General features: G+C 50.9%; 58 protein-coding genes and 1 tRNA gene (2 of these 59 running past the window's edge). 31 read left to right on the top strand and 28 right to left on the bottom strand.

The features are described from left to right. The 7 genes from JR338_12095 to JR338_12065 form a co-directional block, all read left to right on the top strand. A protein-coding gene (locus JR338_12095) for an ATP-binding cassette domain-containing protein (GenBank protein ID QRN83126.1) crosses the window boundary here: on the top strand, positions 1-779 show its 3' portion. It extends 133 nt beyond the left edge of the window; only the last 779 of its 912 coding nucleotides appear in the window; the start codon falls outside the window, past its left edge; it ends in the stop codon at positions 777-779. Beyond that, a complete protein-coding gene (locus tag JR338_12090; GenBank protein ID QRN83125.1) occupies positions 772-1,986 on the top strand; it encodes an ABC transporter permease in 1,215 nt (404 codons plus the stop codon). Before JR338_12095 ends, JR338_12090 begins: the two co-directional genes overlap by 8 nt. Next, complete coding sequence (locus JR338_12085; GenBank protein ID QRN83124.1) at positions 1,983-3,239, top strand: ABC transporter permease; 1,257 nt, start codon at positions 1,983-1,985, stop codon at positions 3,237-3,239. The genes JR338_12090 and JR338_12085 overlap by 4 nt, the downstream gene beginning before the upstream one ends. Positions 3,240-3,425: 186 nt before the next feature. After that, entirely contained in the window at positions 3,426-4,538 is a 1,113-nt protein-coding gene (locus JR338_12080) for a hypothetical protein (GenBank protein QRN83123.1), read from the top strand. Between the two features lie 169 nt (positions 4,539-4,707). Further along, a complete protein-coding gene (locus JR338_12075) occupies positions 4,708-5,343 on the top strand; it encodes a hypothetical protein (protein QRN83122.1) in 636 nt (211 codons plus the stop codon). A gap of 49 nt (positions 5,344-5,392) precedes the next feature. Next, the gene (gene queG, locus JR338_12070) at positions 5,393-6,478 is read left to right on the top strand and encodes a tRNA epoxyqueuosine(34) reductase QueG (GenBank protein ID QRN83121.1); all 1,086 of its coding nucleotides are present in this window, start codon (positions 5,393-5,395) and stop codon (positions 6,476-6,478) included. After that, entirely contained in the window at positions 6,475-7,434 is a 960-nt protein-coding gene (locus JR338_12065; GenBank protein ID QRN83120.1) for a tRNA-dihydrouridine synthase family protein, read from the top strand. Before queG ends, JR338_12065 begins: the two co-directional genes overlap by 4 nt. A gap of 12 nt (positions 7,435-7,446) precedes the next feature. Here the strand turns inward: JR338_12065 and JR338_12060 are convergent, their stop codons facing one another. After that, on the bottom strand, positions 7,447-8,367 hold the full coding sequence (locus JR338_12060; GenBank protein QRN83119.1) for a polyprenyl synthetase family protein: 921 nt from the start codon (positions 8,365-8,367) through the stop codon (positions 7,447-7,449). A gap of 62 nt (positions 8,368-8,429) precedes the next feature. Beyond that, positions 8,430-8,576 (bottom strand): hypothetical protein, encoded by a 147-nt coding sequence (locus JR338_12055; protein QRN83118.1) that lies wholly within the window; start codon positions 8,574-8,576, stop codon positions 8,430-8,432. A 33-nt stretch (positions 8,577-8,609) separates the two neighbouring features. On the opposite strand from JR338_12055, the gene JR338_12050 reads away from it, so the two are divergent. The 3 genes from JR338_12050 (at position 8,610) to pnp (ending at position 13,980) form a co-directional block, all read left to right on the top strand. Next, positions 8,610-11,129 carry a hypothetical protein gene (locus tag JR338_12050; protein ID QRN83117.1) on the top strand — a complete coding sequence of 840 codons (2,520 nt, stop codon included), beginning with the start codon at positions 8,610-8,612 and terminating at the stop codon, positions 11,127-11,129. A 130-nt stretch (positions 11,130-11,259) separates the two neighbouring features. Beyond that, positions 11,260-11,532, top strand: coding sequence for a 30S ribosomal protein S15 (rpsO, locus tag JR338_12045; GenBank protein ID QRN83116.1), 273 nt, complete (start codon positions 11,260-11,262; stop codon positions 11,530-11,532). 222 nt (positions 11,533-11,754) lie between these two features. Then, positions 11,755-13,980: a polyribonucleotide nucleotidyltransferase gene (gene pnp / locus JR338_12040; GenBank protein QRN83115.1), complete on the top strand. Its 2,226-nt coding sequence runs from the start codon at positions 11,755-11,757 to the stop codon at positions 13,978-13,980. Between the two features lie 76 nt (positions 13,981-14,056). Here pnp and JR338_12035 read toward each other — a convergent pair whose 3' ends face one another. The 9 genes from JR338_12035 to JR338_11995 form a co-directional block, all read right to left on the bottom strand. Continuing rightward, positions 14,057-14,791 carry a hypothetical protein gene (locus tag JR338_12035; protein ID QRN83114.1) on the bottom strand — a complete coding sequence of 245 codons (735 nt, stop codon included), beginning with the start codon at positions 14,789-14,791 and terminating at the stop codon, positions 14,057-14,059. A gap of 35 nt (positions 14,792-14,826) precedes the next feature. Continuing rightward, a complete protein-coding gene (locus JR338_12030) occupies positions 14,827-16,392 on the bottom strand; it encodes a UDP-N-acetylmuramoyl-L-alanyl-D-glutamate--2,6-diaminopimelate ligase (protein ID QRN83113.1) in 1,566 nt (521 codons plus the stop codon). 189 nt (positions 16,393-16,581) lie between these two features. Next, on the bottom strand, positions 16,582-16,848 hold the full coding sequence (locus JR338_12025) for a GIY-YIG nuclease family protein (protein QRN84435.1): 267 nt from the start codon (positions 16,846-16,848) through the stop codon (positions 16,582-16,584). Between the two features lie 612 nt (positions 16,849-17,460). Beyond that, positions 17,461-17,778, bottom strand: a complete 318-nt coding sequence (locus tag JR338_12020; protein QRN83112.1) for a hypothetical protein — start codon at positions 17,776-17,778, stop codon at positions 17,461-17,463. Positions 17,779-17,821: 43 nt separating this feature from the next. Continuing rightward, positions 17,822-18,427 carry a hypothetical protein gene (locus JR338_12015; protein ID QRN83111.1) on the bottom strand — a complete coding sequence of 202 codons (606 nt, stop codon included), beginning with the start codon at positions 18,425-18,427 and terminating at the stop codon, positions 17,822-17,824. Between the two features lie 80 nt (positions 18,428-18,507). Continuing rightward, positions 18,508-19,167, bottom strand: a complete 660-nt coding sequence (locus tag JR338_12010; protein QRN83110.1) for a hypothetical protein — start codon at positions 19,165-19,167, stop codon at positions 18,508-18,510. Then, on the bottom strand, positions 19,155-19,346 hold the full coding sequence (locus JR338_12005; GenBank protein ID QRN83109.1) for a hypothetical protein: 192 nt from the start codon (positions 19,344-19,346) through the stop codon (positions 19,155-19,157). Before JR338_12005 ends, JR338_12010 begins: the two co-directional genes overlap by 13 nt. A gap of 9 nt (positions 19,347-19,355) precedes the next feature. Further along, positions 19,356-20,930 carry an L-lactate permease gene (locus JR338_12000; GenBank protein ID QRN83108.1) on the bottom strand — a complete coding sequence of 525 codons (1,575 nt, stop codon included), beginning with the start codon at positions 20,928-20,930 and terminating at the stop codon, positions 19,356-19,358. Positions 20,931-20,966: 36 nt separating this feature from the next. Next, the gene (locus tag JR338_11995; GenBank protein QRN83107.1) at positions 20,967-23,117 is read right to left on the bottom strand and encodes a glycoside hydrolase family 3 C-terminal domain-containing protein; all 2,151 of its coding nucleotides are present in this window, start codon (positions 23,115-23,117) and stop codon (positions 20,967-20,969) included. A gap of 111 nt (positions 23,118-23,228) precedes the next feature. Here JR338_11995 and JR338_11990 point away from each other — a divergent pair. After that, positions 23,229-23,311: transfer RNA gene (locus JR338_11990), tRNA-Leu, on the top strand. A 372-nt stretch (positions 23,312-23,683) separates the two neighbouring features. Beyond that, positions 23,684-24,463: a hypothetical protein gene (locus JR338_11985; protein QRN83106.1), complete on the top strand. Its 780-nt coding sequence runs from the start codon at positions 23,684-23,686 to the stop codon at positions 24,461-24,463. A gap of 293 nt (positions 24,464-24,756) precedes the next feature. On the opposite strand, the gene JR338_11980 is transcribed toward JR338_11985, so the two are convergent. Next, positions 24,757-25,686 carry a 4Fe-4S binding protein gene (locus JR338_11980; protein QRN83105.1) on the bottom strand — a complete coding sequence of 310 codons (930 nt, stop codon included), beginning with the start codon at positions 25,684-25,686 and terminating at the stop codon, positions 24,757-24,759. 300 nt (positions 25,687-25,986) lie between these two features. Here JR338_11980 and JR338_11975 point away from each other — a divergent pair, with 300 nt between their 5' ends. The 13 genes from JR338_11975 (at position 25,987) to JR338_11915 (ending at position 37,118) form a co-directional block, all read left to right on the top strand. Continuing rightward, positions 25,987-26,295: a hypothetical protein gene (locus JR338_11975; GenBank protein QRN83104.1), complete on the top strand. Its 309-nt coding sequence runs from the start codon at positions 25,987-25,989 to the stop codon at positions 26,293-26,295. A 204-nt stretch (positions 26,296-26,499) separates the two neighbouring features. Next, entirely contained in the window at positions 26,500-27,891 is a 1,392-nt protein-coding gene (locus JR338_11970) for a hypothetical protein (GenBank protein QRN83103.1), read from the top strand. 691 nt (positions 27,892-28,582) lie between these two features. Then, a complete protein-coding gene (locus JR338_11965; protein QRN83102.1) occupies positions 28,583-29,062 on the top strand; it encodes a hypothetical protein in 480 nt (159 codons plus the stop codon). A 46-nt stretch (positions 29,063-29,108) separates the two neighbouring features. Next, positions 29,109-30,629: a F0F1 ATP synthase subunit beta gene (locus JR338_11960; GenBank protein QRN83101.1), complete on the top strand. Its 1,521-nt coding sequence runs from the start codon at positions 29,109-29,111 to the stop codon at positions 30,627-30,629. Beyond that, a complete protein-coding gene (locus tag JR338_11955; GenBank protein QRN83100.1) occupies positions 30,626-31,048 on the top strand; it encodes a F0F1 ATP synthase subunit epsilon in 423 nt (140 codons plus the stop codon). The genes JR338_11960 and JR338_11955 overlap by 4 nt, the downstream gene beginning before the upstream one ends. Positions 31,049-31,050: 2 nt before the next feature. Further along, positions 31,051-31,404, top strand: coding sequence for an AtpZ/AtpI family protein (locus tag JR338_11950; GenBank protein ID QRN83099.1), 354 nt, complete (start codon positions 31,051-31,053; stop codon positions 31,402-31,404). A 109-nt stretch (positions 31,405-31,513) separates the two neighbouring features. Then, complete coding sequence (gene atpB / locus JR338_11945) at positions 31,514-32,179, top strand: F0F1 ATP synthase subunit A (GenBank protein QRN84434.1); 666 nt, start codon at positions 31,514-31,516, stop codon at positions 32,177-32,179. A gap of 28 nt (positions 32,180-32,207) precedes the next feature. After that, positions 32,208-32,492: an ATP F0F1 synthase subunit C gene (locus JR338_11940; GenBank protein ID QRN83098.1), complete on the top strand. Its 285-nt coding sequence runs from the start codon at positions 32,208-32,210 to the stop codon at positions 32,490-32,492. Between the two features lie 56 nt (positions 32,493-32,548). Beyond that, positions 32,549-33,295, top strand: a complete 747-nt coding sequence (locus tag JR338_11935; GenBank protein ID QRN83097.1) for a F0F1 ATP synthase subunit delta — start codon at positions 32,549-32,551, stop codon at positions 33,293-33,295. Further along, entirely contained in the window at positions 33,292-34,977 is a 1,686-nt protein-coding gene (locus JR338_11930; GenBank protein QRN83096.1) for a F0F1 ATP synthase subunit alpha, read from the top strand. The genes JR338_11935 and JR338_11930 overlap by 4 nt, the downstream gene beginning before the upstream one ends. After that, a complete protein-coding gene (locus JR338_11925) occupies positions 34,977-35,876 on the top strand; it encodes a F0F1 ATP synthase subunit gamma (protein ID QRN83095.1) in 900 nt (299 codons plus the stop codon). Before JR338_11930 ends, JR338_11925 begins: the two co-directional genes overlap by 1 nt. A gap of 169 nt (positions 35,877-36,045) precedes the next feature. Next, complete coding sequence (locus JR338_11920) at positions 36,046-36,513, top strand: DUF1622 domain-containing protein (GenBank protein QRN84433.1); 468 nt, start codon at positions 36,046-36,048, stop codon at positions 36,511-36,513. Positions 36,514-36,524: 11 nt separating this feature from the next. Beyond that, a complete protein-coding gene (locus tag JR338_11915; GenBank protein ID QRN83094.1) occupies positions 36,525-37,118 on the top strand; it encodes an HD domain-containing protein in 594 nt (197 codons plus the stop codon). A 43-nt stretch (positions 37,119-37,161) separates the two neighbouring features. Here the strand turns inward: JR338_11915 and JR338_11910 are convergent, their stop codons facing one another. The 5 genes from JR338_11910 to JR338_11890 all read right to left on the bottom strand — a co-directional run bounded on the left by JR338_11910 (position 37,162) and on the right by JR338_11890 (position 43,674). After that, positions 37,162-39,960, bottom strand: coding sequence for a DEAD/DEAH box helicase family protein (locus JR338_11910; protein QRN83093.1), 2,799 nt, complete (start codon positions 39,958-39,960; stop codon positions 37,162-37,164). Positions 39,961-40,507: 547 nt separating this feature from the next. Then, positions 40,508-41,683: a HAMP domain-containing protein gene (locus JR338_11905; GenBank protein QRN83092.1), complete on the bottom strand. Its 1,176-nt coding sequence runs from the start codon at positions 41,681-41,683 to the stop codon at positions 40,508-40,510. Further along, positions 41,683-42,363, bottom strand: a complete 681-nt coding sequence (locus JR338_11900) for a response regulator transcription factor (GenBank protein ID QRN83091.1) — start codon at positions 42,361-42,363, stop codon at positions 41,683-41,685. The genes JR338_11905 and JR338_11900 overlap by 1 nt, the downstream gene beginning before the upstream one ends. 361 nt (positions 42,364-42,724) lie before the next feature. Then, on the bottom strand, positions 42,725-43,141 hold the full coding sequence (locus JR338_11895) for a zinc-ribbon domain-containing protein (GenBank protein QRN83090.1): 417 nt from the start codon (positions 43,139-43,141) through the stop codon (positions 42,725-42,727). A gap of 32 nt (positions 43,142-43,173) precedes the next feature. Then, on the bottom strand, positions 43,174-43,674 hold the full coding sequence (locus JR338_11890; protein QRN83089.1) for a hypothetical protein: 501 nt from the start codon (positions 43,672-43,674) through the stop codon (positions 43,174-43,176). Between the two features lie 191 nt (positions 43,675-43,865). Here JR338_11890 and JR338_11885 point away from each other — a divergent pair, with 191 nt between their 5' ends. After that, complete coding sequence (locus tag JR338_11885) at positions 43,866-44,363, top strand: flavodoxin domain-containing protein (protein ID QRN83088.1); 498 nt, start codon at positions 43,866-43,868, stop codon at positions 44,361-44,363. A gap of 344 nt (positions 44,364-44,707) precedes the next feature. Here the strand turns inward: JR338_11885 and JR338_11880 are convergent, their stop codons facing one another. From JR338_11880 to JR338_11865, 4 genes are read right to left on the bottom strand one after another with little or no spacing between them, the layout of a single operon-like run. Next, positions 44,708-45,466, bottom strand: coding sequence for a 5-oxoprolinase subunit PxpA (locus JR338_11880; protein ID QRN83087.1), 759 nt, complete (start codon positions 45,464-45,466; stop codon positions 44,708-44,710). Continuing rightward, on the bottom strand, positions 45,451-46,410 hold the full coding sequence (locus JR338_11875) for a biotin-dependent carboxyltransferase (protein ID QRN83086.1): 960 nt from the start codon (positions 46,408-46,410) through the stop codon (positions 45,451-45,453). Before JR338_11875 ends, JR338_11880 begins: the two co-directional genes overlap by 16 nt. Beyond that, complete coding sequence (pxpB, locus tag JR338_11870) at positions 46,407-47,090, bottom strand: 5-oxoprolinase subunit PxpB (protein ID QRN83085.1); 684 nt, start codon at positions 47,088-47,090, stop codon at positions 46,407-46,409. Before pxpB ends, JR338_11875 begins: the two co-directional genes overlap by 4 nt. After that, on the bottom strand, positions 47,074-47,991 hold the full coding sequence (locus tag JR338_11865) for a YihY/virulence factor BrkB family protein (GenBank protein QRN83084.1): 918 nt from the start codon (positions 47,989-47,991) through the stop codon (positions 47,074-47,076). The genes pxpB and JR338_11865 overlap by 17 nt, the downstream gene beginning before the upstream one ends. A 183-nt stretch (positions 47,992-48,174) precedes the next feature. On the opposite strand from JR338_11865, the gene JR338_11860 reads away from it, so the two are divergent. Both JR338_11860 and JR338_11855 read left to right on the top strand, forming a co-directional pair. After that, positions 48,175-48,378: a 4Fe-4S binding protein gene (locus JR338_11860; protein QRN83083.1), complete on the top strand. Its 204-nt coding sequence runs from the start codon at positions 48,175-48,177 to the stop codon at positions 48,376-48,378. 38 nt (positions 48,379-48,416) lie between these two features. Further along, on the top strand, positions 48,417-48,809 hold the full coding sequence (locus tag JR338_11855; GenBank protein QRN83082.1) for a hypothetical protein: 393 nt from the start codon (positions 48,417-48,419) through the stop codon (positions 48,807-48,809). Positions 48,810-48,886: 77 nt separating this feature from the next. Here JR338_11855 and JR338_11850 read toward each other — a convergent pair whose 3' ends face one another. Next, a complete protein-coding gene (locus JR338_11850) occupies positions 48,887-49,675 on the bottom strand; it encodes a hypothetical protein (protein QRN83081.1) in 789 nt (262 codons plus the stop codon). Between the two features lie 143 nt (positions 49,676-49,818). Between JR338_11850 and JR338_11845 the strand changes: the two genes are divergently transcribed. Continuing rightward, positions 49,819-50,760 (top strand): CPBP family intramembrane metalloprotease, encoded by a 942-nt coding sequence (locus tag JR338_11845; GenBank protein QRN83080.1) that lies wholly within the window; start codon positions 49,819-49,821, stop codon positions 50,758-50,760. Between the two features lie 60 nt (positions 50,761-50,820). Here JR338_11845 and JR338_11840 read toward each other — a convergent pair whose 3' ends face one another. The 5 genes from JR338_11840 to JR338_11820 all read right to left on the bottom strand — a co-directional run bounded on the left by JR338_11840 (position 50,821) and on the right by JR338_11820 (position 55,440). Continuing rightward, a complete protein-coding gene (locus JR338_11840; GenBank protein ID QRN83079.1) occupies positions 50,821-52,041 on the bottom strand; it encodes a DEAD/DEAH box helicase in 1,221 nt (406 codons plus the stop codon). A gap of 686 nt (positions 52,042-52,727) precedes the next feature. Continuing rightward, positions 52,728-53,354, bottom strand: coding sequence for a protein-L-isoaspartate(D-aspartate) O-methyltransferase (locus tag JR338_11835; protein QRN84432.1), 627 nt, complete (start codon positions 53,352-53,354; stop codon positions 52,728-52,730). A 16-nt stretch (positions 53,355-53,370) separates the two neighbouring features. Then, positions 53,371-54,450, bottom strand: coding sequence for an A/G-specific adenine glycosylase (gene mutY / locus JR338_11830; GenBank protein ID QRN83078.1), 1,080 nt, complete (start codon positions 54,448-54,450; stop codon positions 53,371-53,373). Next, on the bottom strand, positions 54,450-54,752 hold the full coding sequence (locus tag JR338_11825; GenBank protein ID QRN83077.1) for a hypothetical protein: 303 nt from the start codon (positions 54,750-54,752) through the stop codon (positions 54,450-54,452). The genes mutY and JR338_11825 overlap by 1 nt, the downstream gene beginning before the upstream one ends. A 37-nt stretch (positions 54,753-54,789) precedes the next feature. Continuing rightward, positions 54,790-55,440 carry an MBL fold metallo-hydrolase gene (locus JR338_11820; protein QRN83076.1) on the bottom strand — a complete coding sequence of 217 codons (651 nt, stop codon included), beginning with the start codon at positions 55,438-55,440 and terminating at the stop codon, positions 54,790-54,792. A gap of 188 nt (positions 55,441-55,628) precedes the next feature. On the opposite strand from JR338_11820, the gene JR338_11815 reads away from it, so the two are divergent. Together JR338_11815 and JR338_11810 are read left to right on the top strand one after the other, a co-directional pair. Further along, the gene (locus JR338_11815) at positions 55,629-56,393 is read left to right on the top strand and encodes a slipin family protein (GenBank protein QRN84431.1); all 765 of its coding nucleotides are present in this window, start codon (positions 55,629-55,631) and stop codon (positions 56,391-56,393) included. Beyond that, positions 56,390-57,064 (top strand): hypothetical protein, encoded by a 675-nt coding sequence (locus JR338_11810; protein QRN83075.1) that lies wholly within the window; start codon positions 56,390-56,392, stop codon positions 57,062-57,064. The genes JR338_11815 and JR338_11810 overlap by 4 nt, the downstream gene beginning before the upstream one ends. A 179-nt stretch (positions 57,065-57,243) precedes the next feature. On the opposite strand, the gene JR338_11805 is transcribed toward JR338_11810, so the two are convergent. Continuing rightward, positions 57,244-57,671: the end of a glycine--tRNA ligase subunit beta gene (locus JR338_11805; GenBank protein ID QRN83074.1), read on the bottom strand. The gene runs 2,569 nt beyond the window's last position; 428 of the gene's 2,997 nt are visible here — the last part of the coding sequence; the start codon falls outside the window, past its right edge; its stop codon occupies positions 57,244-57,246.

Genomic DNA, 57,671 nt, shown 5'->3' with positions numbered 1-57,671 from the left:
CCATCCGAATGATCCTGGATATCTTCAAACCCGATTCAGGCAGCATCAGCGTCCTGGGTGGCCCAATGAGCGAGGAAAAGAAGAACAAGGTTGGTTACCTGCCGGAAGAGCGCGGCCTTTATCAAGACATTCCCCTGGAACGCTGCCTGGTATTCCTCGCCACCCTAAAAGGGATGGAAGAATCCATCGCGACGCCCAAGATCGAAGACTATTTGAAACATTTCGAGCTCTATGATTCCCGCCAGAAAAAGGTCAAGGAACTGAGCAAAGGAATGCAGCAAAAAGCCCAGTTGATCTCCACCCTGGTGCATGATCCCGAGCTGGTCATCATCGACGAGCCCTTCACGGCCCTGGACCCGGTCAACACCGAAATGGTCAAGGACATGCTGGAAACCAAACGGGATGAAGGTAAAGCCATCATCATGTCCACCCACCAGATGAATCAGGTGGAAGAACTCTGCGATCGGATCCTGCTGATTGATGCAGGTGAGAGCCTGCTTTATGGCACACTGCCTGAAATCCAAAGCAATTTCTCATCCCACGACATTCTCGTGACGCCGCTCACCCCCTTGCCCCAATCCATTGAGGGCGTCAAGGAAATCCAAAAGTTGAACGGCCGATACCGGCTGGTCCTGGATGAAAACGCTCATCCCAATCAGGTACTCAAAGGTCTCATCAACCAGGGCGTTGAGATGAACGAGTTTGAAATTGCCGTCCCACCTTTGAACGAGATCTTTATCAAGGTCGTCAAAGAACAAAAAGGAAACGGCTATGTTTAAGCTCTGGCAAATCATCCGACATGAATACATCCGGCATGTTTTTCACAAGCGGTTTTTATTCAGCCTGCTCAGCCTGCCCATAGTCGTAGTGGTCATGGTTGGGGTTGCTTTGCTCATTGCCGGCTTTGGAATTAATTCTTCGCCTATTGGCTATGTTGATCCATCCGGAGCGCTGGCAAATCCTGTTCAGATACCTGAGAGTTCGGATATTTTCAACCCAACGATCCAATTCATTCCCTATGACGATGCGGACCAGGCCCAGGCTGAACTTGATGCCGGCACGATTCAGGCCTACTATATTTTCCCCTCAGATTATCCTCAAAACACACAGGTTGAGTTGATTTATCTTGAGGAGCCGGATTCGGACATAACCTATCAATTTGAAGACTTTGTCCGGTTCACCCTGATGGAAAATGCCGACATCAATCCAGAAGTAATCAACCGCCTATCGGAAGGTTTTTCCTATTCGCTGGAGTCAGCGGATGGCAGCCGCCAGATGGGCGACGACCAATGGTATCTCGCCTTCACGCCCTATGTTGCCGGCATAATGATGATGGTGGTCGTAATGACCAGCGGTGGCTACCTGCTGCAAGCTGTGGTTGAAGAAAAAGAGAATCGTACGATGGAAATCGTAATTACCTCTGTTTCTCCCAGCCAATTAATGACCGGTAAGATCCTTGGTAATATCGGCGTGGGGCTGACTCAACTGGTGGTATGGTTGGTTTTTACCTGGTTAGGAATGAAAATAGCCGGAAATTTCTGGCCCTTCCTGCAGGATTTCTCGCTTCCACCGAATTATGTCGCCATACTGTTATTACTCTTGCTGCCATCATTCGTGATGGTTGCAGCAATCATGTCCGCCATCGGCTCCACGATGACCGAAATGCGGGAAGCTCAACAGATCTCAGGGATGGTCTCGCTGCTCTTCATGGCGCCCATCTATGCAGCCTCCGGGATCATGATGAATCCCAACGGGACTTTGGCAATGGTACTTAGCTACTTCCCGCTAACATCGCCCATCACCATCCTGATGCGGATGTCCTTCACTGTGGTCCCTGCCTGGCAGATTGCGATCAACGTGATCATTCTTGTCATCTTCGCCGTATTGGCAATCCTGTTTGCCAACAAGGCCTTCCGGCTGGGTATGCTGCAATATGGCAAGAAACTCTCTATCAAAGAAGTCCTGAAGGCGAGGACAGAAAAATGAACAAGACACTAACTGTTCTTAAAACAGAATTCATCAACACCGTCAGCCGAAAGTCATTTCTCATCACACTGATCCTGGTCCCCCTGCTGCCCGCACTGATCCTTTTTGGGATCAACCTCTTTGGCGGAAATGACAGCGGTGATTCAACAGACACTAGCGGCCTGTTCCAGTCCGGGTCGTCAGCCGCCCTGGTTGAAGGTTATATTGACGAAGCTGGAATCATCATTGAGCTCCCGGAATGGATTGATCCTGAGACTTTCATTGCTTTCGATAATGAAGAACAAGCCAAAGCCGCGTTGGAATCCAGTGATATTCAGAGTTATTATGTGATCGAATCAGATATCCTTGAAACAGGCTCAGTACGTCTCATCAACCAAGAATTCAGTCCTTTCACGAGTCTGGAATCCAGCAGCGTCATGGAAAGCGTGCTCCGCTACAATCTCCTGGGAGCAAATGCGGAACAATTCGGCGTTTTTTCACAACCGCTATACATAGAAGTAATCAATTTGGCCCCCGAAACAGTGGACCGAGATATGAGTAGTCCTTTTGCCTTCTATTTACCCTATGGCACAACCCTGCTGCTATATGTCCTGATCATAACCTCTGCCAGCCTGATGATGACCAGCGTGGCCAAAGAAAAAGAAAACCGGGTCATTGAGATTCTGCTCAGTTCTGTAGCTCCCCGGCAACTGCTGATCGGTAAGATTATCGGTCTGGCCCTGGTCGGTCTGCTGCAGACAACCATCTGGATGGGGGCAGGTTTCCTGATGCTCAGAATGGGCGGCACCACGCTGAACATCCCCGCCAACCTTCAATTACCTCCTGACCTGTTAATCTGGAGTATCCTCTTCTTCCTGTTAGGATACTTCCTCTATGCGACCATCATGGCTGGGGTCGGTGCCTTGGTTCCCAATATTAAAGAAGCCTCTCAGGCCACGATCATCATCATCCTGCCAATGTTGATCCCTCTGATGTTGATCAGCATGATTATCGAAACCCCCAATGCGACCCTGCCGTTGATCCTGAGCTTGTTCCCGTTCTCAGCGCCGGTCGCGATGGTCACCAGGATATCAGTCACTTCCGTTCCGATCTGGCAGATTCTCACAGCCATCGGCTTGCTGCTGGCAACGGTCATCTTTCTGGTCCGAGCCGTGTCTGGCATGTTCCGGGCTCAGGTTCTGCTTACAGGGAAGAAATTCAGCGTGGGGCTTTACCTGCGCACATTATTCGGTAAAAAAACAGAAACCGCTTAAGTTTCAAAGCCGTTGAACTAACAACTACAAAGGGTGCCTAAATCAGGCACCCTTTACCTGTATAATATGCACTTAGGTGAAAAACTATCCAAAATGGAACCATACTTCTCAATTTTCCGTCCTTTAACCACTCTGTTATATAATTAAACCAAACAGCATCTTCACTGCTGTCAGGAGGAGTATTTAATGAAAAAATATTGGCTACTTATCAGTTTCATTATCATTTTCAGCCTCACGCTGTCAAGCTGCAACTTACCTGGAAATCCAACGCCGACTTCTCAGGTGGATGCCTTAAATACAGCTGCTGCTCAGACCGTCCAGGCCCAACAGACCAACATTGCCCAGACCAATGAAGCAATAAGCCAGATTACGCCCACCGTCACCATAACCCCCGGCGGAAACACCGGCTCGTCCAGCACCGCCACACCAAGCCCCACCCATACCGCTCAGGCAGAGTGTTATCAGGCCAGCCTTACCTCTGAAACCATCCCGGATGGCAAGAACTACGCACCCGGCCAGTCCTTTACCAAAACCTGGACGCTGAAGAATACCGGCTCTTGCAATTGGGACAACAATTTCGACGTGGTCTTTGTCTCCGGTGACTCTATGGACGCACCGGCTTCAATGCAGCTGACCAGCGGCACAGTCAAACCGGGCGAATCCGTGGTTGTCTCCATGGACCTGGAAGCGCCCTATGCTGCCGGTACCCATCGGGGAGAGTTCAAATTGCGAAATGCCAATGGCGTCCTGTTCGGTCTTGGCACCAAGAACAGCACCTTCTGGGTTGAGATTGACGTGGAAGGCACCCTATATGACTTCGTAGCAGAATATTGCTCTTCCAATGTTAAATGGACCTCCGGTGCAGGCAACCTGACCTGCCCCGGCAGCTCCGGTGACACCGAAGGCTGGGTCCGCAAGGCCAATGTCCCTCAATTGGAGAACGGCGTCTCGGAAAACGAACCTGGGATTGTGATGCAGCCTGAAATGGTCACCGATGGATGGGTTCAGGGTATCTACCCACCCATTTCAATCACTGGCGGTGTGTATTTCCGAGCCCTCATCGGCTGTAACAGCACCGAGGCGTGCGATGTCAAATTTGTTCTGAAATATAAGGTGGAAGGGGAATCTGTGAAGACCCTGGCCACCTGGCATGAAGTTCAGGATGGCACCTACAACAAAGTCAGCGTGGACCTGAGCAGCCTGGCAGGCAAGGAAGTCCAGTTCATCCTGGTGGTCTTAGCCAATGGCAGCCCATCGAATGATGAAGCCCTCTGGGTATCTCCCCGGATCGAACCCTGAGCCATAACCAGGACCAACTGACCGGCGGTGTCCCCCCACCGCCGGTTTTTTTATTTTTTTATTATTAATCACAAATAAATAACCTGCCTTGACTTTTTTTCCTCATAACCTACAATTGATGATTGACCAACGCTAATAACCATAGTTGGCTCGGAGGTATTTCAAACCAATGAATAAAAGCACAAAAAGTAAGCTATTCGTTCTGACTGCCCTTGTGATGGTCAGCCTGATCCTCACAGCCTGCGGCAACAAAGAACCTGAAATGGATATCGATGCTCAGAAGACTGCCTTTGCCCAAACTGCGGCCGTACAGGCCACAATGACAGCGGAAGCCGTCCCGACCGAAACCCCCACCCCGGAGTTGACCCCAACCCCAACCATGACGGCCACAGCCGAGGAAACCACTGCTGAAATCACCGCGACCGTCTCTGCAACCGTTTCGGTAACGGATCCAACGGCGACCGTTTCGATCAACGGTGTCGACGAAGCTGCCTGGCGGGCCAATGATCCACCCGACAACACCGTTTTCTCCCCCGGTGAGTCATTCACGGTGACCTGGACCATCGAAAACACCGGCACGTCCACCTGGACCACCGGCTATTACATCAGCTTCCTATCCGGTGACCAGATGGGCGCTGAAGATGAAATCTATCTGCCCTATTCGGTTCCCCCAGGAACAAACGTGCAGATCAGCGTTGATTTCGTAGCGCCCGAAGCAACCGGAACCAAACAAAGTGACTGGGTACTGAAAAATGCCAATGGTGAGACTTTTTATTTCTTCTTCATCATTTTAGAGGTCAAATAAGAATCAAAGCTTACCGAATTCCCTGGATTAAGCGAAGGACGGATCAATCGTGTCTGCCCTGTTGGACTTGAAAGAGAAAATTAGAACCGAGGCCCTTCGCCTCGGTTTTAACCATATGGGTGTGACTTCGGCTGTTCCGGTCCCGGATTACCTGCGTTATCAAGCCTGGATCGAACAGGGGTATCACGGCAAAATGGGCTATCTTGCCCGCGAAGATGCCATCCAAAAACGCGGTAACCCCGAATTGATCCTCGAAAACTGCCAGCGGGTCATCAGCCTGGCAATGCCCTATCGCCCCCCCTCAAAAGACAATCACCAACTGCCATCAGGTTACGGGCGCGTGTCCGCATATGCCCAAACAGAAGATTATCATGACCAGATTTGGGAAAAACTGGATCAGCTTGAGCAATTCATCAAATCAAACACTGACCAACCCGTACAGCTCAAGGGATATGTAGATACCGGCCCAATTTTAGAGCGCAGTTTTGCGGTGACGGCCGGGCTGGGACAAACCGGAAAGAACACCTGCCTGATCGTACCGGGCACGGGTTCCTACTTCTTCCTTGCTGAAATGCTAACCGATCTTCCCCTGCCGGTCGATAGCCCCTGTACCCGAGATCTCTGCAAAACCTGCCAGCGCTGCATCACGGCCTGTCCAACCCAATGTATCCTCCCTGACCGCTCACTGGACGCCCGGCACTGCATCAGTTATCTGACTATCGAGCACAAGGGGATCATCCCCGACGATCAAAAAGAGCTGATCGGCGATTGGGCCTTTGGCTGTGATATCTGCCAAATGGTGTGCCCCCACAACGCCTTGACGCCCGATCAAGTTTATGTCCTTGGTGAAAATCGCCTCGCCTCCGCATTGGACCTGATCTCGCTTTTCAAAGTGGATGATGCCGGCTTCAAACAACGCTTTGGCGGCACACCCATCGAGCGGACCAAACGAGTGGGTTTATTACGAAATGCCGCCCTGGTATTGGGAAATCAACAAGCCCAAGCCGCCCTGCCAGTATTGCGTAATGTCCTGAAAAATGAAACCGATGAAGGACTGCTGGATGCCTGCCACTGGGCCATCCGAAAAATTGAGGAAACCACCTCTAAAAGCATGGACGAGGTGGTAACTAAATGAACACCAAAGAACCCACCTTCATGATCGGCTCCGTGCCTATTTTTGGGGACCTGATCCTGGCGCCCATGGACGGAATCACCGATAATCCCTTCCGTGCACTTTGCCGCGGGTTGGGGTCAGCAATGGTCGTGACGGAATTCATCAACGCCCTGGATGTGATTGAAGACAATCCCCGCTACCCCAAGCGAACCATCTTCACCGAAGATCAACGCCCGGTCTCCCTCCAAATCCTCGGGAACGACCCCGAAAGGATGCTCACTGCAGCGGTCCCATTGGTCGAAGATGTCAAACCTGATATTCTGGACATCAACCTGGGGTGTCAATCCAAAAACGTGACCTCCCGTGGCGCTGGTGCGGCCCTACTGCGCAAGCCCGAAGATATCGCCCGGATCTTCGCACTCATGACCCGTGAATTCACCATCCCCGTGACTGGCAAGATCCGGTTGGGTTGGGATGATGGCTCACTGAACTATCTTGAGGTAGCAAAAATCATTGAAGATAACGGTGGCGCAATGGTTGCAGTGCATGGCCGGACGCGCAAACAAGCCTATCGAGGTCAGGCCATCTGGGAACCAATCAGAGAGGTCAAACAAGCCTTACATATTCCGGTGATTGGCAACGGTGACGTTGTAACGGTGGCGGATATTGAGCGGATCAAGCAGGAAACCGGCTGTGATGCGGTAATGATTGGCCGTGCGGCTGTGTCCAACCCCTGGATCTTCAGCCGCCTGGACCGGGATCAGGTGAGTCCGCAGGACGCACTGCAAACCATCTTGACCCATTTCAAAACCATCGTGGCCCATTACGGTGAACAGGGAGTAATTACTTTTCGAAAATATCTGAAAGCTTACCTTGCGCCCTACTCCATTCCCCGCGAGGAGCTGCTTGCTCTATTAAAAGAAAAAGATCAGGATGTCGTTCATTCGGAAATCACCCGGATCTTCTCCCTTCTCTAAACTTCAACTCGATTAAACAGCCACAACATCCAGCAACTGCTCAACCGGACGAACCAATTCCGCGAACATTCGCCGAATCTCGCCATCATTTATAGTGCTCAGCCCTTCCAGTTCCATTGCCACTTGTTCATCCAGCATCTGAATTTGATATAAACCGTAACTTAAGGCTCCCGACCGAATCAGAATGGATTGGGCTTCTTCCAACTTGAGGCTGTCAGTAACCTGCAGCCGAATGGCATCAAAACGCTCCCGTTCCGGGTGATCCACCAAGTGTGCATAAAGGATCGGGAGGGTATAACGCCCATTCAACCAATCTGAGTTCGCCGGCGCTTCCAGGGCGTCGCGCAGATCATCATGGAGCTGGAGCATCACACCGTAATATTGCCCCAGCGCCGATAAGCGTGTGAGATCAGCAGCAGAGGCGCCACCCACGAGACCGCCCAGTGAGAACGCCCCGAAGAAAAACGCGCCGCTTTTCATCACTGCCAGCTGCCAATAGGCCTCTTCCGTTTCAGGGTTACTTGCGTCCAAAGCCTGACCGAACGAAACCTGATATAACACCCTGGAAATTGTCTCAATACCATCTTTATATTGATGCGACGCCTCCGAGAGCCTTCTGAGGACATGGGCCGCCCATCCAGCCAGACCAAGGCTCGTATTGGCAAGCTCACCACAAGAATGCCCCGCCGTTGGACCAACCTCATCGCCATCCAAAATACTATCCACAGAGATAATTGCGGAGAAGAGCAATGTGAGAGATGCATTCGCCATAACCTGCTTTTCAATTACGCCATCATAAGCCGCCGCAATTAAACCCGGGATTAAAATATGCTTAGGTTTATCGTTTATAATCCTAATGACAAACTGCATCAGGTCAGGCCATGGGTTAATAAATTCATCATCCTGTAAATATTGTGTGATCTTTTGGTACATTTTTCTCTCTTCCTGAGGGAGTGCCGATAATTCGGCAAAATTACCGGCACATCCAGTCAATTCTATTCCTCGGTCCACCAGGTCCAGGGATCCAACGAATTGTTCGCCAGAATTTCACTCAATTCGGTCTTACAAACTTTGGCCAATTGAGATAGCCTGGCATCTTGCTTCTGTTCAGCTTGTTGAAGCTGGTTGTAAAATTCTTTCATCAGTCTCACCTCCTTTCTATCGGGAATTTCATAATGGCAAATAAAAATCAATTTTCCCTAAACAAAATCAGAACCGAAACCGTAAAACAATGGTCAGAGCTGTTCTTATCTTTTGTGGTGCTTTGCACATTGCTCTTATTCACCTACACCTTGTTGTTCCTAAGGCCCTATATTGGATTCTTTATCAATTCCAATAACGGGCAGGTTACGGGGGTTGATGAAATTGTCAGTGGTGTTATCCAGGAAGACGACATTATTCTATCGATTAACAATGTAGCACCGCAGGATTTCAACAATTCCTTCGAAGAAAACCCGATCATACAAACCGAAATAGGTGAAAATCTCCATATTACCTTGCTTAGGAATGGGGATGAATTGCAAGTGGACATGCCTAAGCCCGCTGGAAGTGAGCATAGTTTTTTAGCTAGACTTACGGGTGATTGGATCATCCCATATCCATTTTTTGCCGCCGGGTTGATCGCTATTCTCTTCATCCGACCCAGATCAAAAACGCGAACGCTGCTTTACTTTTTCTTCTTTTCTTTTGCAATCTGGATCAGCGCAGGTCAAATTTCATCCATTGGTTATTGGTCCGCAAGTAAAATAATGCGTGTTTTTATTTGGCTCAGCGTTCCAATCGCCATCAATCTCCATTGGCTCTTTCCAATACCTTTTAAAAATTGGAAGAAGTGGGTTGGTGTCATAATTTATATTCTGCCAGTAACCCTAGCCCTATTGGATATCCTAGATTTCCTTCCATCAGGGATCTATTTACTTGGTTTTATCCTGTCCATGGGAAGTTCTCTCACACTGCTAATTATTAAATTCTTTAAATTCAAGGGACTTCGCTCAATGATGTGGTCCTTGCTTGGCTCCTACATCATTGCGATTATTCCCATTATCTTCTTGGCTGTGATGATGTTCATCAATAAGGTCCCCCAGAATTCCAACATCGCCATAATCGGCCTGACTGCAATACCAGGTTTTTATTTCTTTACAGCTTATAAAACCAGTTTGAAACAAGAATTTCCTCGAATCAATGTGGCTATGAGACTCTTCATCAGCGGGATCTTCCTTGCCTTCATCTTTGCCTTTTTCATGGTCATTGCACCTACTGTCTCAATAAATCCAACTCTTCGATCAATCATCTCCTTTGGTTCAACTTTCTTAATCGGACTAACTGGCTTTGGAATGTTGCTGATCATGCCAGCCCTTGCAAACGATCAGATCAACCTCTTTCAGAACCAGTCTTATACATTAAGGTTCAGCGCTAACCGGGCAGCCGCTTTCATCAACTTCCTATTCTTCCTCTCGCCCTTATATGTTTTGGCGCTCCTATCATTTCCTCTTCTTCGAGGAGAGCCTTTCACAACAATTCTGTTCTCATCGATTGTGGCAGTCGTTGGTACCGGACTTTCAGTTCTTTTCTTCAAGTATTTTCTGGCGTTCTTTGATCGCGTGATCCTTGGCATAAAATTGCCCCCAGATAACTTAATCCACCAATTTACGCAGAAAATCACGCTCAGCCTCGATCACCCATCCCTGGTCAATTTGATAAAAGAAGAAATTCTTCCCAGCTTAATGATCCGGGAATCCATTCTTCTTTTATTTGATGGCCAGCCTCAACCAAAAACCTTCTTGCGAACAGGAATCAACGATGAAGAATGCCAGAAGCTGATCCAATCAACAAAACTACAGACGCTTAAATTCTTGCCATCAAACAATTACCTCTGGGACGCCTGTCCCTGGGTTAAACTTGTTTTGCCCTTATCACTGGATGATGAGTTCCTAGGCGTATGGCTATTCGGATGGCGTGACCCAAATAATATCTACGATGAAGGCTTCAAAACCATATTAAAAACCCTGGCCAATCAAACCGCCATAACCCTGCTCAACATCCACCAAAATGAACTATTGGAAACGCTCTACAACGTCAATATGGAAAGGCAAGAAGCTGAAAAAGCAGAGCTCGCCCGGGACCTACATGATGTTTTACTGCCCTCGCTGGGCTACTTGGTGGAATTGCAAAGCAGCAATTCCGACCAAAAAGAGTTTGAGAAAGCCGTTCAGCAGATCAATGATATGGTTCGGGAAATTATGAGCGGCCTACGGCCCTCCAGCCTCGACATGGGCTTAGATGTAGCCATTGAAGAGTTGGCAGATCAGCCCGAAGCACAAATCGGCGGCAAAATCAAGATCGAAACGAATCTCTATGTCCCCAAACCGCTTAATTACGATCAAAATGTTGAGCTTCATCTTTACCGCATCATCCAGCAGGCATGTCATAATGCCTACGAACATGCTCAGGCGCAATCAATCCTGATAACAGGCCGGTTTACCGAAGACGAGTTCAAACTCAGCATTACCGATGATGGCATTGGTCTGCCATTCCAGGGCCCGCCTAATATAAACGAACTTTTAGCGAACCATCACTTCGGTCTGGCAAATATTTTTGAAAGAGCGAAGATCATCAATGCCTCCGTTTCCATTCATTCCTCCCCAAAGCAGGGAACATCGCTGGAACTCAGGTGGACACCGGATTCTACGAGTTAGGTCGTTTAGCTAGGCTTGCATAAATGTGCCTCTCTGGTATAATGTTACGAGTGACTGGTCCTGTACCTGGTCAATTTTGGCTGGGTGCATGGAGACCTGCAAAATAAAACTAATAAGGAGTAGCAGTGTCATGGCTTTAGGAAAAGAAGCAAAAGTAGAAATCATTGATGAATACAAACGGCATGGTGAGGACACAGGTTCCCCTGAGGTCCAAATCGCAATCCTTTCCAAGCGGATCACGCAACTAACAGATCACCTCCGGGTAAATAAGCACGATGAAAGTTCCCGAAGGGGTCTGCTCAAGTTGGTTGGTCAACGCCGCCGTTTACTGGCATACTTGCGCCGTAAAGATTACAAACGTTATCTGGCGCTCACCGAAAAGCTCAAGATCCGCAAAAAATAATTATTGCGTTCTTGAACCTAATCGGGGAAAAACCGCAGAAGAAGCTGATTGCCGAGCCGTTAATCTGGTGTCAATGATAAGACTTCGCAATTAACTACTCTGCGGTAAACTTTTTTAAGTCGTTCAAGGCCGCCGGTCGGGAATTGAAAATTGCTGAGGACGGGTGCCTCACCGGTTTTCAGTCCCTGACTGGGCGGGAAAATTATAGTTGAAGGGATTAATATGAAACCCGAAGTTAAGAATTACCGAGCCAAAGTCGGCGATAAGGAAATTATCATCGAAACTGGCAAGCTGGCCGGACAGGCTGGCGGCGCCGTAACCGTTCAAATGGGTGACAGCGTAATTTTCTGCGCAGCCACAATGGGTGGCGTGCGGGAAGGGCTGGATTTCTTCCCCCTGACCGTGGACTATGAAGAGCGGATGTACGCCGGTGGGCGTATCCCCGGTTCCTTCTTCCGCCGTGAAGGCCGCCCCACCAGTGAGGCCGTCCTCACCGCCCGGATGACCGACCGCCCAATTCGCCCCCTCTTCCCGGATGGGATGCGCAATGAAGTTCAGGTCATCCTGATGTCAATGTCAGCAGATGAAGAAAATCCGCTGGATATCCTTTGCATCAACGCCGCCTCCGCTTCCCTAATGATTTCCGACATCCCCTGGTCTGGCCCCGTCGGCGCCGTCCGGATCGGTTACATCAATGACGAACTCGTCGTCAACCCGACCTTCTCCGAGATGGAAGAATCCAAGCTGGATCTGGTTGTGGCTGGCACCAAAGAAGCTATCGCCATGGTTGAAGCTGGTGCCAACGAAGTCTCCGAGCAGGTGATGATTGAAGCCCTGGAACTGGCCCAAAAATCCATCCAGCCAATCATTGAACTCCAGGAGCAGATGGCTCGTGAACTTGGCAAGACAAAACGTGAAATTGAACTGGTTAGCAAAGACGAGAGCCTTGTTGATACCCTCAAAGCCAAGATCAGCGGCCAGATGCTCGAGATCATGAACCAACCTTACACCAAAGAATCCCTCTATGGCGGCATCAGCGAATTGAAAGATGCTGTTATTGAAGAAATGACCACCGACCAGGTTGAAACCCTGACCGAAGCGGAGCTGAAAGCCCAGAAAAAAGCAATTGCCTCAGCTTTTGAAGATGCTGAGAAAGAAATCATCCGGGACCGCATCATCGCAGAGCGCAAACGCCCCGATGGCCGCGGCCCAGAAGATATACGTGACATTTGGTGCGAAGTTGATGTCAGCCCCCGGGCGCATGGCTCCGGCCTCTTCACCCGCGGTGAGACCCAGGTGCTCACCCTGGCCACCCTTGGCACCCCCAAGGAAGCCCAGGAACTGGACAACCTGGTTCCAACTGACACAAAACGCTACATGCATCACTATAACTTCCCACCTTACTGCGTAGGCGAGACCGGCCGTCTCTTTACCAACCGCCGTTCCATTGGTCACGGTATGCTGGCAGAACGCGCTCTCGTTCCCGTACTTCCGGATGAGTCGGAATTCCCCTACACCCTGCGCCTCGTTTCTGAGGTTATGGCCTCCAATGGTTCCTCGTCGATGGCATCCACCTGTGGATCCACCCTCGCTCTGATGGATACCGGCGTGCCGATCAAACGGCCCGTCTCCGGTGTCGCTATGGGCCTGGTGATGAAAGACAGCAACTATGTGATCTTGACCGATATCCTCGGTATGGAAGATCACCTGGGTGACATGGACTTCAAGGTCACCGGCACCACCGAAGGCATCACAGCCTTACAGATGGATATCAAGATCAGCGGTCTGACGACCGAGATCATGGCCGAAGCCCTCGAACAGGCCCGCAAAGCCCGCTTGCTCATCCTCGGCAAGATGCTCGAAACCATTTCCGAGCCTCGCAGCGAGATCAAGGACCATGCCCCCCGGATCGAGATCATCAAAGTGCCCGTCGACAAGATTGGCGCAGTGATCGGTAAGGGCGGCGAGACCATTCGCTCCCTGCAGGAAGAAACCGGCACCAAGATTGACATCAACGATGACGGCACAGTCTACATCGCCGCAATCGACGGTGAAGGTTACAAAGCCGCCCGCGATCGGATTGAACGCCTGACCGAAGAAGTTGAAATCGGCCGGATTTACACCGGTAAGGTCGTCCGCACAACCGATTTCGGCGCATTCGTCGAGATCCTCCCCGGACAGGATGGCCTGGTGCACATTTCCCAGTTGGACACAAACCACGTCACCAAGGTGACCGATGTCGTCAACGAAGGCGATGAGATCACCGTGATGGTGACCAACATCGACAACCAGGGCCGTGTCCGGCTTTCCCGCCAGGCACTTCTCGAAGGCTGGACCCTCGAAGAAGCCCAGGCTCAGGATAAAGCCAACAATAAGAAGAGCAGCGGTGGCAACCGTGGTGGTGGTAACCGCGGCGGTGGACGCAGCAATAACCGCAGCCGACGCTAAACTAAGCCTGATTAAATAAAAAAGAACTGGCCTCAATTGAGGTCAGTTCTTATTTTTAATTAAAACCGAGGTTGGGCTAATCCTCCAGGCCCCTGCCTTTTCGCAATTGCATGTAAATCGCTTCAAGCTCACTGATCAGCGCATCTTCCTGCTTGGCGAGATACGCCAATATTGCAATTTCATCCTGCAGTGCTGCCCGTCCCTCAACTTCCAAACGGCGGGATTCCTCACCTTGGGAGCCGGTCAGGGAATAAACAACGCCAGCCACCTGTACCAGGTCCCCACCCTCAGGGAGCTTGAAAGTGAGTCGAATCTCGTCCTGACGATTGAAAGGAACTTCAGCAGGCACATCAACGATGACGTGCAACAAATTATCTTCCAACGCTGCCAGGGTCGCCAGAGTGCCATCCAGCGTCCCTCCCATATCCGAATCCAGCTCAACAGTCACCGGTTGATCAGGGGTGATCCAGGAATGATTAAGGTCGTAATGGATCACATGCGGCCGTTTTAGCTTTTCCACCATGACGACTCGATTTGTGTAATCAATGGATATCGGGTTCGCCCGAATAGGGTCGGGAATCCCTTTAATTTGGATATACGTCTGCCGTTCCAATTTGATTGCAGCGATCTGCAGGGGATGGGCGATAAACCCTACATATTCCGTTGAGACCATTGCGACTTCTGCGTCATATGTGACCGGCACCCCCTTGTAATTATTGTATAGGGTGACAGGGCGCTGTTCACGGAGGTGGCACCAGAGATTATCCAGAATCGAATCAGAGTGTTGTTCAGTCTGTATTGTTGTCTCCACGCTCGCTCTCCTTATTTGTTTCACTTAATTATAGGTTACTTCGGGCTGGTTGGCAGAATGGGCATCTCCGGGCCATCCACATTCAGATGCTCCGCCAGGGCTGCTCGAAGCGCCGTCCGATCATCCCAGGGATATTCCACCGTTTCAAAGCACATAGATTGTTCATGACCCTTGCCACAGATAATGACCACATCACCCTTTTCCGCCTTCGCGACTGCCATTCGGATTGCAGTGCCGCGGTCAGGTTCGCGCCAGAAGGTCTCCCCTTCTCTCCCGCCACCCCGTAGGGCGCCTTCAGCCATATCCGCCAAAATGCCTTCCAACGACTCCGTCCGGGGGTCTTCAGCCGTCAGGATGATCTGATCTGCAATGCCAATCGCAATCTCTGGCATCATCTTGCGCTTTTCAACATCACGCAACCCGGCCGAACCAAAAACGGCGATCAGCTTGCCCTCGGCCAATTCGCGGGCTGTCAACAATGCCTGACGGATGCCATTGGGGGTATGCGCAAAATCTGCGATAGCCAGGAAATCCTGCCCAAGATCCACCGCTTCCATCCTTCCAGGCACGATAGGCGTGGTGGCAAAGGCCTCCTGAGCCACATCCACCGGGACATCCAGACCAAAAACTGTCAGCCCCAGAGCTGCCAGCCCATTGGAGACATTGTAGCGGCCGATCAAAGGCGTCCGGATCGCAAAGGTCTTACCCAATCCATGTACCCTGAACCGCAGTTCGCTGGGTGTGTTCTCGATCTCGTCTGCCCAGAGATCCGCTCCTGCCTGCACGCTGTAGGATATCTGCCGCACCTGGGTGATCCTGGATAGATAGGAATAGGATTCATCATCCTTATTCAATAGTGCCAGTGGGGCAACCTGTTTGGAATCTCCCCGAGGTTGCGAAAGCATTTCAAAAAGCAGACCCTTTGCCTCCAGATAGCCCTGATAGGTGCGGTGGTAATCAAGATGTTCATGCGTCACGTTGGTCACGGCTGCGAGGTCATAATCCACCTCGGCTACCCGCTGCTGGACCAGCCCGTGCGAGGTTGTCTCCAGGACCACATGCGTCAGCCCTGCAGCCACCATCTGCGCCAGATAGCGTTGGATGTCAGGGGATTCAGGCGTGGTCACATGGAAACCCGTATCGAGGGTCTCGTCGCCGATCACGGCATTGACGGTGGAGATCATCCCCACGGCCAGGCCAGATGTCTTCAGAATGTGATAAACCAGGTTGGTGGTGGTCGTCTTGCCATCCGTGCCGGTGATGCCGATCACGATCAGCTTGCGCGAGGGATGGCCGTAAAAAGCCGAAGCGAACTGCGCCAGGGCAACCCGGTCATCGCCGGTGATCTGCACATAAGGGACATCCAGTGCCAGCCCGGGCTGCGTGCCGATCACGGCCGCCGCGCCCTTTTCTATCGCTTGTGGAATGTACTTGTGACCATCCGCGCTCTCCCCCACCAGCGCAAAGAAAGCATCACCCGGCTGCACTTTTCGTGAGTCCCAGGCAATCCCGGAGACTTCGGTGTCAGAATAATTGTTGCTGACCCGATCTGCAAGTTCTTCCAGGCAAGTTGACAGTTTTTTGGGGGAGAATGCGTTCAAAGGCTTGTTCCTTTCCACGGTGAGGTGGCGGAGGCAAAGGTTAACGGTTTAATCTTAACCGCATCAGGGGATTAGAACAAGGTGTGGAAGAATATTGTCATTGCGAGGGAGCCGAAGGCGGACGACACCGTCCCCGAAGCGAAGCGGAGAGGAAAACAATCTTAAAAATTACACATTCAAAAAGAACATCTAAAACTGCAATTCATCAAACAAATCCCGCCACTCCGGATTCATTTCCTTTATCAAATCAATCTTCCTTTGCCTTGATCCCCCTTTAATTTGCTTCTCCCTCTCAATCGCATCATCAATATAATCATAGACCTCATAATAGACCAGTTGATTGACGTTGTATCGAGTGGTAAATGAACTGCCCCGCCCCTCCTTATGCTCACTCACCCGACGGTAAAGGTCATTGGTTACCCCAGTGTAAAGTACCCTGTTACTCTGATTGGTCATAATGTATATGAAATACGTCTTTTCTGCCATTTCCACCCTTTTAACGCATACTGTATTGGCTGTTCAGCCCTCTTTTTTTATCATTGCAGAACCACCACATCTTGTCATTGCGAGGAACGAAGCAATCTATTCCTTTATTACATCCCGGCTCTTATCCTGAATCAGAAACCTGAAATGGGATTGCTTCGCAAGCTCGCAATGACAAAATCTGTTCCCTTGTCATTGCGAGGGAGCCGTAGGCGGACGAAGCAATCTCTTCCCTTTGCTATCCAGGCCCACATCCCAGGGCAGAAGCCCAAATTTGAATTGCTTCGCAAGCTCGCAATAGCAAAATCTATTCCCTTGTCATTGCGAGGCCACCACATCTTGTCATTGCGAGGAACGAAGCAATCTTTTCCTTTACTGCATCCCAGCTCTTATCCCAGATCAGAAACCTGCAATGGGATTGCTTCGCAAGCTCGCAATGACAAAATCTGTTCCCTTGTCATTGCGAGGGAGCTGCAGGCGGACGAAGCGATCTCTCCCCTTATGCTATCCAGGCCCACATCCTAGGGGCAGAAGCCCAAATTGAGATTGCTTCGTTCCTCGCAATGACAAGAAAATGATACTTTCCTATCCCTCGTTATCCTGCCCCTCGTCCTCGGGCGCATCCCCCTCTTCCGCTGCCTGCTGTTCAAGCCTGGCCTGTTCAGCCTTCAGCTGCTTGACCGCACCGCGAGAGATCAGATACGCACCGCCAAGGGAGATCGGCATGCTGGCGATCAGCAGGATCAGCGTCCAGCGCAGGTCAGTACCAGCCTGCCGGTCGATCATGAAGCCGGCAAGAGCCGCCAGCCCGGCAATCACAAAGGTCAGGCAGCCTGAACCCAGGCTGACCATGAGCATGCGGGAGATGGATTTTGATGGACTGTTGGGATTATTATTTTTCATAACAAGATTTTTTCCCATTCTCTAGATACCTGACACTAGTTTCCTAATCTTCTTCGTTTGTTTTCTTCGACGCTTCCCCCATCACCGGATTCTTCTCCAAATACGCCTTCCTAACCTCCTCAGGCACGTTATTCAACGGGCAGGAGAAGTTCACGCAGCGGTTGCAGATCTCGCTATAGAGCAAATACCCAAAGCTGGCAGCGCAGACCAACCCGATCCCGGCCAGCAGGTACTGCCCGCCCACCACGGTGAAAACCAACGGATAGAGCAGGAAGATCAGCACACCAATGATGAACTGTATCTGTTCAGACTTATTCATCGGCTCCGGGTGGTAAGGCCAGATCTTGATCACACCGTAATTGGCATGACAGTGCAGGATGCGCCCCTCTTCCGCCCAATAGGGGCAGTGACTGCAAAGGACACGTGCTTCCCAGACAAAAAAGAAGAAGAGCATATAGCCCAGCCAGCCAAACAGCCACCAGCCAAACCCAGCCCTGATCATGCCCCCGATGCTGGCCGTGAAGAAGGGTAAAACGATCATGAAGAAATGCAGGGTGTCACGGAACTGATAGCGGCACATCAGATGCCCCTTCAAGCCGCAGCCCTTGCAAACCCTTTCCGGTAAATTGGTGCAGATTTCATCTGCCATTGGGAAAACCCATCCTTTCCTTTGCTGCTTCTATTTTAGGACGGATTCAGAAAATCAGCGTTCTTTTTATTTACGCCAGACTATTTCCCTATCCCCTGCACAGTGCGGCCCAGGATGAACAACGCACCCCACAGCACCAGCGCCACCAGTCCAAACCAAAGCGAAAGTTTGGCATCCAGTCCCCAAAGTGCAGAGATGCTCAGGTCCATATCCATCACGGCCACCGGCACAGGCACCAATTCTTCCGCTTCCTCATCATAAAAGCCAAAGGAGACATAAACCTTCCCCGCGAACTCACCCTCAGTGGAGGCGTTAATCGCCCAGCTTTCCTCCAGGGCTTGCCCTTCCGAGAGGTTGGCCTGCACCAGTCCGGGCGGTTCCAGCGTCAGCCCCGAGAACACCGGCTCAATCAGCACGATCTGGGCGCTCCGATCTGCCTGCGCAGTCCCATCGGTTTCCACCAGGGTCACCCGCAGGTCCGCGCCCTCCCCTTTACGCAGCCAGATCGGCCAGTTAATGGTAAGCGTATATTCCGCCTGGCTGGCATACTCGGTCCCCTCAGGGGCAGCCGGCAAGATCCCCGCTGGAATGGTCAGCTGTTTTGAATCAGACGACCCCGGCCAAACACCCCAGCCGAGAATCATCAAGCCCAGTAACAAAAACAACAAGCTGAGTCCAAACAGCCCTTGTCCCAAAGCCTTCTTCTGCTGATATTTCTTTTCCGATTTCATCCGAGCCATATCAACACCGCCATACTGACGATAAAAATCCCCGCGATACCCCAGGTCAGCCCTAAGTGACCCTCCTGCAGGGCAAAATACCCAGCCAGAGGTAATAAAATCTGCAATGCCAATAAGCCAATCCGTAATTTGGGGCGGATGGCCTTCATTTTTTCCGTTTTGATGCTGGTTTCCGTCATCTTGTCATCCTAGATCAATAAACTGATCAGCAAAGCCGTCAGGGCCACGGTCCCAATCGTGACCGCGCCGTAACCGAGTAATTTCCGCATCACTGAGCCTTCCTGCCCGGCCAGCCCTACTGTGCTGCAGCCCACGATCACTTTCGCCGGGGCCAGCACGCTCCCCAAAGCGCCGCCTGCCGACTGTGCGCCCAGGATCAAGGGAATGCTCAGGTTCAGAAGCTGAGCGGCGTTCATCTGCAGCGCTGCAAAAAGCACGTTGGAGTTATTGTTGCTGCCGGTGATGAACGCACCCAGCGCGCCAATGAAGGGCGCGATTGCCGGGTAAACCGCACGACTAATGCCTTCACTGAGCCCCTGCGCCAGCAGGTAGGTCATACCACTATGCAGCATTACCGAAGCCAAACCGACCATTCCCAGGATTCCCAGGCTGGAATTCACACCGCTTTTGACCACCAGGCCCAGGATCGAGCGCAGAGCGCCTTTCCTGATATAGCCTACGCGACGGTAAATGATATATGAAATGATACAGGTATAGAGCAGGATCGCACCAGGATGCCCAAAGATATTGATCCTCCGTCCCGGCCCGGCAGCAGTCTCCCAGCCCAGGCTTGTGGTCAGCGCGGGGAAATTCAAGGTCACCCGCACCAGGCTCAGGAAATTATCAACCGGTTCAATCAGGTTGATCGAAAAGGCCAGCACCACCAGCAGCCCATAGGACACTAATGACAACCAGAGCGACTTGCCTTTGTCCTCTTCCGCCTCAGGGGGCAGACTATCAGCCTCAGGTTTCATCCGGTAGGCCGGCAGCCGCATCCACAGCAGCCCGACCAGCAAGCCGGAAATCCCGGCCCCGGTTGCGCCGAGGGTCCAAAGCCCATTTGTTGCCAGCAGATATTGAACCGTCCCCATCACCAGCCCAATCACCACCACCGGCGCCACCGCCCGCTTCAATCCCTTCCAGCCATTACCAATCAGCGCTACCAGCAAGCCGCTGGGGATGCTGGCGATGCCTAAAAGGAGCGCGGTGAAAGGCGCCAGAACTTCACCGGGCAGCCCGGTGATCGCCATCAGGGTCTGGAATGCAGAAGCCAGTGAGCCAAACGAGACCGCCCAGCCATGCCCAATCGCGGCCATTGCCACAGCCGCCACAGGGGAATAACCGAGGCCCACCAAAAGCGGTGCGCAGACCGCCACTGGCACGCCGAAACCACCCATCCCCTGCAGGAAGGACACCATCAGCCAGCCGATCAGCAGAGATTGCATTACCCGATCGCCGGTCATGGCGGGCAGGGCGCGTCCGATCATCCGAATCGCGCCGGCTTCTCGGGCGATGTTAAAAAGTAATAAGGCTGTCCAAATAATGAAGAGCACATCCAGGCTGAGCAGGACCGCCTTCACCTGGGCATAGGCCAGCAATTCAAACCCTGAACCAAAGGCCAGCGCCGCCACGATCAACGCCGTGAACCAGCCCAAACCGCCAGCCCGACTCCCGCCCCAGCGGAACACCAGCATCAGCACGACCACGACCAGCACTGGCAGAAATGCCAGTAGCCAATTCCAGATGGATAACGATAATTTCATTCAGTCGTCTTTCAACTCAGTTTAAGGATAGTCCGCTTATTCCACGCGGAGGGTCTCGCCAACCACTTGCATCTGCGCCTGCAATGTCTCCGCATAGCCCGGCTGGCCGCCGCCGATGAACACCGTAAAATCGCCAGGTTCGATAACCCAGTTGCCTTCCTCATCCACCAGCGCAAAGGCTCGTGGCGGAACGGAGAGGGTCACTCGCTGTTCACTGCCAGGCCCCAAACGCACCCGTTTGAAGTCTGCCAGCGAATGTCGCGGAATAGGCAGCGAGGCAACTTCATCGCGCAGATAAACCTGCACGACCTCATCACCCGTGAATTCGCCGGTGTTCCGAACAACACAGGATATCTCCAGGGTATTTGGCGCTTCCATTCGATTAAAATTCAAGGCCAGGTCAGCGTATTCAAATGACGTGTAGCTCAGCCCAAAGCCAAAGGGATAAAGCACGTCACCATCGAAATAACGATAGGTGCGGCCCTGCATGTCATAGTCTTCATAAGGTGGCAGCTGATCCACGGATTGATAGAAGGTCACTGGCAGCCGCCCGCCGGGATTATAGTCGCCAAACAAAACCTCAGCCACCGCCCGGCCGCCGGCTTCTCCCGGATACCAGGCTTCAAGGATGGCAGGGATGTGTTCCTGCGCCCAGTTGATCGCCAAAGCGCTGCCATTCAGCAGGACCAGCACCACTGGCGTCCCCGTCTCAGCAACAGCCTCCAACAATGCCTGCTGCATGCCCGGCAAGGCCAGGTCCGTCCGGTCACCATTGGATTGCAATCCCTCTGCCACGCCTTCCTGCTGGCTTTCCTCGCCTTCCACTAGTTGCGATAAACCCAAAACAACAATGGCCAGATCCGCTTTTTTGGCGAGCTTGACCGCTGCTTTGATGCCCTTTTTATCCGTCCCGAGGATGTCACATCCGGGTTCATATGCCACTTCCGTCTGTCCGGGGAGGATCGAGCGGATACCCTCGAGAACCGTCACCGATTGAGTCGGTGTGCCATAATAGTTTCCCCGCAGGACCAGTTCGTCATCCGCATTGGGCCCAATCACCGCCACCTGCTTGAGACCCTTGCTCAATGGCAGCAAATTTCCCTCGTTCTTCAATAGCACCAGTGACTGACGGGCCACTTCCAACGCCAAAGCCTGATTCGCCGGGGAACCCACAACCTCAACCGGAATTTGCGCATAGGGCACCCGGCCATCAGTTTCGAACATCCCCAGCCGGAAACGCAGCTCAAAAAGGTTGACCAAAGCCCGGTCAATATCCCTTTCCAGGATCAGGCCATTGCCCAGCGCGCCAAAAAGGTTCTCGAAAGTACAGCCGCAGTTCAGGTCGCAGCCGGCCTTCACCGATTTAGCCGCCGCCTCCTCAGGGGTATCCACCAGGTGATGATGGGTATAAATATCCTTGATCGCGCCGCAGTCCGAAACGATATAGCCCCGGAAGCCCAATTCCCGACGTAAACCATATTGCAAAAGGTACGGGCTGGCACAACAAGCCTCGCCATTCACTCGGTTATACGCGCCCATCACCCCAGCCACTTTCCCTTCCTTTATCAGAGCTTCAAACGCGGGCAGATAGGTCATCTTGAAATCCCGTACGCTCACCTCAGCGTTAAATTCATGCCGAGTCGCTTCGGGCCCGGAATAGGCCACGTAATGTTTGGCGCAGGCAGCAGTTTTGAGATACTCGGGATGGTCCCCCTGCAGCCCATGGACATAAGCCAGGCCGAGACGCGAAGTCAGGTGGGGATCTTCGCCATAAGTCTCCTGGCCGCGCCCCCAGCGGGGATCACGGAAGATATTGACATTGGGAGACCACATCGTCAGACCTGTATAGCGAGAATGCTCGCCCTTGCGCAGGGCTTCATGATGCTTGGCTCGCACCTCATCGGAGATCGCATTCGCCATCTGGTGAACCAGGGTCACATTCCAAGTTGCGGCTATCCCGATCGCCTGGGGAAACACGGTCGCCTTGCCAGCGCGGGCGACGCCATGCAGGGCCTCATTCCACCAGTTATAGGCAGGCACACCCAGCCTTTCAATCGCTACGGAATCATCAAGCATGGAGCTGACCTTCTCGGCCAGAGTCATTCTGGAGATCAGATCCCTGGCGCGGTCCTTAGGCCGGGCATTCGGGTTCAAATAAAGAGGTTCGAGGTCATAATAATCGGTCAAGCCAATCTCCTATCACAGTGTTAGAGGAATTATAAACGTAAATCCCCTCTAGGGCATTTACCACCAAACCTTCCCAGATAGACCAATAATGGTAAAATAGTGAAGCGTTCTGGGGCAGTGGCGGAATGGCAGACGCAACGGACTTAAAATCCGTCGGTAGTAGTACCGTGTGGGTTCGACTCCCACCTGCCCTATTGAATGCTCACCTATAGGCATACGGAATCCGTATGCCTTTTTTAATTATCAACAGATCAACAAGTTCGAGGCGGGGAATCTCCAAAAATTATTCTTTGTCCGGGGGCTTTTGGCGACAACCGAAAAGAAATCCTAATGTTACAGATGCAATATTCGTCAGTAATTTTCTTGACAGGAGCCGTTGCTTCACAAACGATAAAGCGCTGAGTCATAAATCAAAGCCGTCAACCAATATGATTTCCCTTCCGGTTGCCTAGCTTGTATAATGAACTTACACCTCGATAAATCCAGCTCCCTTTGAAGTTAATATGACATAAAAATGGGGTGTAAGATCATGTTCGCTGTATTCACAAGAACCTGGAGGGGTATCTATGAATAACCATAACGTAAATGATTATTCTGGTTCTCAGGAAGATAATGAAGCAACGAAATCCACAGATCGGGGTGTCGAGAATGTATGGCAACAGCACAATGCAGACGATGTTGCCTATCAACGTCAGGCGCAGGTGACCTGGTGGACCCTGATGGGTGGAATCGCTTTAGGAGCGCTATTGACCCAGTTCGACCAATTGCTTGCTGAAACTCAAATGGGCAATGGGTATTATTTTCTATATTTCATTGCTACCTGTTTTGTGATAATCAATAGCTGGGTCCAAACTGCGTGGGGCGCGCTGGTGCTCTGTTGGCCGATTTCTGTAACTTCGTCTATGATCTTATTCTTTGGCAACCTATCCTGTTGTGTTGCAGCTCTCTCAATAACCAATCCCAGCCGCTGGCTAATGGGCATGGCGGGTGTGATATTCTTTGCAGTTCTGATGCAATTTTTCTTTAGGAAACAACAAGGCTGGAGCACTCTGACACAAGACGCAATAAAGCACGCAAAACTGGGGATTGCGGTTTATATCGGATTAATTATCCTCCTCCTGATCATGGTTGCCATTCTGTCCCTATTTCCAAATAAATGGTTGGAAATTCTGTTCGGTTTTCTAGCATTAGTTTTTTCATCCTTGGCTTTATATTGGCAACACCTGGGTATGCAGCGAGAAAAAGCAGGCTTGCACATTGCCCGAGTTTTATTTATTCAAAACTCGACAGTAGTTTGGGTTCGACTAACCACCTGCCCCATTGGAATGTTACTTTTAAAAGGTTGAAAAAGACACAGCACTAGATCTAGAAGGACCGATATACTTTCTTGAGGGTATCGGTATTATTTAGATCCAAAATTTTAAAAATAATACGTAGCTATGATCCATTTGCCCTTTTAGATAAATATTGAATGGATAAACAGCCACCATTGATTTATGGTAGTGCTTTTTCAAAAGGCCAATAGTCAATCAATATCTTTATCTAGGCTACCAGCTTTAATATGAACAATTCTACTGAGGGCATTTCTCAGGAATTTGCGGAAGAATGTTTCAGGTTAGCAATAGACTTTTGATTATCTCTATTGCGATTCTTCCTTTTCAAGTAGTCGGACATCCAACGGCGTTCCTTTTTTCTCATCACGGATAAAAGCAATCGCCTCGGAAGGACACAAGTCAACACAAACGCCGCAGCCCATACATTTATCATAGATGACATAGGTCACGCCATTACTTGAAATCGCTTCAAAGGGACAGATATCAATACAAGTTCCGCAATTAATACATAATTCTTGATCAATTTCAGAGACATACCCTGAAGAGCAGGCCATTTTTGTCCCAAACTCATTCATCAATTCAATTCCACCACAACAACACTTGCAACAATTACAGATAGCATAGAACCGGTCCGCCATTGCATTTTTAAACCAGGCTGAATGCACATGCCCCCGCTCATGCTCTTCACGTAATAAAGTTAGAGCTTCCTCCTGGGAAATCCGACGGCTCTCGTTGGGATGATGTTCCGCCATAAAGTCAGCAAAAGGTTCTCCAATAAACATACAAACCTGGGTGGGTTCACAGTGGACCTCCCTGGCATTTCGGCAGCCACATTCAAAAATGGTGATTTTCGGGGGTGCCTGAAGGATAATTTCACGCGCTTTAGGATAGGGAACAATCTGCTCTAGATCCTGCCGCGGGATATCTTCCTCAATTATTATCAGCCGTTCCGCCTGTTCCTCAGTTAAAACTTTTGCATGATATTGATCAGCCCACCAGTTTCGCAACGGTTCTATTGAGATCGGCTTTATCTTATTGATGAAGAAACTGAGATATTCCTTTTGCCAGCGTTGATAAATGTAACCGTGGAGGGTGTTGAAGTTAAGAAAGCGTTTAATGCCGCTGGTTTTAATCCATTCTATAGTTGAATTTTTAAGATGGAGTTTTTCACCAAACCCAAAGAAGAAAATAACGAAGCATAGGGCTGCAATGATCAGAATCCAAACGACAACCATTGGGACCTCCAAGTGAAATTTGAGGATATCAGCCTATAAATTCAGTATATATCGAACACCTATGACTTTCAAATTCAGATTGTTTTTCCCCCGTAATTACCCTATTACCGGATAATTATTTCCCCCCAAGTAGCCACTTACAAGAAGACCAACTCCAGGTTTGACAACGCGTATCAGAATATCTACAATATTATTACTTCCCTGTTCACACCAGACCCAATATACATCATCCAGCCAGAGTCAACCGCTGAATTTCCTTTTAAATAGGGAATAAGGTGGGGTAAGAGAAAGGAGAATCGCTTGAAAAAGTCACTCCTGCTCATTACGCTTTACATCCTTGCTGTCCTAACCCTTTCAAGCTGTCAGCCACTGGAAGTGAGCACCTATTGCCTCGCTTCCTACAAACAACTCAATCAAGATTATCCCGGCTTTCCAGAGAGTTACATCGGTTTTTGCATTTCCTCGCTCCAAACCGGCTCTTTTCATCAATTTGCTGAAATATGTGAACACTCATCCGTTTGGGATGTGATTGAAAAAGGTTGGTTCGATAAAAGTGCAACAATTTATTCTACTGAGGAATGCATCGACTACTTTGAAATGAACCGCTAGCATCTTTTTTTCTCTCATGCATCTAGTCAAGCTGCCCATCACCATAATTTGTCTTATTCGCCGCGCCTAAACATAAATCATATTTGTTTATCCTTTAGAAAATCTCAATATCGAATCCGTTCTACTTAATCTCATCTTACACTATGTTGAAACCCTTACCTATTAAAAATAAATATCCATTATAGTTGTGAAAAGGAGAATTAGATGAAGAAGAAATTCTTAAAACTCACCTTCCTGCTGGCCTTGCCACTCATCATTGGTCTGGCCTGCCAGGTCAGCAATCCCCTCAGTCAGATCCTAAATAAGCCAACCGAGGAAGAACTGGTTGATGTCACCACCGAAGAACCGGATATTGTCGTAACCGAAGATAATGAGACAGATGTGCTTGCCGAAACTCTGGTGCCTGCCACCGGCGATGAAATGGACCTGGTCATGTTGGATGAAGATTTCTGGATTCAGGAAGATGGCTCCGTTTATCTCGCCTTTTATTTCCAAAATCCCAACGTTGATATCCTCTTTGAGGATATTGATTACACCATTTACCTCTATGACGCCAATGGCACCGAGGTTCAAACCTACGATAGTTACCTGAGCTATCTATTCCCGCAGGAGACCTTTGGCCTCTCTGAGATCGTTTATCTGGATGACGAGGCAGTCATGGTGGATTCCATTGAAATTGAATGGACCTACCTCTCAAGTGCGGCTGAAGATTTTCTCAATCCCTTCACAGTTGATGATGTCACCTATTGGGAAAATGATGGCTGGCCGATGGTGTCCGCCAAAGTCTATAATGACAGCAGCGACACCTACACCTACATTCTGGCGGACGTGATCTGCCTGGATAGCGGTGACCAGATCGTGGGCTCCGGGTATTCCACCATCCAATTCGTTCCCGGCAATGACTTCATGGGCTTTATCAGTTATGTGGATGTTTTTGGTGATGTGAGCCGGTGCGAGGTATTCCCCACCTACACCTATTCCAGTGCCTATTACGAAGGTGATGATTTCTGGTCCGAGATTACCATCCTGGAGGACAATTTCTTTCTGGATGATTATGGATACATCCTGGGTGGGATGACCATTCAGAACAACGTTGATGTACCGCTCAGCAACTCCACCGCCTATATCACTTTTTACGATGACAATGAGACCGTCACCGCGACAGCGGAATATTATGTTGAGCTCCTCCTGGCTGGGGATACCATAGGGATCTCCCCCTGGGTCTCCACCCCACCCGTTGAAGCTGAAACAACCACCTATGATATTCTGGTCCTGCCTGGGGATTATGAGGATGATTACGAACTCACCGACAATCCCTTTGTAGTCAACAGCGCTGAGATCACCGGTGATTACGAAGATTATGTCACGGTCAACTTCACAAATGGTTACAGCAAAACAGTAAGCGAAGTGAACGTGAATGTGTTGATCTACGATACCGAAGGCTACATCATCGGCGGCGGGCACGACTGGTTCTACGATCCCATCACCGCTGGTGACAGCGCAGAGATCGAGATCTGGGTGGATTACGATCAATATTCAGAGATCGGTTCTATCACCGCCTGGATCTCCCCCAGTTACTGGACAGAATTTGAATAGTCGTATTACCTTCAAACTGATGCGGGCAGAAGCCCGCATCAGTCTATTAAATTGTGATCTAAAAACTTCAACTAAGACGTTCGTCCTTGACATTAACAGCCCCTGGAGTATAATAACTCGCTTGTGAGTAACCTGTTTTTGCAGATACTTTCAAAACTGAATATCTTGAGGAATCCCTTTTATTTGGCGCTACAACACCCTCAAAGGATTTGAAAGAATCCTGATTTATCTGCTTGGCAGCAACGAAAAACTACGTCATTATCCTTTCCCAGCTATTCTATTGAAATCTGCAAAGACAAATGCTGCTCCTGCTCCTCAACGCGAGAGGTTTATTGAAGGTGTGACAAACCTTTAATACTCCGCGAGAGCCAGAGAAGATAGGGCAACTCAAAAGAGAGTAAAATAATAGTAGAGATTTCAAGGGACAACCGCAAGTTTCAAACAACCGCTACGATTGCCGCCTAACAAGTAGAACCGAGTGACTGTGTTTATCTTGTTATTTTTAAATGGTAATTACTCAATAGCCTGTGATATGTTCAATCGAGCAGCGCATCCAGTTGCTGATCCCACCAACCGCGGGTACATTTTCTCATACCAAGAATCGAAGATATCCCCACGCTCCAAGGAAGCCTAGAGAGCGTGGTTTTATTGTGTAATTATCGGCTAGAAGAAAATTAAGGAGAACTAACGGATGGATCAAGAAAGAATTGAAGCAGGTGGACTGATCTATAAAGAAAATATCGCCATGGTTGGGTTAATTGGGATCCCCACCCACCCAGGCATTGGTGGCCGCTATTTCACCAAAATCGCCGATCTGGGTATTCATGTCGAATTGATCGTGAACCTGTTTGATGGTAAGGAATATGATCACATCCTTATTTGCGTCAAAAAAGAAGATCTTCAAGAAACACTGGAAATCACCCAAAAGATCCATGAAAAAATTGGCAGCCAAAGGGTGATCCAAGAACCCGATGTGGCCCTGGTATGCATCTCAAGCCTCGACTTTGATGACAGCCAGAAAATTGCCGGACATATGTTTAAAACCCTGGGCGATACTGAGATCAACATCCATGGAATCAGCTCATCAGTGTCTTCACTGACCTGCATGATCGACGGACGTGACCTGGAAAAAGCTCTCAACGCACTGCGAAAAGCTTTCATATTGCCGTAGATTGAAAATGACGTTTGATAAATTAAGTGCATAAGGAAGCAGATTAATGACAGCACCATCCAATACGCAAGAACACACCGGTTCCATCGTAAGATTGATTGGGCCGGTGATTGATGTTCGATTTGATGACCGAAAACTCCCCCGACTGCTGACAGCCTTAACCATCCCTATGGATGACCGGGTGATTACCGTTGAAGTCCTGGAACATCTCGACGAGAGAACCGTCCGGGGCGTGGCAATGGAATCCGCGGAAGGCCTGCGCCGTAAAATGGTCGTTTATGACACCGGTGGACAGATCAAAGTCCCTGTTGGCGAGAAAACCCTGGGCCGTGCCTTCAACGTCCTCGGTGAAACAATAGATGGCGGGGAACCGATTCCCGCCAATGTTGAACGCATTGGCATCCATCAATCGCCACCGCCCTACGTTGATCAGCGACCAACCTCGGACCTCTTCATTACCGGTCTGAAGGTTCTGGACCTGCTGGCCCCCTTCGTCCGCGGCGGTAAAGTTGGGCTGCTTGGCGGCGCCGGCGTCGGCAAGACCCTGCTGATCATGGAAATGATCCGCCACACCTCCGCTGAACATCAAGGTGTCTCCGTTTTTGCAGGTGTCGGTGAGCGTACCCGGGAGGGTAACGACCTATACCTGCAGATGGAAAACAGCGACGTTCTCAAAGATGCCATCCTCGTATTCGGTGAAATGAATGAGCCGCCAGGGGCGCGCTTCCGCGTCGCCTTCACGGCGCTCACGATGGCCGAATATTACCGTGACAAGAAACACCAGGACGTGCTGCTCTTCATTGACAACGTCTTCCGCTACATTCAGGCAGGCGGCGAAGTCTCGGCCCTTTTAGGTCGGATGACCAGCGCCGTTGGTTATCAGCCCACCTTATCCACTGAAGTTGGTGAATTGGAAGAGCGGATCGTATCCACCCAAAACGGCGCAATCACGTCCATCCAGGCCATTTATGTGCCTGCGGATGACCTGACAGACCCCGCCCCGGCTGCGACCTTCTCGCACCTTGATGCCACAGTTGTGCTCTCACGTCAGCTTTCCAGCCAGGGTCTCTACCCAGCCGTTGACCCTCTTGAATCCGGATCCCGTCTGCTCACGCCCCGTGTTGTGGGCGACCAACATTACAAAATCGCCACTCGAGTCCGTGAAACTCTGGCTCGCTATAAGGAATTGCGCGATGTGATCGCCATCCTGGGTATGGAAGAGCTGGCGGAAGAAGACCGCCTCCTGGTCCAGCGCGCCCGCAAGATTCAGCGTTTCCTGACCCAACCCTTCTTCGTGGCTGAACAATTCACCGGTCGGAAAGGCGCCTTTGTCCCGCTAAAGGAGACCCTGCGCGGGTTTGAAATGATCCTCAATGGTGACCTGGATAACGTTCCAGAACGGTTCTTCTATATGACCGGCACGATTGACCAGGTGATTGATAACTTCAACAAGGCCAAACAGGAAAACAAACAAAAAACGCAAGCCGCAAAAGCTTCCACTGATGAGGCTAAGGAAGCAAAACCCGCGGAAACTGAAAAAGCTGAAAAACCCGAGGCGCAGAAATGACTGAGCCAACCCTCCAACTGGAAGTCCTGACGCCGGATAAAAACGTCGTGAACACCACGGCGGAAGCGATGCGCGTCCTTCTTCCGGATGGCTGGTGGGGAATCCTGCCCGGACATGCGGCTATGATGGCTCATATCAAATCCGGCATGATCTACTATCAAAAAGATGGCGTGATCCGTTACATAGCGATCTACCAGGGCAGCATTGAGGTCCAACAAAGACCTCACGAACCCACCCGTGTCCGAATCCTGACCGCTGCAGCGGAAGAAGGCGATGACATGGAAACTGTTCAACTAACCCTGTCACAACAAGCAACCAAACTGGCCACCCTTGCCCGAGAAGCCGATTTGGAATTCAACCAGATCAAGTTCTCACTGGAGAAATCTCTGCAAGGCGCGAATATTACCGATGGACGATAAACATGCCCATCAAAAAGGAAGATTTTCAGGAAGAAGATATCCCGGAAACCGTTCAAAATCCGCAATCTCCTAAGATTTGGCGAAAAGGCGATGGCCAGAACGGCCTAACCTTGCTGGCACAGGTGACAACCATCTCTTGGAACCTGGCCCTGCCCCCGATTGGCGGCGCGATCCTGGGGCACTATATTGATGGAAAAACCGATGGCGGCATCACATGGACACTCAGCTTGCTGATCCTCGGCGTGATGGTTGCCTTTAGCAACCTGTATAGCCTCTATATTGAACATGGTCGTCAGATAAAGACCAATCAAGACCAAAGCAGTGATTCTGACAAGGAGAACCATGAAAACGAATGAGAAAACCAAAAAGCGACTCAGTCTAATCCTGATCTTTGTATTGATCGTGGTGATGGCATTGATTTCTTTTGAGTTGCGCAGCAGAACCAATTTCACACCAACCCCGGTGGTGGAAGAAATTTCACCTGAGGTCGTCTTCACCCTTGGTCCCTTACAGGTCACCTCGACGGTTATCAATACCTGGATCATGGTGGGGCTGCTGAGTATTGCCGCCTTTTTCGTTGGGAAATCCTTCAAAGTCCGGCCAGGTCTCTTTCAAAATGCTATCGAATGGCTTGTGGAAAGCATCAAAGGGCTGATCTCGAAGAACATTGAGAGCAACAAGCTAGAACAGTTCTTCCCGCTGGTCTTCACCATCGCCATCTTTATCGGCTGCGCCAACTTACTGGGTTTGATTCCAGGTCTGCAATCCCCCACGCCGGATATCAACACTCCAATTGCCATGGCCTTAATCGTCTTCATCAGTGTGCCCTATTTCGGCATCCGCAACCGTGGCCTGGGCGGTTATATGAAACACTATGTTGAGCCGTTCGCGCTGATGCTGCCCCTCGAAGTTGCTTCGGAACTATCACGGACTTTCTCGTTGACATTCCGTCTCTTCGGCAACATTATGGGCGAAGAAATCATCATTGCAATTCTATTTATTATTGCACCATTTATTCTGCCGGTTCCCATGATGCTCTTCAGCATCTTCACCGGCCTTTTGCAGGCGTATATTTTTACCCTGCTTGCTACAGTCTATATCGCTGGGGCAGTTAATGCCCAAGAATTTTAAATCTAAGAAAAAATAAGGAGTTACAAAAATGGATTGGTCTACATTACCTTGGGATAAGATTTACATTATCGTTACAGTGATTGTCTCGGGGACCGGCATCATGTTTGGTGTTGCCGCACCAGCCATTGGGCAGGCCATCGTGGCTTATGGCGGTTTGAAGGCCCTCAGCCGTCAACCGGAAGCGGGCGACCGGATCAACAGTATGGTTTTGCTGTCCCTGGCTATGCTCGAATCATTAGCCATTTACGTCTTGGCCGTTATCCTGATCCTGGTATTCGCAAACCCAATGCGGTCCTTCATCCTCGGTGCATAACTCAAAAGACATTTGCCTTACCTTAACACCCCATCTTCGGAACTTGCGAGACGATTATGCTTAATATAAATCTTAGTACGATCCTTTTACAAATGGCCAACTTTTTCATCTTGGTCTTCATCCTTTACCGGTTCCTTTTCACCCCGCTCAAGAAAGCTATGCAAAAACGGGAAGAAATGGTGACCAAAGCAATGGATGATGCCGCTAATGCCAAAGCAGAGGCAGAAAAAGTCCGCCAGGAATATGAACAAAAATCAAGTAATATCGACGCAGAAATCTCAGCCCGCAAGAATGAAGCCCGGATTGTGATCGAACAAACACGCCAGCAAATGCTGAACGAAGTAAAAAATCAGACTGAACGCTTCCGGCATCAAACCGAAGATACACTTGCTTCGCTTCGCACAGAAGCGATCCAACAGCATAAACAAGATATCGCTGATCTGGTAGCCCAATTTGCCAGAGAGATGATGATCGGTCTGATGAATCCTCAGCTCCAGAAGCTCTATCAGGAAGAATTCCTCGATAAAGTCAAAGGTATTGATATTTCAAAATTTGTCGGAACATCATCCCATAATGAGGAAGAATACATCAAAGCCATCATGGCGATTGAAGCGGATCAGGACTTTCAGGATAACCTTTTAGCGCTCCTGAAGAAACAGGTCTCCATCCCATTCAATCTGACGTTTGAAACCGATGAAAAACTCATCGCTGGCGGCATACTTCGCTTCGAAAACGAATTGATTGATGGCAGCTTGGGCGGCCAGATCAATGAACTTAAGAAACAATTTCAGGAAGATGCATGAAAAAGACAGAAAAAACAAACGCAGGTCAATCGCAGCCTGAAACTCCGGAAGAGCCTGTACTGAGTACAGCGGAAGTCCGGGAGCACATCGATACGGTCATTAAAGAACAAGAGAAACAGCTCGAGGACCTGCAAAACGGATTTAATCTAAAAACCGACCATTCTCTGAACGCGCTTCAAAAAATCGTGTCTGGTTATGGCTATAAACTGCTGACTGAAAATGTCGGCACTGTCAAACAGATCGGTGATGGTGTTGCGTTGGTCTCCGGCCTTGAGGACGTTTTGGAAAACGAACTTCTCGTTTTCCCGGATGGCACCTTTGGCCTGGCGATGGACCTCCATGAGTATTATGTCGGTGTTGTCATCTTGGGCTCCGGTGATGGCATCCAGGCTGGTGATGTGGTTTATGAAACCGGCCGTGTTGTGGATGTCCCGGTTGGCAAGGAACTCCTCGGTCGCGTGGTGAACCCCCTGGGTCAGCCAATTGATGGTAAAGGCGCCATTGAAGTGGACCACTACCGCCCGGTTGAGTTCCCGGCCACAGGTTTTATTGACCGGACCCCCATTGACACCCCCCTCCAAACCGGCATCAAAGCGATCGACTCGATCATTCCATTGGGTAAAGGCCAGCGTGAATTGATCATTGGCGACCGCCAGACCGGTAAGTCAGCCATTGCCGTTGACGCTGTTCTGAACCAAAAAGGTCAGGGCGTTTACTGTATCTATGTCTGCATCGGTCAAAAGATGTCCACCGTGGCTCAGATTGTGCAAACATTCTACGAATATGGTGCAATGGATTACACCACCGTGATCTCGGCCAGCGCTGAAGACTCCCCATCCATGATCTACTTAGCGCCCTATGCAGGATGCGCCATGGCAGAAGAATTCATGTTGAACAGACAGCATGCCCTGGTCGTCTATGACGATCTCTCCAAGCATGCTATCGCCTACCGCCAGCTCTCACTGCTCCTGCAGCGTCCTGCCGGCCGTGAGGCCTACCCCGGCGACATCTTCTACCTGCACTCCCGCCTTCTGGAGCGTTCCGCCAACCTTTCCCGTGAATGCGGCGGCGGCAGTATGACCGCCCTGCCAATTGTTGAGACTCAGGCTGGTAACATCTCAGCTTACATTCCCACCAACCTGATCTCCATCACGGATGGTCAGATCTACCTGAGCTCCAAGTTGTTTGATGAGGGTATCCAACCCGCCATCGACATCGGTCTTTCGGTGTCCCGTGTGGGTGGTTCCGCTCAGAACGATGCCATGCGGGCTGTCTCAAAAGACCTGGCTCTGGACGTGGCCCAGTATTTGGAACTGCGGGTATTCGCCCGCTTCGGGACTGAACTGGACATGGAAACCCGGCAGCAGCTGGACCGCGGTGAGAAAATCCGCACCGTGCTGACCCAGCCGCAATACGATCCGCTGCCCGTGGCCCACCAGATCGCCATCATTTATGCGGCGACCCAGGGATATCTCGATGAGATTCCCTTGAAACAGGTTCAGGAATTTGAGAAACTATTTATCCGCTTTCTCAAGCAGGCCCATGCCGGCTTGTTGGCAGAGTTCTCTTCCGGACATTGGGATGAACAGTTGGAAAAAGAACTTAGAGACATCATTCAGGCTTACATCAAGAAACTTTACGATACTGGTTTCCTGCAAGAGCCTGAGGAGTTGGACATCTAATGGAATCGATTAATGATATCCAACTGCGCCTGCAAGGCTTAGAGGATATCAAACACCTTCTGAGGTCGGTCCGCGCTATGTCAGCCATTCGCTGGCGGCGCGCCAAGCAGCACCTCGCCTTTGCGCAATCTTATGCGAAGAATATCGACTCCCAATTGGCAACAGTTCTGGCGCGGCTAGGATCGGAACTTCCCGCTGGGCTTTCCGCCCACACCAAGGGACGAAATGAACGCGTGAATGTCGGCCTGATCTCCCTCACTTCCGACCGAGGTCTTTGCGGCAACTTCAACACCGGTCTGATCGCCAAAGCCATCCATGTGACCGAAATCCTCGACCGCAAAAATAAAGATGTCAAAATCATCTCTCTGGGTGGCTATGGTGAACGTCTTTTCAAGAATGCCGGATATGAAATCTTCCATTCTGAAAAGATCACCAGCTCCCAAGCCGTCTCATTCATCAACATCCGCAAAGCCATCACGCACATCCAGGCTTTTTATGAGGCTGGAGCGATTGACGAATTGAACATCCTTTATAACAAGTTCAATTACTTCGGCTCCTACACCCCACAGTCCATCCAGATCCTCCCTCCCAAGATTTCTGAACTGGATGCTAACCTTGCTCCCTCTGCCGAAGACCTGATCATCGAAAGCAATCCCGATGAACTGAAAGAATTCCTGCTTTGGGAACACCTGGCAGCCCAGCTCTACATGGCTTTCATCGAATCCACCGTCAGTGAGCATAGTGCCCGTCTGCAAACGATGGACTCGGCCATTAGCAATATTGATGAGCGGGTTGGTGAGTTGGAAATCCAATTCCACACCATCCGTCAGGAGAAGATCACTCAGGGTGTGCTGGAAGTCCAGTCAAATATGCGGAAACGCAAACAAAAAGAGTTTTAGAACCCAGACCTGCCAATCAAACGGCAGGTTTTTTATTTTAACCCTCCGCGTAAAAGTTGCCCAAAAATCTAAGTTAAGGGATAATGGTTGATATAAATGACGCTATTGCCTTGGAAGGGAAAAGATGAGCCAAGAAACCACCAGTAACGGAAACAATCATGAACATTGGATGCAATACATCCTCCCCGTAGCGCTGATTGCCGGGCTGGTGGCATTGCTGACCATCGTATCAGATCAACCTGCCGGCGAACTCCAGCCACTCATCCCACAGGAAATCTGGCTAACTCAGGTTGTGGGCTATCTGATCATCTTCACGGAAGCGGCTGCAGCCTATGTGATTGGTTCAGGTGTCATCCGCGCCGTCATCACCTATACAAAACACCTCTTTGATGCCACTAACCGGCAGATCAACTCGACAGAGAAAGTCCGTCTGCGCCTGGGGCACATGCTCAACCTGGGCCTTGAATTTGCGATGGGCAGCGATATCCTCCGGTTGGCCGTCTCCCCCACCACTGCGGATGTAGTTATCCTTTTCGCCATCGTCCTGCTGCGAATTCTGCTCAACTACTTCCTCGAACGTGAAATCCGGTCATCAGCAGAATTCTGCGGACCGGGCGACTTTACCCCGCCAACATAACAAACCAAATTATGACCATCAATAGTCCACTCCAACAAACCCTTGACTTTATCAGTTATATTGACCAATTGAAAAATGTGATCCGCCGGAATGCACTTTGGGATGGCTCCCGGCCGGAAAACACCGCTGAGCACTCCTGGCATGCCGCCCTCAGCGCGCAGTTGCTAGCGCCTTATGCTGACCAACCCATTGATGTGGATCGTGTTACTCGGATGCTGCTGATCCATGACCTGATTGAAATTGAGGCCGGGGATACCTTCGTTTATGATGCAGAAGGGCTGGAAAATCAGGAGGCAGCCGAACTGAAAGCCGCCCAAATCGTATTTGGAAGCCTGCCAGAGGAACAGGGAAAGCCTCTGCGGGCTCTTTGGGACGAATTCGAGGAACGGTCCACCCCGGATGCGAAATTCGCTAAAGCTATTGACCGTTTCATGCCCCTTTACAGCAATTACTGCAATGGCGGCTATTCCTGGCTCGCCCATGACGTCACCAAAGAACAGGTCGTCAATATCTGCATCATCATCCAGGATGGCTCAAGCATATTATGGGAAATGGCTGAGGAGATGCTGGCAGAAAGCGTTAAAAAAGGCTGGCTCAAGCCATAAATGGCAAAACCAGCCTAGTATAAGCTTCCAAATTCTAATCTACTTACAAATTCAACCACCGTTCGGTCAGCTTGGGCAGATCCGCCAAAACGCCCTGCTTAAAAGTGCAAGTTGGAAGTGATTCCATGAACAGCTTGCCGTATTTCTTGGTGAGCACCCGTTTATCCAGCACCACCACCACGCCCCGGTCTGTTTGGGTGCGGATCAGCCGGCCAAAGCCCTGCCTGAACCGTAAAATGGCCTGGGGCAGCGCATATTGATAGAAGGGGTCTTCAAAGGTCTCTGAGCGCGCCGCCACGATGGGGTCCGAGGGGACATCAAACGGCAGTTTGACGATCACCAGCACAGAAAGCGCATCTCCGGGTACATCCACCCCCTCCCAGAAGTTACGAGTACCCAAGAGCACAGCCCGTTCCGATTCCCGGAAAGTCTCCAGGAGCATATTAGCCGATGCGCCTTCACCCTGCTCATAGACCATGATGTCATCCTGAGCCAGGATGGGCGAAATCCGGTCCGAGGTCCGTTGTAACTGAGAATAGGATGTGAACAACGCCAACATCCGCCCTCCGGAAGCTTTCGCCACGGTGGAGATGGCCGATTCCACTGAGCGCTGATGGCCGTTATAGTTAGATGGCTCTGGCACATCCGTCGCAATATAGACCATTGCTGATGTTTCATAATCAAAAGGCGAACCCACCACAAGGTCATCGGCATCCTCAGCATTCAGCCGATGCCGCAGATAGTCAAAGTCATTATTGGTCGTCAGGGTAGCCGAGGTCAGGATCACACTCTGCTTTTGGAACCAGAGGTACTTCTCCATCATCTGGCCAATGTGCAGGGGGGCTGCATTCAAGCTGATCTCTTTATATTGGGGATGAATCTCAGCCCAATAGATCATGTTGCTATCCGGTTCCGTGGTCAGGCCATGCAGATTGAATTGGATTTCCATCAGGCGGGTGAACATATTGCCGATGCTTCCCCACATATCCTCCGCATCCTCATTTTCCTGATCGGCCAGTTCCCTCATCGGCGTTCTCAGGTCACGCAGGATTCCCATCAGCACTTTGAGGGTCTCATTGGCTTGCTCCCAGCCAATCTCCACATCCACCCATATCGGCAAGGTCCGAGTGGAGGGGATAATCCGTTCCTGCTGAGGATAAGTCCCCAAAGGACGGCCCTCACGTTGCTCCTCCAGATAGGCATCCAGCGCCTGGTAATATTGCCCCATTTGGCTGTCCAGACGGAAAGAGAGGTCAGAGGCCTTTTGTACCAATTGGGTCAGGGCAGCCATCTGGGAAGGCTGTAATAGTCCTTCGCAGAGGTCCAGGAACCGTCCCAAAAGCCCCGTCTTGGGGCCGCCCAATTCACGGATCAGACGGGTGATATCAATTGCACGCACCTTGAAGGACATGGCGCTGGTTGTGGCGGATTCAAGGTGATGGGCCTCATCCACGATCAAGTAATCATAGGCAGGCAGAACCCGGTTGCCGGTGGCCGTATCTGCCAACAGCAGCGCATGGTTCACAATCAGGATATGTGCATCCTCTGCGGCCATCTTAGCCCGATAGAACGGGCAGCGTCCGCCGGTGCGCTTGAGGCAGACCTCTAACCTGCAGCCTTCATCCTCTGCGGATAGGCGTGACCAAACCGCGCGCTCGATTGGCCCATTCAGGTTGATCTCGGTTCGGTCACCGGTGCGGCTATTCAAAAGCCAAACCAAAACCTTACCCAACACCCGCATTTCATGGGCGTTTTCCGGCTTGCGGTGCCGCATAGCGGCCAGCCGACGCGGGCAGAGATAATTGGAACGCCCCTTCAAAACAGCAGCCCTTAAGGGGAGATTCAGCGCCGCTTTCAGGTCTGGGATGTCCTTGTTGATTAATTGATCCTGCAGGTTAATCGTGTTGGTGGAAATCACAACACGGGTATTATTCTGGATCGCCCAATAGGCAGCCGGGACCAAATAGGCCAAAGACTTACCCGTACCCGTCCCAGCTTCGACCAATAAATGCTGGGAATTGCTGAGCGCTTTGGCGACATTTCGCAGCATATCCACCTGCTGCGGCCGATATTCAAATTCTGGGGAATGCTTGGCAAACGCACCACCGGGGGCCAGGGTCGCTGCGATCTCTTCAATATCCAGTTGGCTTTCCCCCACCTCTGATCCAACCCGCTGGCTGTCATTCGACACAGGCTTTTCAAAGAGCGGCCCCTGGGTGCCACCTCGCCCTTTCTTGGCTTGCACAGGCTCTTTGGCCCGTTGTCGCAGCACCTGCTGCAGTGTCCAGTTGGCCTGCCAGTCCAATGGCTCGCCCATCCGGACCAGTTCCGCCAGGAGTTCCAGGGGGATCTGATGCGCCTTTTCGAGCAATTCAATATAGACGCCATGCGTTGCCTTCGCATCATCGAGGGCACGGTGGGTGGCGGGCAGCAGCACACCCAGTTGTTGGGCAAGTGCCGAAAGGTTATAGCGGCTCGCGGTCGGCATCAGTACCGCGGCCAGCTCATACGTGTCAAGGGCAATGTTATCCCGCAATGCACCGGCCTGGCGTAAAAAGGTCAGGTCAAAGGTGACATTATGCCCAAGGATGGGCGCATTTCCGGCAAAGCCGATCAAGTCGCCAATCACCTCTGTGAGGATTGGCGCTTGCCGGACCATATTATTCGAAATGCCAGTCAATTGGGTGATAAATCCTGGAATAGGCCGTCTGGGATTCACCAGGGTCGTCCAGGTATCTTCCACTCTACGGCCGTTGAACTTGACCGCCCCGATCTCTATGATCGAATCATCTTGTGCATTCAAACCCGTTGTTTCAATATCGACAGCCACTATAGAAGACATAGCACGATTATACCCGTGATTTAGGCCCTTCCCCTCCTGGCGAGTCTCCAAAATCAAGTTGGCAAAACCTGGGGAAAAGTGGGAGGAAAACACCTGTTTTTAAGGGGTCAGGTGGGAGAAGGGCCCATTATTCGATAAATTTAATGGTCAAAGTGGGACTTGTCCATTCCTGTAATTTTGGGCAAAATGAACACCTCTGCCAATCTCTTCTCACCACACGGACAGCCCCCAACCTGACAGATTCCTATCAGCGTTCTCCCACTTTGAATCCCTCGACAGATTATTATGTATCATAGAAGTTAGGAAATTGGTAGCGGCACTGGAACCGGGGAAAGTCGGGAACGTTATCTATCCCTCCCCGAAAAGCATATCTACACTCTTCTTTTCTGAAAAACACTATTGGAATTCTCAGTCAAATCTCCCTCACTGTTTTTCCCAACCATTTTTAACTAAGAAACAAGCAAGACAAACAATCAACATCCCAAAAAACCGTAGAGACGCCTAATCAGCGTCTCTACCGGTTTAAAATCATCTTCGATTTTGATATCTAAGGATTATTCGGCAGCGTAAAGGTAAATGTTGTGCCCTGCCCTAAGCCCATGCTGTCCACCTTAATTTGACCGCCCTGGGCCTCAACCAGCTTCTTGACAATTGCCAGGCCCAGCCCGCTGCCTCCTTCCTGACGGGAGCGGGATTCTTCCACTCGGTAAAAGCGGTCAAATACAAAAGGCAGATGCTCGACTGATATCCCCGCGCCATCATCAGAGACCGCTATCTCCGCCACCGTATCCAAAGCCCGCACACTGACCAACACCCTGCCCCCTTCTGAGGTGTACCGCAGGGCATTTCCTAACAGATTGATCAAAATCTGCTCCACCCGGTCCTCGTCGGCCAAAACGGTGATTGACTGATCCGGTAAATCCTCTGCCAGTAGGATGCCCTGGTTGGAGAAATTGATCCGCATGGTCTGAAGCACATCAGCAATGACCTGGTTCAGATGGATAGGCTTGATGTTCAACTCAAGCACGCCTTCATCCATCCGGTTCAATTCCTGAAGGTCATTAACCAAGCGTTCCAAACGGTCCGCCTGGCGATAGACACGCTCCAAAGTGGCTGAATCCGGTTCCAAAACACCATCCATCAAGCCTTCCATTGACCCTTTGATCACAGTCAGCGGGGTACGCAACTCATGCGCCACATCGCTCAACCACTTTTGCCGATTTTCTTCCACCTGCTCCAGCCGGGACGCCATCAGATTGAAACGACGCCCCAAGTGCTGCAATTCATCTTGCCCACCGGCAAGTTCCGCCCCCAATGGCAGCCGCTCCCGATAATTTCCCGCTGCGATCCTGTCCGCAGCCTCCCCCATCTGTTTGAGAGGCCGGACAAAACGGCGGCTCATCATCACGCTCAGAACCAGCGCCACAAAAGTCGAAGGGAAAAAAGCATAAACGAAGGCTTCAAGGATGATTTTGTTAAATACACCATACAGATCGGAATACAACAACGATCCGCCCATCATTCCCCGGCCACCCATCATATGCCCGGTTTCGCTGAGGCCATAATTGGAAAAAATTGTGGCCATTGCAACTAATTGGTTATTGAATAGTCCTGGCAAAGCCACACGAATGATCACTCCCATGACCAGCATGCCAATCAGCACCAGTGAAAAATAGGAAAAGAAAAACTTCCAGAAAATGTGTTTACGAATAAATGCCAACATCAGACTCGTTCATCCTCAAAGCGATAGCCCACCCCCCAAACCGTCGCAATATGGCGGCCAGCCAGTTTCTTCCGGACATGTCCAATATGGACATCCACCACCCGGGTGTCGCCAAAATAATCCCTGCCCCAAACTTCTTCCAGCAATTGATCCCGACCGAGCGCTTGTCCAGAATGAGCCATTAACGTCATCAGGAGGTTGAACTCAATCGCGGTTAATTCCAGAGGCTGATCATCCAGCCAGGCCCGCCGCGAAGCACTTTCCAATCTCACATGGGCAAAATTGAAAGCCTGCTTACGGTTGGTGCCGCCGGCCATCGAGAGCCTGCGCATAGCCGCATTGACCCGTGCGACAAGTTCTTTCGGTGAAAAAGGCTTGGTCAGGTAATCATCCGCCCCCATATTCAGCCCAACCAGCTTATCCACTTCTTCGGTTCGGGCGGTCAGCATGATGACATAAATGTCCGATTCACGCCGCAGGGTCGAAAGCACGTCCAATCCATTCAGGTTCGGCAGCATAATATCCAGAATGACCAGCTCCGGCTGCACCAAGCGCGCATGTTCTATGGCTTCTTTACCATCCCCAGCCTCAAAGACCTGATAGCCTTCCTTCTCAAGGTAAGTTTTGATCAGGTCACGAATATCTTTTTCGTCATCAACAATCAGAATCTTTCCACGCACGCCCAAACTCCCGGTTTAGTGAGTCCTGTCTTCGATTTTACCTAAAAAAGGCACAGTTGGGGATTCTGTGCCTTTCAGGTTCACTGATAATAATTTTATTGGATGGATGCGCCGCAGTGAATACAACTCTCAGCGTCAACCGGGACCAATCCCTGACAATACGCACAATGAAAAGGTTTGCTTCGGGCGCCACAATTCGGACACCAGGTAAAAGCACCCTTGAGGGAATAGCCACATTTCGGGCAGGTGACTTCATCCTTTGGGGGCTGCCTTACCTCGACCGGAGAGACCCTTGCCAATTGGGATCCCACCAGCAGTGCCGTCAATAGTCCGGGATTTCTCCCACCACCGCAACGCATTGCTAATTCTCCAAAGCCTCACCGCAGTGTGGGCAGACTTTCCAATCCTGTTGAACTTCCTGTCCACAGGCTGGGCAGACGGGTTGCACGGGGGCAGCCGGCATCGTGTCAGAGTCGGACTTCTTGCCAGCCCGAACCAGCATGATAATGCCCATCACGATCAAAGCCAAAATGCCAAGTGGAAGCCCCACCATCAGGACCATACCAAGAATACCAAACATTGGGAAAGCCCAGGATGAGCTGCTAACCCTATCACGGTAGGTCCAATAGCGGTCATAATCACCGTAAGACCGGATGCGATCTCCCATCATGGTCGCTGGCGAATGGCTGTAGCGCAAGAGACCCAAGCCAAACCAGAGAACCATAGCCAAAATAACGAAAATTCCAATACCGATCAACCACGGCCAAAGCTTCTTCATCTCAAAAATCTCCTTTATTCTTAATTTATTGTTTACCAGCAGCCGCCAAATGGGCGTCCGTAGTTGTCATCATCAAAGCCGTGTTCTTCCCACTCTTCCTGCATATGCTCAAACATCCACCCAGAACGGTTTTCCGAGTTCCACCGACCCTGATAGCGTTCATAATAGGTGCTGTGGACTTCATCCATCAAAGCATCAAGCTCTTCTTCGGTCAGGCCTGCATCCAGAGCAATGGTATACAATCGCTCACCTTCAGCCAACCTGACGTTAATCTCATCCACAGATAGACCAGTTGCCTCTGAAATGGCGTCAACCATGGCATCCATCATTGGCGGGAATTCATCTGAATCATCAGTCCAAACACCATACCGTCCCATTGGGCCATAAAAATTATTGGATGGCGACTGAACATTACTTTGGTAGAACATTGCACGGCTGCGAATTGCAACAGCGGCAAAGGCAACCCCGGTAAAAATAATCAGCAAGGCTGCCGTGATCAATAAAGCGATACCAATATTACGTTTCTTTTCCATAACAGAATCTCCTTCATAAATCTATTTACAATTAATTTATACGACGCAAATGTAAAGAAAGTTCAAAGAAAAGGAGAAGAAACCATAAAGTTTATTCCAGCCTAATCCCACAGGAACAAGACGGTGCAACTGGATAACCCCATTCCCATATATAATAATAAAAGCGACAATCTTCAGAAAAGGAAATTCAGATGAGTAAAAAATACTTGATTGCCTATGGGACAGCCGCCGGGTCCACTGCGGAAGTAGCCGAAGTCATTGGGGAGGAAATGCGGCAGAGTGGGATGACGGTGGATGTTCACCCCGTGGAAGAGATTCGGGATATCTCCGAATATGATGGCGTGGTCATCGGTTCCGCCGTTAGGATCTTTAACCTTCTGCCCAAGACCAAGAAGTTCATCCGTAAATTTAAGAAGGCGCTCAAACAGCGCCCCACTGCCTACTTTTTGGTCTGCATGACGATGGGTGAGAAAACCGAAGAGAACATCAGCAAGACCAAAGAATTCGCCAAACCACTGCTGGAACTCAAAGAGCCGGTCAGCCTGGGACTTTTCGGCGGCTGCATGGATCCGGATAAATTAACTGGGATGTTTGCCAAGACAATGCAAAGCCAACCCAAGGAAGACAAACGTGACTGGGAAGAAATCCGGGCCTGGGGCAAGGATCTGATCAATCAATTCCCCGCATAACACTTCAACGAAATAATCCTGATTAACACGTCAGCGGATGACCTTGTGAGTCATCCGCTGACGGTTTTCGGAAGGAGCCTCTAAACCAAAAGGAGAGAAAAGATAGTCAAAAACTCTTTTCTGAAGTTGGGGGTTCATGCCCAACTTGATGCTAAGAGTATAACGGAAGGGCCTTCCTTTGTCCTTAAGAACTTGTTAAAGGACTAACAGCAAACGTTTAAGGTTTGATGTGGATTTTGTAATTTCCGCATATTATAAAAAGTATTACAACTTGTATGAAAGCCAAAGAACCTGAATAATTCCCCCATTTCTCACGATCTACTCACTCGTAAATAGGCTTATGCCTAATGATTTAGTGCACGGATCTGGAAGCCTGCGTCTTCCAATCGCCGACGGACGTGTTTTGCATTGGCGACCGCTTGCGGATTATCGCCATGCAGGCACAAGGTGTCGATGCTGATCTTCTTCCCAGCCACGTTAATCCCCTCTTTAGCCAATTGCACGGCGCTATCCGCCACCGCTTCCGGGTCCGTGATCACCGCGCCGGGTTGATTTCGCGGCATCAATTCCCCGGTTGAAAGGTAAACTCTGTCCGGGAAGCCTTCATTCGCCACCTGCAGCCCAGCCTGTTTTCCCGCCTCAATCAATAGAGATCCAGCCAGGCCGACCAGGATCAAACCAGGGTCAAAGGCCGCCACTGCCCCGGCAATGGCCTCTGCGGTCGCCCGATCCCGCGCGGCAAAGTTATAGAGCGCGCCATGCGGCTTGACATGCACCAATGGCACTCCCGCAGCCTGCGTAAAGCCATAAAGGGCTCCCAACTGGTATAGAATGATCCCCCGCACCTCTTCCGAGGATAAAGCCATCTGACGCCGTCCAAAGCCCTGCAGGTCCGGGTAACCCGGATGTGCACCAATAGCCACCTGATGCTTCGCAGCAAGTGCCACAGTCTCCGCCATCACCTGAGGATCGCCGGCATGGTAACCACAGGCCACATTGGCTGACGTGATCCACTGCATTATGGCAGCGTCATCACCAAGCTTATATCGTCCAAAGCTCTCCCCCAGGTCACAATTCAGGTCAATTGTCAAAGGTACAGCCATTCCGCCTCCTCGGTTTGAATGCCGCTCTTCATCTTCTCAACCATCTGCCAGTATATACCTTGGGCAGCCGCCACATCTATCCACTCAAAATTAATTTCCGTTCGCTCGGGTTCCGCCTGGGCCAGGAGCGGTAAATCCGCCTGAATGATGGTGGCAATGCAGGTATAGCCACCGGTTGTGGGATGATCGGGCATCATCACAATCGGCTGCCCGTCCCCCGGCACCTGAACCTCTCCCAGCACCATCCCCTGAGAGATCAGGTCAGCCCCCTCTTTGTGCTCCAGCGGCTCGCCGCTCAAGCGGTACCCCATCCGGTCAGAGCGGGCACTGAGCGTGTACCCTGAACTGGTAAACCATTCGAGCGCTTCCTCAGTAAAACGAGACTGATGCGGCCCAGGGACGACACGCAGCTTGGTCTCTTCTACTTGATATTGAGGACGGGCTTCCTCACGCAAAGAGCAAATGGCAAATGAATCGTCCAAACTCTCAGAAACACCCACAGGAATCCGCTCACCGACCCTTATAGGCGTCCCCAGGCCGCCCAGGGCATAGGTGCTGCGGGAACCCAGCCAACTCGGTGTCAGCACGCCACCAGCAACTGCCAGGTAAGCCCAATTGCCTCCGCCAATCTTTTCCAGTCCAATCCGATCTCCCGCTCGAACCCGAAAGTTCATCCAGAGTGGTAACGGGCGATTGTTCACGGTCAGCTTGAACCCTACACCGGTCACTGCCAGAAGGGTATCCACCTCAGGCATAAATGACGCACTTGAAAAGCCAATCTCCAAACAAGCCGCTTCCATGACATTTCCAACCAGCCGGTTGGCAGTTCGTTGAGCCCAGTGATCCATCGGGCCGGATTCGGGCAGGCCGTACCGTTGGTACTGGAACCGTCCCAAATCCTGCACGGTCATCATCAGAGCCGCTTGCTCAACCAGCAGAGTCATTGGACTTCACTCCCATCGGCCACCACAAAGTGGACCTCATCGCCGGGTGAAAGCAGGAAATGGGGTTCCTGATTCGGATTGAACAGCACTTGCTCGGTCCGGCCAATCAACTGCCAGCCGCCAGGTGACTCCAGGGGATAAACGCCAGTCTGCGCGCCGGCAATCCCAACCGCTCCTGGCAGAACATTCGTCCGGGGATTAGCCCGCCTGGGCGTCGCCAGTTCCGGGTCCAGCCCCATCAAATAGGCAAAGCCCGGGGTAAACCCCATCATCCCGACCGTATAGACCGGTGCGGTATGGCGCTGAACGAGTTCTCCAGGTGTCATCCCGTGACTCTTCGCCACCTCCACAAGATCCGGGCCATCCTCACCGCCATAGCGCACAGGTATCTTCACCCGCCGGGTCTGACGCTGACTTGCTGGCGGGCAGGAGCCTAACCGTTCTTCCAGCCAGGCGGTCACGTCAGAATAGGTCAATTGCAGAGGATCATATGAAATCAAAAGAGAACAATAGCCCGGCACTTGAGCCACCAAGCCATCCAAAGGTGAAGCAGTAAGCCATTCATCCAACGCGAAAACCCGTTGGTTGATGCTGCTGTCCAACACTTCCCCCAACTCAATCAGAACAGCCCCCTCCCCCACAGGAACAATTCGGGGCAGTTCCTCAGGCGGAATGCTCATGGGCCTTCCTCACCATGGCAGTTTGGATGGAAGCGGTCAGATGCGCCCCTAGCAGCATGATCGTCCCAGTGAGATAAACCCAGAACAATAAAGCCACCACCGTCCCAACCGAGCCATAGACCAGACGATATTGATCCAGGCCGCTGCTAAGATACCAAGTGAATACATTATTCAGCATATCCCAGGTGGCGCCAGCGACCAAAGCGCTGATCAAAGAAGCCTTACGGCTGACTTTTACCTGTGGCACCCAATAATACATTGCCCAAAACATTAAAGTGTTAAAACCAACGGGCAGCAGGAAGGAGCCTATCTGCCACAAGAAGGTCTGGTGCAATGATTTGCCATTAAAAGGGATCTTGATCGCGGGAATCAAACCTACAATGGTTGTCATCCCAATGGCAAGCACAACCAAAAGGCCCAAGGCCAGGAACATAAAAAAACCCATCAGCCGTCCCTTGAAAAAGTCAGGGACAATTGCTCTTGGAAAAGCCCGATTGATATTCTTTGCCAGAATATTGAACATATTCGTGGCAGACCAAACCAGTGAGACCAAAGCCAACAGGGTTACAGCGCCCCGCAATTGCAAAACCCGCTCAATATTACCAATCACCAGATCCTTAGCGCCTGGGATCACTCCTTGGATCAAATTGAGCAACTGATTTTGAACAACATTTTGCTCAACAAAATAACTGCCGATCACAATGATGACCAGAATCATGGGAAAAATCGAGAAAAAAGTGTAATATGCCAGGCTGGCGGATGCTTCCGGCCCGCGCTCATCACCAAAACGCTTGACTGCCAATCGGAGGATCTCAGGGACGCCGCCAGTAAAGTCATTTATCTTGAGATAGACCGACTGCAGTATTTGTTTAATCTTGTTTAACGTCTCTTTTAGCTTCATTTAGATGTTGTATCTCATGTATAATTTTGTCAGATTAATCATTCATTATACTGGTATTTACCATTTTCCCTCGAGAGCATCCAGCTTCAGGAGGCCGTGATAGTCCATAAATCTAATCGCCAATGTCGCCAACGCATTCGGATGGGCGTAATCCTATTCACATTTCTCCTTTTTCCAATCGTGATGAACTTTCTCTCTACCTATGTGATTATTGACGGCGCACTGGAAAGGATCATCACAGGCAGTTTTATCCTGTTTTGTGCCCTTTCCATCAATTCATTGTTCGTAGGCCGGCTTTGGTGCAGCTGGGCCTGCCCGGCCGCAGGGCTGCAGGAAACAGCATTCAAGGTCAATCCACTCTACTTGACGGAGACCGGCAGAAGCTAGACTCCCCGAACCCTTATTCTTACACGCAAGGAAACGCCATGAACATTGAAACAATTCAGTCCTACTACGAAGCCCGCGGCCTGCAATGGCCGGATGCCAAAGATGCCCTGCTCTTCTATCTCTCCGAGGTTGGTGAGCTGACCGAGGCGTATTTGGCCCACCACGAGAACGACCTGACCGCTGAGGAAGTTGAGTTGCTGGAGCATTTCGCTCAGGATGGCTTCAAGGCGGATGAAATTGTCTCGCGGGTGCCCGGTTGGATCCGCAATAACGACCGCGTTCGCAAGGAGGATATCAGCAAAGAGGTCGCCGATTGCGAAATGATGCTGGCGGTTTTCATGTTCAGCCTCACCCAATCTTCTCCGGATGCGGCCTTGTTAGATAAGATGAAGGAGAAGCTGGGAGATAAAGCGAACCTCCTCAGAGAATAGGCCTACGTTATGAATCCAAAAAGCCACAGGTTGATTTCTGTGGCTTTTTATTTTAGTAAATCAATTTCCGGGTCAGGCTATGGCGTATTATCCACATCCAGGGTGAAAGTCTCCGTCAAATCATTTGCAATCACGGTGTATTCACCAGCCGGCAGCCCGTAAACATCCAGACTGACCGTCTCTTCAAACGGTACCAGAGCCTGGGTGCACATCTGATCTGCCGGGCGATGAGTTCTGAAGGTGATCGTGAAGGTTTGGCCCTCCAGAGAGCTCTCAACCGACTGGATCGTCGTGCAGCCATCCGGGAGGTCCCCCTGCAAGGCCACGCTGACCTGCACCGGGAAGGACTCCATGATTAGGATGTCCATCGAATTAAGATAAACAACCGTTCCCTGAATAACCTCTGAGGCCGGGCCTTCCTGGTCACCAACGACCGGTTCTTCCATGATATTATCCACTGCCAGCTCAAAGGTGGCAGTCTGCTCCTGGGCATGAACGGTGTAAGCGCCTGCCTCCAAACCGAGGACTTCCAGTTCAACCGTTTCGGTGAAGGGCACCAAGGCTTCCGTGCACACCACGTCCCCGGCTGGGCGGTGCGTGGTTGCCATCAGCGTGAAGTCAAAACCATCCCGGCCGGAACTGATCTCATCCAGCACAACACAGCCATCCGGCAAATATCCAGTCACGGTCACCATGACCCGCACAGGGAAGGATTCGAGGATCACCACTTCGAGGGATTCGAACGTGGCTTCCTGACCGTAAATGAATCCGACATCATCCTGAGGTGGCATAGAAACAGGATCGCAGGCCGCAAGTAAAACCACACTCAAAATGATGAGTGATATCAAAAGTAATTGGCGTTTCATCAGTAAACCTTTCTTCTCAAGGTCTTCAATATCTAAATGACGAAAAAACAGCCCGCTTTGTTCCTTTTCCGTGATTATTGATCTTATAATAAACTAATAGCTACGTTTCGTGATGAAATTATTGAGTATCCTCAAGGAGTAATATGCTTAACAAGAAAGATCAAACACAAATCTGGATTTTCCTCGGCATTACCTTTGGTATCTCCTGGCTCACAGCCCTGGTCATCTACCTGACAGGCGGGCTGCAAAACAGCCCCATGCTCGCCATCGAAGGTGCTCAGATCAGCCTGGCTTATCTCCTCCTGGCAACCGCCTATATGTTCGGCCCCGCCATTGGTAATATCCTGACCCGTCTGATCACCCATGAGGGCAAGGCAAACCTCTTACTTGAACCAAAATTCGATCACGGTCGCTGGGTCTACTGGCTATTAGCCTGGTTTCTCCCCGGCGTGTTGACCATCCTGGGCGCGGCTTTCTTTTTCCTCATTTTCCCAAAATATTATGATCCTCAACTGGGGATCATCACCCAACAACTTGAAGCTGCGGGTTCAACAACGACTGCAAGCCCCTGGACCATCGTAATCCTGCAAACCCTTCAGGCCATGCTGCTGGCACCCGTCCTGAACGCCATCTCCACCTTTGGCGAGGAATTCGGCTGGCGGGGCTACCTCCAACCCAAGCTGATGCCTCTGGGCGCTCGCAAAGCCGTCCTGTTGACCGGCGTGATCTGGGGTGTCTGGCACTGGCCAATCATCCTGATGGGCTATAACTACGGTTTGGATTATGTCGGTGCCCCACTCTTAGGTCCGCTAGCAATGACTCTATTCACAATTTCGCTGGCAGTAATCTTCGGATGGCTATCCATCAAGGCTCAGAGCGTCTGGCCAGCAGTGATCGGCCACGGCGCGTTGAATGGCATCGCAGCCATCGGGATATTGCTGGTCAAAGGCAGCCCCTCCTCCCTGCTTGGCCCTGCCCCCACCGGCGTAATCGGCGGTCTGGCGATGATTCTCTTAGCGGTGGCCCTCTTCTTTATTCCCAATGGGCTTAAACCCAAACAGGATATGCCACCTACGCTCGAATAACCCAAATTACCCGAACATTTCAAAAGAGCCTCTCAAATTGAGAGGCTCTTATTATATTTGCTATGAATGTTGTTTCGCGCTGGAACGATAACGGTTTTTATTATTTGATCGGGACATTCTGCCCTGTTTCTTCTGGGAGGAAGTATGCTTGTTGTCATTTAAGCGGACGGTATAGCCATCCACATTACGCCGCTCCAGCTTCTTTCCCATCAATTTCTCGATGGAGCGTACCATGCCAACATCTTCCTGGGTCACGAGCGAGAAAGCTGTCCCATCCTGTTCCATCCGCCCAGTCCGGCCGGTGCGGTGGGTATAGGCTTCTGCAGTGTCCGGGATGTCATAATTGATCACATGGGAGATATCCATCACATCGATTCCCCGCGCGGCGATATCCGTTGCCACCAAAACTTTCACCCGCCCCTGTCGGAAAGCCCGCATGGCTGCATCCCGCTTATTCTGAGATAGATTACCCTGCAGAGAAGCAGTAGCAAAACCGGCATTCTGTAACTGTTCTGCCAACCGGGTTGCCCGGCGTTTGGTGCGAGTGAAGACCAACACCTGATCACTGCTTTGTTTATGCAAAAGGTGGATCAGCATTTCAAGTTTTTTGTTAAAAACCACTGGATAAATGGCATGGTCAATCTTATCTAACGGTTTTTCAAAATCAATCGCCACTCTAACAGGACTATCCATCATGCTGGTCGCGAGATCCAAAATTCTATCTGGCATTGTTGCCGAGAAAAGGAGGGTTTGGCGCGCTTCAGGCAAAGCATCGATGATCCGCTTGATGTCCGGCAGGAAGCCCATATCAACCAGGTGATCGGCTTCATCCAAGACAAGAATCTCAACATTTTTCAGGCTGATTTCGCCCTGATTTTTCAAATCCAGTAACCGTCCGGGGCAGGCAATTACAATATCCACACCCTGGCGCAGCCGCTTGATCTGATTCTTGGCACTCACGCCACCATAAATGGAAAGCATTCTCAGGCCGGTCTTGTTGCCCAGCTGCTTGAAAGCACTATGCGTCTGTTCGGCCAATTCGCGGGTTGGTGAGATTACCAAAGCACGAACCCGGCCCCGTTTTCCCGTCATAAGCTTCTGCAAGATAGGCAGCGCAAAGGCAGCCGTCTTTCCGGTACCAGTTTGGGCCAGGCCCAGCACATCTTTTCCCACCAAAATGGCAGGGATGGCTTCTTCCTGAATGGGGGTTGGCTCTTTATAGCCAGCAGCGTTGATGCCCGCATTAATCTGCGGATTAAAATTAAAAATACTAAACTTCACAATCATGTCCTTAATGGGTGTATCAATTAACACGGCAAAAGTATATTCACCGTGTCCGCTCCTTCATCCGCACTGCGGTAACACCATTAAATGACATGGAGCGGCTATTTACAAAATAAAACCAGGGAAATCCCTGGTCCGTTGAATTCTAAATTGTTCAACTTCGACTAACGGAGTATACCACAACAAAAATATTATGGGGGCAAGCCCTGATTTTGGTTTTCATCCCAATATTTTGATGAAATATCTTCCTTAGGTGCGCTCAAAACCGGAGCGCACCCTACGACTTCCAAATTCAAATCCGTTATATTTTAAAATATTAATCTTTTGTAGGGTGTGCAGTGTCCTTCTGCGCACCACCTATTAAGATCTTTGTCACTCTTGTGGTGCGCTCAAAACCGGAGCGCATCCTACGACTGCCAAATTCAAATCCGTTATTAATTAAAATAAAAAATCTTTTGTAAGGTGTGCAGTGTTCTTCTGCGCACCACCCATTAAGATCTTTGTCACTCTTGTGGTGCGCTCAAAACCGGAGCGCACCCTACGACTGCCAAATTCAAATCCGTTTTGAATTAAAATATTAATCTTTTCTAAGGTCTGCAGTGTTCTTCTGCGCACCACCCAATAAGATCTTTGTCAATCTTGTGGTACGCTCAAATTCGGAGCGCACCTTACGGTTTCTGGTTTTACTCCAACGGATCGCTCTGCCACCCATCTTCCCCAATCAGAGGGACGAAAACCACCGGGATGCTCTTGGCCTGTTTAAATTCCCCATTCTCCAGATCCCAAATCTCCAACTGTTGTAAGGTGCGGCTTCCCACCGGGATCACCAGCCGGCCTCCATCCGCCAATTGAGCCATCAAGGGTGGTGGCACTTCCGGAGCCGCTGCGGCCACTAAAATCCGATCATAAGGCGCGGCCTCAATCAGCCCCTCCGTCCCATCACCGATATGCACCTGAACGTTATCGTATCCCAAAGCCGCCAGGGTCTCACCTGCCGCTTCAGCCAATTCGGGAATCCGCTCAATGCTGTGGACTTCGCGCGCTAAAAGGCTCAAGATCGCTGCCTGGTAACCGGAACCCGTCCCCACCTCCAGAACCTTATCCCTGGAACTCACATCCAAGAGTTCCGTCATCAGCGCTACGATATAGGGCTGGGAAATGGTCTGTTCACACCCAATTCGCAGGGGGCTATCCACATACGCATAGATTCGGGCGTCCTCCGGCAGAAAGAGATGGCGGGGCACATGTCGCATCGCATCCAGCACCCGCGGGTCCCGTACACCCCGTTGGGCGATCTGGATGGTCACCATCTCCTCACGAGCTGCCTCAAAGTCCAAGCTCAGGTCCCTCCACCCTCAACCGGTTGGCGATTTGCCGGTCCACCTTGCCCATTGGGTATTTTTCCAACTCCGAAGCACTCACCCAAACCAATTCATCGCTCTCAATCGGCTGCGGTTTTGCGCCGTTATCCAACCGGCAGAGAAAGGCATGCAGAGTGATCTTGAAATGGGTATAGGCATGTTTATAAACGCCAAAAGGCTCCCCAACGGTCACCTGCACACCCAGTTCCTCCTGGATCTCACGCTGCAGGCAGGCGGGCAAATCCGGGTCACTTTCTTCCTTCGTCCCACCAGGGAACTCCCACAATCCGCCCAGCAAGCCACCCGCCGGGCGTTTACTGAGCAGCACCTGGCCATCCCGCCGGATGATCGCCGCTGTAACCGTCAAATGAGGTATCTTCTTGCGGGGCGACTTCACCGGCCGCTGCTCCTGAACGCCCAAAGCCCTGGCCTGGCAATCGGCCTGAATGGGACAATGGTCACAATCCGGCGTCTTGGGGGTACAAATGGTCGCTCCCAGGTCCATCAACGCCTGGTTATAAGCACTGGCCTCACCCTTGGGCAAATTTTCCTCTGCTAAAGCCCAAATCGTGCGCTCGCTCTCCGGGCTGCGCAGGGGTTCGGTCAGGTCATAGATCCTTGAAAACACCCGCCGGATGTTGCCATCTACCGTAGCCACGTCTCTGCTAAACGCGATGGAAGCAATTGCGGCCGCAGTATATGGCCCGATGCCAGGCAGCTTTTCCAGCGCATCCAGCGTGTCAGGCAACTGATCTCCTAACTCATCATGGATGATCCTGGCAGCCTTGTGCAGATTGCGTGCCCGGCTGTAATAGCCCAAGCCCTCCCACAAATTCAACACATCCTGTTCATCCGCCTCGGCTAGGGTGCCAACATCGGGAAAACGCGCCATCCAGCGTTCGAAATAGGGAATCACCGTATCCACCTGAGTTTGTTGCAGCATGATCTCGGAAACCCAAGTCCGATAGGGGGTAAGAACAGAACGCCAGGGTAAATCCCTGGCGCTCCTGTGATACCAATTCAATAAATCCGCCGCCCAGTACATCAGAACTGAAAGCCTCCATGGAGCGGGGCTAATTTCAACTCGTAATTCGTCACATAATCCAGCAGGTGATCATTCAAACCGGCCCATTCATCGGACCGGATGATATTTTGAGCACGATCCAATCCCGGCACAATGGCACAAACCAGAATCTGCGGGTGCTCGCCATAAATCGTCACCCAGGCATCGCTGAGGGCCAGACCAAGCTTTTGAACGCCGGGCATGAAGCTGCGCACAACGAACTCAAAATATTCCTGCTCACGACCCTGAACAATATCCCAGGACATGATCACTTTCACGTTCATAAACAGATCCCTTCCATCCGCCTTTGCCAAAGACCACCTAGCGGGTCAGGTTCAGGACCATCACCCGGGTTTCTTCCGGGAGTATGTTGACAGAGGAAAGTTTTAATACATCAATTGTCTCCACCTGGTTCAACCCCATTTCCTTAAGGAACTTGGAGAGCGGAGCCAACTCAAGTTTATTCTCCGGGGCACCATAATGCATGGGGATCACAATCCGGGGTTCGAGCAGGCTGATCACCTCAGCCGCCTTGGCTGCATTCAGGCTGGTTTCCCCGCCCACCGGCACCAAAGCCACATGAACCTCACCCAGGCCTTCCACTTCCGTCTGACTGGGGACACTGTTCAATTCACCCAAATGGGCAACTGTCAGCCCGCTGTAGTCCATCACATAAATCGTATTGCGGATTTCATCAGAATCCTTCTTATGCTTTCCGCCGTTGATCCGCACACCAGTAATGAATACTCCCCCAATCTCATATTCACCGGGGCCGGTGATTTCAAACGCCTTGCTGCGAATGCCTTTAATATAATTATGTTCGGGCCGGTCACAGCTTACCGTGACAACATCAGCCCGTAATTTACCATAATCAAACCCAACGATCTCAGGATCGTAAGGGTCCGTGACCACCGCGGCCATGCCGCGTTCAATGATCCTAAAACAAGAATTGCCGTGCCAAGTTATATCCATAAAGCCTCCTTCGATGATTGCTTAATTATACAACGTCCCGTCAAATGACGGGCGGATTGCTCGAACCTATGATATTCTGAGGTAATCTTACCCAATTAATTGTAAAATAAAAGTGAATTTACATCAAAAGAATAGATAAAGGAGATTGAAAAATGTTCAATGAAATCGCTGGAACCACCGTCTTTGCAATCTGCATCGTTGGTGTTGTTCTCCTGTTCCTGCTGACCATCCTGCTCCGGTCAGTGAGAGTTCTCACCGAATATGAACGCGGTGTGGTCTTCACACTGGGGAAATTCACCGGTGTCCGTGGCCCCGGGCTCACTTTCCTGATCCCGATCCTTCAGAACATGCGGCGGGTGGATATGCGCCTGGCCACAGCCGAAGTGCCCCGCCAGGAAGTGATGACCAAAGACAACATCCCTATGCTGGTGAACGCCGTGGTCTATTTCAAAGTCATTGACCCCGAAGCCGTCATCATCAAAATTGAGGACTATATCTTCGCCATTCGCCAATACACTCAGGCTGCCCTCCGGGATGTGATCGGTAACAACGAAATGGACAGCGTCCTGATGGAACGCCTCCAAATCGCCGAAGCCATCCGTGAAATCGTGGATGCGGAAACCTCCGACTGGGGTGTGGATATCGAATCAATCAAGATCCAGGAGCTTGAACTCCCAGCCGAGATGAAACGTGCAATGGCCCGTCAGGCTGAGGCAGAACGTGAACGCCGGGCGACCGTGATCGCCTCCCAAGGTGAGTTGGAAGCCTCCAAGAACCTGCGTACGGCTGCTGCTGAGCTGGCCGGCTCCCCCGGTGCCCTGCACCTGCGGACCCTGCAAACCATTCGGGATATCGCCTCAGACCCCTCCGAGAAACTCGTGCTGTTCCTCCCATCAAATATCGCTAATGTGGTTTCCGAGTTCACGGACCAAAAGAAAGATAACTTGATGTGATTGAAAAGCTGAATAACAATGTCCGTTATTTGCAGATCGCCTTCAACTATGATCTGCGGATGGCGAGGAGAGTCATCCCAGCCATACCTCAAAGCGATCGAATCCTGATCGAAGCGGGTACCCCTTTCATCAAACTGGAAGGCATGGATGGCGTCCGGATGATCAGCCGGATGTGGCCAGGGCATATTGTTGCCGACATGAAAGTTGCTGACGGCGCCATCGGTGAAGTCGAAATGGCCCGTCGAGCAGGCGCAACAGCCGTGACCATCCTGGGTAACGCACCGACCGAAAGCCATGACCTGTTCATCAAGCGTTGTGACGAGTTAAACATGCTTTCAATGATCGACCTGATCGGCGTGAAAGACCCTCTGACCGTCCTCCGCCCCTTGAAGAAATCCCCGGATGTTGTGGTGATCCACCGCGGCCGGGATGAAGAGGGCACCCAGGGCAAAATGATCGAATATCGCCAGGTCAACCGCATTCGGAGCAAGTTTGATGCACTAATCTCTGCGGCTGGCGGTGTGGACCTGCGGGAGGCCCGAAGCGCAATCTTCAACGGTGCCAACATCGTGGTCGCCAACATCGTCAACCCCGCTGACGGCTGGACCGGTATCAAAACCACCGATGACATCACAGCTATCGCCCAGAAATTCCTCGAAACCATCTCGTAACCCCTCTTAGTTAATCATAAACGATCCCGGTAAAATGCCGGGATCGTTTTACTTATGTCAATATTCTAGGTTGAGTAGGTCACGCTTCCAGCGTGACTTTCATTCTGTCATGCAGGTTCGATCTTGCGATCTCATCACGCATGGCCTATGAAGTGACTATTTATGTTAATATTCCAGGTCTAGAAACCTTCCAGGAAACTGAGGTCAGCGATGCCCTTTGAGAGAGCTGCCACCCGCTGCAACAAAGCCAGGCGAGTCTTGCGGACTTTCTCATCCTCGGCCATGACCAGCACAGCGTCGAAGAAGCTGTTAATAGCAGGCACCATGGGCTCAAAGGCCGCCATAAATGCCGCCACGGTATCCGCACCGGCGAGGTCAGCCTCCGCCTTTTCGAGGGCTTTCAGCAGGTCGTTCTCAGTCGGTTCTTCCAGGCAAGTCTCGTCCACTGAGTAAATCTCATCCAGGTCTCGGGTGATCCTCACGCAGCGGCTGAATGCCGGTAAAATCTCGCTCCAGTTCTCCTGAGCGACTGCTTCCGTAAGCTGCTGAATGGCAACCAGAGCGCTGAAGGGGTCTTCACCCTTCTCGGCCAGGACAGCGTCAACCA

The sequence above is a fragment of the Chloroflexota bacterium genome (genome assembly GCA_016887485.1).
GTDB lineage: Bacteria > Chloroflexota > Anaerolineae > Anaerolineales > Anaerolineaceae > Brevifilum.
Note: the sequence above shows the minus strand (reverse complement) of the source record. Positions and strands in the feature narration are given on the sequence as shown.

Coding starts and splice junctions, on each gene's coding strand:
- JR338_12090 (QRN83125.1), top strand. CDS start 772: ATGTTTAAGCTCTGGCAAATCATCCGACATGAATACATCCGGCATGTT.
- JR338_12085 (QRN83124.1), top strand. CDS start 1,983: ATGAACAAGACACTAACTGTTCTTAAAACAGAATTCATCAACACCGTC.
- JR338_12080 (QRN83123.1), top strand. CDS start 3,426: ATGAAAAAATATTGGCTACTTATCAGTTTCATTATCATTTTCAGCCTC.
- JR338_12075 (QRN83122.1), top strand. CDS start 4,708: ATGAATAAAAGCACAAAAAGTAAGCTATTCGTTCTGACTGCCCTTGTG.
- JR338_12065 (QRN83120.1), top strand. CDS start 6,475: ATGAACACCAAAGAACCCACCTTCATGATCGGCTCCGTGCCTATTTTT.
- JR338_12060 (QRN83119.1), bottom strand. CDS start 8,367: ATGTACCAAAAGATCACACAATATTTACAGGATGATGAATTTATTAAC.
- JR338_12055 (QRN83118.1), bottom strand. CDS start 8,576: ATGAAAGAATTTTACAACCAGCTTCAACAAGCTGAACAGAAGCAAGAT.
- JR338_12050 (QRN83117.1), top strand. CDS start 8,610: ATGGCAAATAAAAATCAATTTTCCCTAAACAAAATCAGAACCGAAACC.
- rpsO (QRN83116.1), top strand. CDS start 11,260: ATGGCTTTAGGAAAAGAAGCAAAAGTAGAAATCATTGATGAATACAAA.
- pnp (QRN83115.1), top strand. CDS start 11,755: ATGAAACCCGAAGTTAAGAATTACCGAGCCAAAGTCGGCGATAAGGAA.
- JR338_12025 (QRN84435.1), bottom strand. CDS start 16,848: ATGACCAATCAGAGTAACAGGGTACTTTACACTGGGGTAACCAATGAC.
- JR338_12020 (QRN83112.1), bottom strand. CDS start 17,778: ATGAAAAATAATAATCCCAACAGTCCATCAAAATCCATCTCCCGCATG.
- JR338_12015 (QRN83111.1), bottom strand. CDS start 18,427: ATGGCAGATGAAATCTGCACCAATTTACCGGAAAGGGTTTGCAAGGGC.
- JR338_12010 (QRN83110.1), bottom strand. CDS start 19,167: ATGGCTCGGATGAAATCGGAAAAGAAATATCAGCAGAAGAAGGCTTTG.
- JR338_12005 (QRN83109.1), bottom strand. CDS start 19,346: ATGACGGAAACCAGCATCAAAACGGAAAAAATGAAGGCCATCCGCCCC.
- JR338_12000 (QRN83108.1), bottom strand. CDS start 20,930: ATGAAATTATCGTTATCCATCTGGAATTGGCTACTGGCATTTCTGCCA.
- JR338_11985 (QRN83106.1), top strand. CDS start 23,684: ATGAATAACCATAACGTAAATGATTATTCTGGTTCTCAGGAAGATAAT.
- JR338_11980 (QRN83105.1), bottom strand. CDS start 25,686: ATGGTTGTCGTTTGGATTCTGATCATTGCAGCCCTATGCTTCGTTATT.
- JR338_11970 (QRN83103.1), top strand. CDS start 26,500: ATGAAGAAGAAATTCTTAAAACTCACCTTCCTGCTGGCCTTGCCACTC.
- JR338_11965 (QRN83102.1), top strand. CDS start 28,583: ATGGATCAAGAAAGAATTGAAGCAGGTGGACTGATCTATAAAGAAAAT.
- JR338_11960 (QRN83101.1), top strand. CDS start 29,109: ATGACAGCACCATCCAATACGCAAGAACACACCGGTTCCATCGTAAGA.
- JR338_11955 (QRN83100.1), top strand. CDS start 30,626: ATGACTGAGCCAACCCTCCAACTGGAAGTCCTGACGCCGGATAAAAAC.
- JR338_11950 (QRN83099.1), top strand. CDS start 31,051: ATGCCCATCAAAAAGGAAGATTTTCAGGAAGAAGATATCCCGGAAACC.
- JR338_11940 (QRN83098.1), top strand. CDS start 32,208: ATGGATTGGTCTACATTACCTTGGGATAAGATTTACATTATCGTTACA.
- JR338_11935 (QRN83097.1), top strand. CDS start 32,549: ATGCTTAATATAAATCTTAGTACGATCCTTTTACAAATGGCCAACTTT.
- JR338_11930 (QRN83096.1), top strand. CDS start 33,292: ATGAAAAAGACAGAAAAAACAAACGCAGGTCAATCGCAGCCTGAAACT.
- JR338_11925 (QRN83095.1), top strand. CDS start 34,977: ATGGAATCGATTAATGATATCCAACTGCGCCTGCAAGGCTTAGAGGAT.
- JR338_11920 (QRN84433.1), top strand. CDS start 36,046: ATGCAATACATCCTCCCCGTAGCGCTGATTGCCGGGCTGGTGGCATTG.
- JR338_11915 (QRN83094.1), top strand. CDS start 36,525: ATGACCATCAATAGTCCACTCCAACAAACCCTTGACTTTATCAGTTAT.
- JR338_11910 (QRN83093.1), bottom strand. CDS start 39,960: ATGTCTTCTATAGTGGCTGTCGATATTGAAACAACGGGTTTGAATGCA.
- JR338_11905 (QRN83092.1), bottom strand. CDS start 41,683: ATGTTGGCATTTATTCGTAAACACATTTTCTGGAAGTTTTTCTTTTCC.
- JR338_11895 (QRN83090.1), bottom strand. CDS start 43,141: ATGAAGAAGCTTTGGCCGTGGTTGATCGGTATTGGAATTTTCGTTATT.
- JR338_11890 (QRN83089.1), bottom strand. CDS start 43,674: ATGGAAAAGAAACGTAATATTGGTATCGCTTTATTGATCACGGCAGCC.
- JR338_11885 (QRN83088.1), top strand. CDS start 43,866: ATGAGTAAAAAATACTTGATTGCCTATGGGACAGCCGCCGGGTCCACT.
- JR338_11880 (QRN83087.1), bottom strand. CDS start 45,466: ATGGCTGTACCTTTGACAATTGACCTGAATTGTGACCTGGGGGAGAGC.
- JR338_11875 (QRN83086.1), bottom strand. CDS start 46,410: ATGACTCTGCTGGTTGAGCAAGCGGCTCTGATGATGACCGTGCAGGAT.
- pxpB (QRN83085.1), bottom strand. CDS start 47,090: ATGAGCATTCCGCCTGAGGAACTGCCCCGAATTGTTCCTGTGGGGGAG.
- JR338_11865 (QRN83084.1), bottom strand. CDS start 47,991: ATGAAGCTAAAAGAGACGTTAAACAAGATTAAACAAATACTGCAGTCG.
- JR338_11860 (QRN83083.1), top strand. CDS start 48,175: ATGAACTTTCTCTCTACCTATGTGATTATTGACGGCGCACTGGAAAGG.
- JR338_11855 (QRN83082.1), top strand. CDS start 48,417: ATGAACATTGAAACAATTCAGTCCTACTACGAAGCCCGCGGCCTGCAA.
- JR338_11850 (QRN83081.1), bottom strand. CDS start 49,675: ATGAAACGCCAATTACTTTTGATATCACTCATCATTTTGAGTGTGGTT.
- JR338_11845 (QRN83080.1), top strand. CDS start 49,819: ATGCTTAACAAGAAAGATCAAACACAAATCTGGATTTTCCTCGGCATT.
- JR338_11835 (QRN84432.1), bottom strand. CDS start 53,354: ATGGTGACCATCCAGATCGCCCAACGGGGTGTACGGGACCCGCGGGTG.
- mutY (QRN83078.1), bottom strand. CDS start 54,450: ATGTACTGGGCGGCGGATTTATTGAATTGGTATCACAGGAGCGCCAGG.
- JR338_11825 (QRN83077.1), bottom strand. CDS start 54,752: ATGAACGTGAAAGTGATCATGTCCTGGGATATTGTTCAGGGTCGTGAG.
- JR338_11820 (QRN83076.1), bottom strand. CDS start 55,440: ATGGATATAACTTGGCACGGCAATTCTTGTTTTAGGATCATTGAACGC.